48 protein-coding genes and 7 pseudogenes (1 of these 55 cut by a window edge) are annotated in these 57,553 nt (G+C 68.3%); 31 read left to right on the plus strand and 24 right to left on the minus strand.

Translation table 11 applies throughout. The annotated features are described in order from the left end of the window. Window positions 1-511 precede the first annotated feature (511 nt). Window positions 512-1,122: pseudogene (locus ACGFW6_RS05840) on the minus strand (hypothetical protein); the annotation flags it as partial. Window positions 1,123-1,403: 281 nt separating this feature from the next. Here ACGFW6_RS05840 and ACGFW6_RS05845 point away from each other — a divergent pair. Next, window positions 1,404-1,601: a hypothetical protein gene (locus ACGFW6_RS05845; protein ID WP_393505132.1), complete on the plus strand. Its 198-nt coding sequence runs from the start codon at window positions 1,404-1,406 to the stop codon at window positions 1,599-1,601. 58 nt (window positions 1,602-1,659) lie between these two features. Here ACGFW6_RS05845 and ACGFW6_RS05850 read toward each other — a convergent pair whose 3' ends face one another. Continuing rightward, window positions 1,660-2,196 (minus strand): TetR/AcrR family transcriptional regulator, encoded by a 537-nt coding sequence (locus ACGFW6_RS05850; protein ID WP_353697734.1) that lies wholly within the window; start codon window positions 2,194-2,196, stop codon window positions 1,660-1,662. A gap of 75 nt (window positions 2,197-2,271) precedes the next feature. Here ACGFW6_RS05850 and ACGFW6_RS05855 point away from each other — a divergent pair, with 75 nt between their 5' ends. From ACGFW6_RS05855 to ACGFW6_RS05880, 6 genes are all read left to right on the plus strand, one after another. Next, on the plus strand, window positions 2,272-3,321 hold the full coding sequence (locus ACGFW6_RS05855) for an aldo/keto reductase (protein WP_393505135.1): 1,050 nt from the start codon (window positions 2,272-2,274) through the stop codon (window positions 3,319-3,321). Then, window positions 3,318-4,037: a DUF998 domain-containing protein gene (locus ACGFW6_RS05860; protein WP_393505137.1), complete on the plus strand. Its 720-nt coding sequence runs from the start codon at window positions 3,318-3,320 to the stop codon at window positions 4,035-4,037. Before ACGFW6_RS05855 ends, ACGFW6_RS05860 begins: the two co-directional genes overlap by 4 nt. A gap of 10 nt (window positions 4,038-4,047) precedes the next feature. Then, entirely contained in the window at window positions 4,048-5,082 is a 1,035-nt protein-coding gene (locus ACGFW6_RS05865) for an SDR family oxidoreductase (RefSeq protein ID WP_393505139.1), read from the plus strand. 484 nt (window positions 5,083-5,566) lie between these two features. Continuing rightward, the gene (locus tag ACGFW6_RS05870; protein WP_393505141.1) at window positions 5,567-5,875 is read left to right on the plus strand and encodes a DUF6233 domain-containing protein; all 309 of its coding nucleotides are present in this window, start codon (window positions 5,567-5,569) and stop codon (window positions 5,873-5,875) included. 109 nt (window positions 5,876-5,984) lie between these two features. Next, the gene (locus tag ACGFW6_RS05875) at window positions 5,985-6,188 is read left to right on the plus strand and encodes a hypothetical protein (protein ID WP_393505143.1); all 204 of its coding nucleotides are present in this window, start codon (window positions 5,985-5,987) and stop codon (window positions 6,186-6,188) included. Between the two features lie 92 nt (window positions 6,189-6,280). Next, the gene (locus ACGFW6_RS05880; RefSeq protein ID WP_393505145.1) at window positions 6,281-6,592 is read left to right on the plus strand and encodes an ANTAR domain-containing protein; all 312 of its coding nucleotides are present in this window, start codon (window positions 6,281-6,283) and stop codon (window positions 6,590-6,592) included. A gap of 506 nt (window positions 6,593-7,098) precedes the next feature. Here ACGFW6_RS05880 and ACGFW6_RS05885 read toward each other — a convergent pair. Beyond that, complete coding sequence (locus ACGFW6_RS05885; RefSeq protein ID WP_393505147.1) at window positions 7,099-7,686, minus strand: Imm21 family immunity protein; 588 nt, start codon at window positions 7,684-7,686, stop codon at window positions 7,099-7,101. Between the two features lie 455 nt (window positions 7,687-8,141). Between ACGFW6_RS05885 and ACGFW6_RS05890 the strand changes: the two genes are divergently transcribed. After that, entirely contained in the window at window positions 8,142-10,907 is a 2,766-nt protein-coding gene (locus tag ACGFW6_RS05890) for an ABC transporter substrate-binding protein (RefSeq protein WP_393505149.1), read from the plus strand. A gap of 318 nt (window positions 10,908-11,225) precedes the next feature. Here ACGFW6_RS05890 and ACGFW6_RS05895 read toward each other — a convergent pair whose 3' ends face one another. Then, on the minus strand, window positions 11,226-11,606 hold the full coding sequence (locus tag ACGFW6_RS05895; RefSeq protein ID WP_393505151.1) for an IS5 family transposase: 381 nt from the start codon (window positions 11,604-11,606) through the stop codon (window positions 11,226-11,228). 44 nt (window positions 11,607-11,650) lie between these two features. Further along, the gene (gene pyrE / locus ACGFW6_RS05900; protein WP_393505153.1) at window positions 11,651-12,181 is read right to left on the minus strand and encodes an orotate phosphoribosyltransferase; all 531 of its coding nucleotides are present in this window, start codon (window positions 12,179-12,181) and stop codon (window positions 11,651-11,653) included. A 308-nt stretch (window positions 12,182-12,489) separates the two neighbouring features. Between pyrE and ACGFW6_RS05905 the strand changes: the two genes are divergently transcribed. The 3 genes from ACGFW6_RS05905 (at window position 12,490) to ACGFW6_RS05915 (ending at window position 14,697) form a co-directional block, all read left to right on the plus strand. Further along, window positions 12,490-13,455: a hypothetical protein gene (locus ACGFW6_RS05905; protein ID WP_393505155.1), complete on the plus strand. Its 966-nt coding sequence runs from the start codon at window positions 12,490-12,492 to the stop codon at window positions 13,453-13,455. A gap of 244 nt (window positions 13,456-13,699) precedes the next feature. After that, window positions 13,700-14,287 (plus strand): dihydrofolate reductase family protein, encoded by a 588-nt coding sequence (locus tag ACGFW6_RS05910; RefSeq protein ID WP_393506913.1) that lies wholly within the window; start codon window positions 13,700-13,702, stop codon window positions 14,285-14,287. Then, window positions 14,284-14,697 carry a VOC family protein gene (locus ACGFW6_RS05915; protein ID WP_393505157.1) on the plus strand — a complete coding sequence of 138 codons (414 nt, stop codon included), beginning with the start codon at window positions 14,284-14,286 and terminating at the stop codon, window positions 14,695-14,697. Before ACGFW6_RS05910 ends, ACGFW6_RS05915 begins: the two co-directional genes overlap by 4 nt. Window positions 14,698-15,039: 342 nt before the next feature. Here the strand turns inward: ACGFW6_RS05915 and ACGFW6_RS05920 are convergent, their stop codons facing one another. Further along, window positions 15,040-16,215 (minus strand): acyltransferase family protein, encoded by a 1,176-nt coding sequence (locus tag ACGFW6_RS05920; RefSeq protein WP_393505159.1) that lies wholly within the window; start codon window positions 16,213-16,215, stop codon window positions 15,040-15,042. Window positions 16,216-16,431: 216 nt separating this feature from the next. Between ACGFW6_RS05920 and ACGFW6_RS05925 the strand changes: the two genes are divergently transcribed. Next, window positions 16,432-20,127 carry a PQQ-binding-like beta-propeller repeat protein gene (locus ACGFW6_RS05925; protein WP_393506914.1) on the plus strand — a complete coding sequence of 1,232 codons (3,696 nt, stop codon included), beginning with the start codon at window positions 16,432-16,434 and terminating at the stop codon, window positions 20,125-20,127. A 187-nt stretch (window positions 20,128-20,314) separates the two neighbouring features. Here the strand turns inward: ACGFW6_RS05925 and ACGFW6_RS05930 are convergent, their stop codons facing one another. Continuing rightward, window positions 20,315-20,458, minus strand: coding sequence for a hypothetical protein (locus ACGFW6_RS05930; RefSeq protein ID WP_393505161.1), 144 nt, complete (start codon window positions 20,456-20,458; stop codon window positions 20,315-20,317). A gap of 914 nt (window positions 20,459-21,372) precedes the next feature. Between ACGFW6_RS05930 and ACGFW6_RS05935 the strand changes: the two genes are divergently transcribed. The 5 genes and pseudogenes from ACGFW6_RS05935 to ACGFW6_RS05955 all read left to right on the plus strand — a co-directional run bounded on the left by ACGFW6_RS05935 (window position 21,373) and on the right by ACGFW6_RS05955 (window position 24,705). Then, window positions 21,373-22,167 (plus strand): hypothetical protein, encoded by a 795-nt coding sequence (locus tag ACGFW6_RS05935; protein WP_393505162.1) that lies wholly within the window; start codon window positions 21,373-21,375, stop codon window positions 22,165-22,167. 71 nt (window positions 22,168-22,238) lie between these two features. Next, window positions 22,239-22,655 carry a hypothetical protein gene (locus ACGFW6_RS05940; protein ID WP_393505164.1) on the plus strand — a complete coding sequence of 139 codons (417 nt, stop codon included), beginning with the start codon at window positions 22,239-22,241 and terminating at the stop codon, window positions 22,653-22,655. Between the two features lie 138 nt (window positions 22,656-22,793). Further along, a pseudogene (locus ACGFW6_RS05945) lies at window positions 22,794-23,067 on the plus strand (DUF6959 family protein). A 169-nt stretch (window positions 23,068-23,236) separates the two neighbouring features. Further along, window positions 23,237-24,493, plus strand: a pseudogene (locus tag ACGFW6_RS05950) (ISL3 family transposase); the annotation flags it as partial. A 92-nt stretch (window positions 24,494-24,585) separates the two neighbouring features. After that, on the plus strand, window positions 24,586-24,705 hold the full coding sequence (locus tag ACGFW6_RS05955; protein ID WP_393506916.1) for a transposase: 120 nt from the start codon (window positions 24,586-24,588) through the stop codon (window positions 24,703-24,705). 251 nt (window positions 24,706-24,956) lie between these two features. Here the strand turns inward: ACGFW6_RS05955 and ACGFW6_RS05960 are convergent, their stop codons facing one another. The 6 genes and pseudogenes from ACGFW6_RS05960 to ACGFW6_RS05985 form a co-directional block, all read right to left on the minus strand. Further along, window positions 24,957-29,381: a trypsin-like peptidase domain-containing protein gene (locus ACGFW6_RS05960; RefSeq protein ID WP_393505166.1), complete on the minus strand. Its 4,425-nt coding sequence runs from the start codon at window positions 29,379-29,381 to the stop codon at window positions 24,957-24,959. A gap of 34 nt (window positions 29,382-29,415) precedes the next feature. After that, window positions 29,416-29,730 (minus strand): CU044_2847 family protein, encoded by a 315-nt coding sequence (locus tag ACGFW6_RS05965; protein WP_393505168.1) that lies wholly within the window; start codon window positions 29,728-29,730, stop codon window positions 29,416-29,418. Window positions 29,731-30,038: 308 nt separating this feature from the next. Continuing rightward, entirely contained in the window at window positions 30,039-30,290 is a 252-nt protein-coding gene (locus ACGFW6_RS05970) for a transposase (RefSeq protein WP_393505170.1), read from the minus strand. A 595-nt stretch (window positions 30,291-30,885) separates the two neighbouring features. Continuing rightward, a pseudogene (locus tag ACGFW6_RS05975) lies at window positions 30,886-31,335 on the minus strand (transposase); the annotation flags it as partial. Between the two features lie 314 nt (window positions 31,336-31,649). Beyond that, window positions 31,650-32,060 (minus strand): DUF4259 domain-containing protein, encoded by a 411-nt coding sequence (locus ACGFW6_RS05980; RefSeq protein WP_393505172.1) that lies wholly within the window; start codon window positions 32,058-32,060, stop codon window positions 31,650-31,652. A 237-nt stretch (window positions 32,061-32,297) separates the two neighbouring features. Further along, window positions 32,298-32,921, minus strand: coding sequence for a TetR/AcrR family transcriptional regulator (locus ACGFW6_RS05985; RefSeq protein ID WP_393505174.1), 624 nt, complete (start codon window positions 32,919-32,921; stop codon window positions 32,298-32,300). Between the two features lie 84 nt (window positions 32,922-33,005). Here ACGFW6_RS05985 and ACGFW6_RS05990 point away from each other — a divergent pair, with 84 nt between their 5' ends. Both ACGFW6_RS05990 and ACGFW6_RS05995 read left to right on the plus strand, forming a co-directional pair. Further along, on the plus strand, window positions 33,006-33,743 hold the full coding sequence (locus ACGFW6_RS05990) for an SDR family NAD(P)-dependent oxidoreductase (protein ID WP_393505176.1): 738 nt from the start codon (window positions 33,006-33,008) through the stop codon (window positions 33,741-33,743). A 780-nt stretch (window positions 33,744-34,523) separates the two neighbouring features. Beyond that, the gene (locus ACGFW6_RS05995) at window positions 34,524-36,026 is read left to right on the plus strand and encodes an FG-GAP repeat protein (protein WP_393505178.1); all 1,503 of its coding nucleotides are present in this window, start codon (window positions 34,524-34,526) and stop codon (window positions 36,024-36,026) included. A 258-nt stretch (window positions 36,027-36,284) separates the two neighbouring features. Here ACGFW6_RS05995 and ACGFW6_RS06000 read toward each other — a convergent pair whose 3' ends face one another. The 3 genes from ACGFW6_RS06000 to ACGFW6_RS06010 all read right to left on the minus strand — a co-directional run bounded on the left by ACGFW6_RS06000 (window position 36,285) and on the right by ACGFW6_RS06010 (window position 38,107). Further along, window positions 36,285-36,488: a cold-shock protein gene (locus tag ACGFW6_RS06000; protein WP_393505180.1), complete on the minus strand. Its 204-nt coding sequence runs from the start codon at window positions 36,486-36,488 to the stop codon at window positions 36,285-36,287. 320 nt (window positions 36,489-36,808) lie between these two features. Beyond that, entirely contained in the window at window positions 36,809-37,642 is an 834-nt protein-coding gene (locus tag ACGFW6_RS06005; RefSeq protein WP_393506918.1) for a PIG-L family deacetylase, read from the minus strand. 336 nt (window positions 37,643-37,978) lie between these two features. Then, entirely contained in the window at window positions 37,979-38,107 is a 129-nt protein-coding gene (locus ACGFW6_RS06010; protein ID WP_393505182.1) for a hypothetical protein, read from the minus strand. A 290-nt stretch (window positions 38,108-38,397) separates the two neighbouring features. Between ACGFW6_RS06010 and ACGFW6_RS06015 the strand changes: the two genes are divergently transcribed. Continuing rightward, window positions 38,398-39,192, plus strand: coding sequence for a leucine-rich repeat domain-containing protein (locus ACGFW6_RS06015; protein ID WP_393505184.1), 795 nt, complete (start codon window positions 38,398-38,400; stop codon window positions 39,190-39,192). Between the two features lie 264 nt (window positions 39,193-39,456). On the opposite strand, the gene ACGFW6_RS06020 is transcribed toward ACGFW6_RS06015, so the two are convergent. Continuing rightward, window positions 39,457-40,368, minus strand: coding sequence for a LysR family transcriptional regulator (locus ACGFW6_RS06020; protein WP_393506920.1), 912 nt, complete (start codon window positions 40,366-40,368; stop codon window positions 39,457-39,459). Window positions 40,369-40,503: 135 nt separating this feature from the next. Between ACGFW6_RS06020 and ACGFW6_RS06025 the strand changes: the two genes are divergently transcribed. Together ACGFW6_RS06025 and ACGFW6_RS06030 are read left to right on the plus strand one after the other, a co-directional pair. Beyond that, window positions 40,504-41,337, plus strand: a complete 834-nt coding sequence (locus tag ACGFW6_RS06025) for an inositol monophosphatase family protein (protein WP_393505186.1) — start codon at window positions 40,504-40,506, stop codon at window positions 41,335-41,337. Between the two features lie 40 nt (window positions 41,338-41,377). Then, window positions 41,378-41,974, plus strand: a complete 597-nt coding sequence (locus ACGFW6_RS06030; RefSeq protein ID WP_393505188.1) for an NADPH-dependent F420 reductase — start codon at window positions 41,378-41,380, stop codon at window positions 41,972-41,974. A gap of 354 nt (window positions 41,975-42,328) precedes the next feature. Here ACGFW6_RS06030 and ACGFW6_RS06035 read toward each other — a convergent pair. After that, window positions 42,329-42,666, minus strand: a pseudogene (locus ACGFW6_RS06035) (dehydrogenase); the annotation flags it as partial. Window positions 42,667-42,916: 250 nt separating this feature from the next. On the opposite strand from ACGFW6_RS06035, the gene ACGFW6_RS06040 reads away from it, so the two are divergent. The 5 genes from ACGFW6_RS06040 (at window position 42,917) to ACGFW6_RS06060 (ending at window position 49,434) form a co-directional block, all read left to right on the plus strand. Next, a complete protein-coding gene (locus tag ACGFW6_RS06040) occupies window positions 42,917-43,342 on the plus strand; it encodes a hypothetical protein (protein ID WP_393505190.1) in 426 nt (141 codons plus the stop codon). Window positions 43,343-43,721: 379 nt separating this feature from the next. Then, complete coding sequence (locus ACGFW6_RS06045; RefSeq protein WP_393505192.1) at window positions 43,722-45,644, plus strand: tetratricopeptide repeat protein; 1,923 nt, start codon at window positions 43,722-43,724, stop codon at window positions 45,642-45,644. Window positions 45,645-45,682: 38 nt separating this feature from the next. Further along, the gene (locus ACGFW6_RS06050) at window positions 45,683-46,828 is read left to right on the plus strand and encodes a tetratricopeptide repeat protein (protein ID WP_393505194.1); all 1,146 of its coding nucleotides are present in this window, start codon (window positions 45,683-45,685) and stop codon (window positions 46,826-46,828) included. Window positions 46,829-47,335: 507 nt separating this feature from the next. Then, window positions 47,336-48,736, plus strand: coding sequence for an SMI1/KNR4 family protein (locus ACGFW6_RS06055; RefSeq protein WP_393505196.1), 1,401 nt, complete (start codon window positions 47,336-47,338; stop codon window positions 48,734-48,736). After that, window positions 48,733-49,434, plus strand: a complete 702-nt coding sequence (locus ACGFW6_RS06060) for a hypothetical protein (RefSeq protein WP_393505198.1) — start codon at window positions 48,733-48,735, stop codon at window positions 49,432-49,434. Before ACGFW6_RS06055 ends, ACGFW6_RS06060 begins: the two co-directional genes overlap by 4 nt. Window positions 49,435-49,643: 209 nt before the next feature. Here the strand turns inward: ACGFW6_RS06060 and ACGFW6_RS06065 are convergent, their stop codons facing one another. Next, complete coding sequence (locus ACGFW6_RS06065) at window positions 49,644-50,726, minus strand: hypothetical protein (RefSeq protein ID WP_393505200.1); 1,083 nt, start codon at window positions 50,724-50,726, stop codon at window positions 49,644-49,646. Between the two features lie 448 nt (window positions 50,727-51,174). Further along, window positions 51,175-51,600, minus strand: a complete 426-nt coding sequence (locus ACGFW6_RS06070) for an ankyrin repeat domain-containing protein (RefSeq protein WP_393505202.1) — start codon at window positions 51,598-51,600, stop codon at window positions 51,175-51,177. A 197-nt stretch (window positions 51,601-51,797) separates the two neighbouring features. On the opposite strand from ACGFW6_RS06070, the pseudogene ACGFW6_RS06075 reads away from it, so the two are divergent. Both ACGFW6_RS06075 and ACGFW6_RS06080 read left to right on the plus strand, forming a co-directional pair. Further along, window positions 51,798-52,809, plus strand: a pseudogene (locus ACGFW6_RS06075) (IS630 family transposase). 94 nt (window positions 52,810-52,903) lie between these two features. Then, window positions 52,904-53,785, plus strand: a pseudogene (locus ACGFW6_RS06080) (IS5 family transposase). A 36-nt stretch (window positions 53,786-53,821) separates the two neighbouring features. On the opposite strand, the gene ACGFW6_RS06085 reads toward ACGFW6_RS06080, so the two are convergent. Together ACGFW6_RS06085 and ACGFW6_RS06090 are read right to left on the minus strand one after the other, a co-directional pair. Further along, entirely contained in the window at window positions 53,822-54,340 is a 519-nt protein-coding gene (locus tag ACGFW6_RS06085; RefSeq protein WP_393505204.1) for a hypothetical protein, read from the minus strand. A 58-nt stretch (window positions 54,341-54,398) separates the two neighbouring features. Further along, window positions 54,399-54,746, minus strand: coding sequence for an ASCH domain-containing protein (locus ACGFW6_RS06090; RefSeq protein WP_393505206.1), 348 nt, complete (start codon window positions 54,744-54,746; stop codon window positions 54,399-54,401). Window positions 54,747-54,932: 186 nt separating this feature from the next. Between ACGFW6_RS06090 and ACGFW6_RS06095 the strand changes: the two genes are divergently transcribed. After that, window positions 54,933-55,451 (plus strand): cupin domain-containing protein, encoded by a 519-nt coding sequence (locus ACGFW6_RS06095; RefSeq protein ID WP_030949317.1) that lies wholly within the window; start codon window positions 54,933-54,935, stop codon window positions 55,449-55,451. A gap of 2 nt (window positions 55,452-55,453) precedes the next feature. Here ACGFW6_RS06095 and ACGFW6_RS06100 read toward each other — a convergent pair whose 3' ends face one another. Then, entirely contained in the window at window positions 55,454-55,609 is a 156-nt protein-coding gene (locus ACGFW6_RS06100) for a hypothetical protein (protein WP_393505208.1), read from the minus strand. 298 nt (window positions 55,610-55,907) lie between these two features. Continuing rightward, on the minus strand, window positions 55,908-57,047 hold the full coding sequence (locus ACGFW6_RS06105) for a PucR family transcriptional regulator (RefSeq protein WP_393505209.1): 1,140 nt from the start codon (window positions 57,045-57,047) through the stop codon (window positions 55,908-55,910). Window positions 57,048-57,133: 86 nt separating this feature from the next. Between ACGFW6_RS06105 and ACGFW6_RS06110 the strand changes: the two genes are divergently transcribed. Then, window positions 57,134-57,553, plus strand: the 5' portion of a protein-coding gene (locus tag ACGFW6_RS06110; RefSeq protein ID WP_393505211.1) for a ferredoxin reductase. Its footprint extends 636 nt past the window's final position; only the first 420 of its 1,056 coding nucleotides appear in the window; the start codon lies at window positions 57,134-57,136; the stop codon falls past the right edge of the window.

The raw sequence follows: 57,553 nt of genomic DNA on the forward strand, positions 1-57,553 counted from the left end.
CATCAGCAACAGACACCACCCCACGTCAGTGACCCCGCCCCGACCTCAACACCCCACCAGCACAAACACCGCTACCTGACACCCCGTCACTGACACCCACCCACGGACACCAAACCGGCACATCGCACGGAGAAGTGCTATGACATCGACGGCGTGCATGTGGTGCCCTTCCCGCAGGGACTGGACTTCGCCGCCCGGGCCCAGCGGGCCGACGTGCTGCTGTCGCACTTCGAGAAGGTGCCCCTGGTGGCCGGTCTTGCCCGGGACCGCCGGATCCCGCTGGCGGTGATCTGCCACGACAACTTCGCCGTCAGCTTCCACAACGCCGCCGGCGCCGGCCTCGTCGTCTACAACAGCGAGTGGATCCGCCGCGACGGCGAGATCTTCTACGCTGGCTACCCGCGCGAATTCCTGCCCCGCGACAGCATCGTCGTCCGCCCCCCCGGGTCCTCGCGGACGAGTACCGCACCCAGCCCGGTGACTGCGCGCGGGTCTTCTCCCACTTGCCACCACCGGCGAAAGACTGCCGGGGGAAGGCGTGGCGGACGGTCGCGGCGGCGGGCAGGTGGCGAGGGACGACGGGGCGCCGGTCGATGCCGCGGGCCCGGTCGCAGCCGTGCGGCCGGCGCGGCCGCCCAGCAGACGCTGCACGGTGGCGGGCGGGACGGCTGCGAGCAGGCCCACGCTGTGGATGCCGTAATCGGTTAGGACCGCGGCCTGGCGGGACCCGATGCCGTGCAGGGCCTCGACCGGCAGCGGCGCCAGCCATGTGCTCGCCTCGTTGGGTTCGACGGCGAGGACTCCGCCGGGCTGTGGGATCTGGGCGGAGGCGGTGGCCGCAACGGTGATCGAGGGGCCGATGCCGACGCGGACGTCGACGCCCAGCCGCGAGAGGGAACGGACGCGCAGGACCTCGCCCAGGCGGCGCGTGTCCGTGCCGTGGTAGCGCAGCGCGCCCTTCAGTTCCACCAGGGCCGCCGTGGGCGGCAGGGCCTGCACTACGGGGGGGGAGAGCTCCGCGAGCAACTCCAGGACCTGCCGGTAGGTTTCCTCCCCCAGCCGGTCCGGGCAACGCACATGCATCACCGTCGACACCCGGCGAGCCGCTCCGTTCGTGGTCATCACCCTCACCTCCCAACACGCTGACCAAGGCATATGAGGACGCCGGGTACTTCGCCCGCACCGTACGCACCATCGAGGTCCTCGTCGACCGCGACGCGGTCACCTCCGGCGCTGCCGCGGCCGGCGAGCCCTGGCAGCACTACGACCTCGGGCACGGCTACTGCACCTACACGTTCTTCGAACAGTGCCAGCGCCGTATGGCTTGCGCTCGCTGCGACTTCTACTCTCCAAAAGACTCCACAAGAGCCCAACTCCTTGAAGCCAAAGGCAACTTGCAGAGGATGGCCGTCTCGATCCCGCTCACCGAGGACGAACAAGCCGCTATCACCGACGGTCAGACCGCGATCGACGAACTCCTCGGCAGACTCGCCGATACCCCGACTCCGGCCGGGCCAACACCCCGGCAGATCACGGCACCCAGCACAGCTCAACTCTTACCGATCGTCGGCGTCCGACAGGGCAAAGCAATGCAAGCTTGACAAGTCTGATTCCGCAGAAGAGTCGTTCATCCGACGGGCCCTGTCGCGTGCGTGTCGTTTACCGGTGCGTGCGGAGTCCGTCGAGGATGAGCGCGAGCATGTGGGGTGCCCGGTCCTCGGGGCTGGACGCGGCGCGCCACAGTGCGCCGGTGAGTTGGAGGAAGTCGCCTGGGTCGGCGTCCGGGCGGATACTTCCGTCCTTCTTGCCGGCGTCGAGTAGTTCTGTGATCGCGGCGATGACCGGCCCGTAGCTCTGCTCGCTGATCGCCTGGTGCGCGCCCGGGCCGAGAGCGTCGCCGAGGCCATGTTTTCTGCGCATGGCCTCGACGAGGTCGGTCGTCCAGTGGCGGAGCGCTTCCAGTGGAGGCATCCGGGCCAGCAGGTCAGGCACGGTGCCGGTGATGCGTGCCACCTCGTCCTGGTAGACGGCCAGGACCAGCGACTCTCGCGTGGGGAAGTTGCGGTACAGGGTGCCCGCCCCGACTCCCGCGCGCTGAGCGATCTGGTTCATCGACGTGCTGCCGTCCGCCGCGAGGGCTTCGCGTGCGGCGGCGAGGATGCGCGCCCTGTTCTCACGGGCGTCCGAGCGGACCACGGGACCTCACCTTGCTAAGTGGAGAGTTCTCCACTACGTTAAATGGAGAGTTCTCCACATACTCTAAGGAGCGTCATGCATTACATCAAGCTCGGCATGACCGGCCTCGACGTATCCCCGATCGCGATCGGTGCGATGACCTACGGCGAGCCCGACCGCGGGCACCCCGTCTGGTCGAAGGGCGAACAGGACGCGCGCCCGCTCATCAAGCACGCGCTGGAAGCGGGAATCAACTTCTTCGACACCGCGAACATGTACTCCAACGGTTCCAGCGAGGAGATCCTCGGCCGGGCGCTCAAGGACTTCGCCGACCGCGACGAAGTGGTGATCGCCACGAAGCTGCGCCACCCCATGCGGCTGGGACCCAACGGACGGGGGCTGTCACGTAAGGCGATCATGACCGAGGTCGACCATTCGCTGCGCCGCCTGGGCACCGACTACATCGACCTCTACCAGATCCACCGCAACGACCACTCCACCCCCTGGGAGGAGACCCTCGAAGCACTCAACGACCTCGTGAAGGCCGGCAAGGTCCGCTACCTCGGCGCGTCGTCCATGCACGCGTGGGAGTTCGCGAAGGCGCTGCGCCTGCAGAAGGAAAACGGCTGGGCGCGGTTCGTGTCGATGCAGGACCACTACAACCTCCTCGCCCGTGAGGAGGAGCGCGAGATGATCCCGCTGTGCCTGGACGAGGGCGTTGGCACGATCGTCTGGTCGCCGCTGGCCCGGGGCCGCCTCACCCGCGCGTGGGACGACGCCCTCTCGACGGTGCGCTCCGAGACGGACGGCGCCTACGCGGACCTGCTCTACTCGCCGGCCGAGGAGGCATCCAACCACGCGATCATCGACGCCGTCGGGCAGGTCGCGGATACTCACGGCGTCAGCCGCGCGCAGGTCGCGCTTGCCTGGCTGCGACGCCAGCCGGTCGTCACCGCGCCGCTGGTCGGCGCCGGCTCGGTCCGGCAGGTCGACGAGGCCGTGGCCTCCCTCGACACCGAGCTCACCGACGACGACGTGCGCGCCCTGGAGGCCCCGTACACCCCCCGCTACGACTGGCAGGGTGTCTCGGACGAAGCCGAGATGGAGGCCATCCGCCAGCGAGTCCCCGGCATGGCTCTCGCATGAACCCCATCGTCCGCTCCGGCGCCGCTGCCCGCGCCGGAGCCCTCCTCATCCTTCTTGGCCCGCTCATGTCCTGGGCCGCCGAGTTCATCACCGCCGCCGCATGGCAGGACCCGCCGTACTCACCCCTGCACAACTGGGTCAGCCACCTCGGCCTGACCGGCCCGCCGCAGACCGCGTTCGGACAAGTCGCCAACTCCCCCCTCGGCGCCGTCATGGACACCGGCTGGGTCCTCTACGGCACCCTCCTGATCGTCGGTGCGTTCCTCGTGTTCGACCCGCGCAAGGGCGCCCGCCCGATCATCATCATCAGCCTCGCCGTCCTCGCCGGCACAGGGGTCTCGCTCGTCGGCCTCTTCCAGGGCTCCAACGCCAACGTCGACAACGGCCTGATCGCGTTCCACACCTTCGGCGCACAGGGCGTCATGCTCGCCGGCAACATCATGGCGATCGCCGTCGGAACCGGCGGCGCACGCATCGGTCTCACCCGGGGCCGGTCGCTCGCGAGCATCACTCTCGGCGCCGCCGGACTGATCGCGTTCCCCCTCTTCATGACCGACGTGTTCAGCGGCTGGATGTGGAACATCGGCCTGTTCGAACGCGCCGTGATCTACCCGATCATGATCGGCCACGCCCTCCTCGGAAGCAGCGTGGCCGCCGCCCAGCACCACCGTGCGGCGCACCCGCTGGCACCCCTTACTGCACGAGCCGAGAGCTGAGGAGAGACAGATGACACGAGTACTGGTCACCGGAGGAACCGGCTTCGTGGGGAGCTGGTGCATCCAAGCCCTGCTGGATGCCGGGCACACCGTCCGCACCACGGTCCGCGACCTGCAACGCGAGCCGGCGCTGCGGTCCTGGCTGCACGCGGCCACACCGTTCGACGACGACCGACTCACGGTCGTACGCGCCGACCTCGAACAGCCCAAGGGCTGGGACGCTGCCGTCGCCGACTGCGACTTCGTCCTACACGTCGCCTCGCCGACCCTGCGCCACACGCCGGCGAACGATGACGACCTGGTGGTCCCGGCACGCGAGGGCGTCCTGCGAGTGCTGCGCGCAGCCCGCGACGCCGGCGTGCGCCGGGTCGTCCTGACCAGCGCCTTCGGCGCCATCGGAATCGGGCACCCTCCGCGCTCGACCCCGTTCACCGAGGAGGACTGGACAGACGTCGACAGCGACATCCCGCCCTACCAGCGGTCCAAGACACTCGCCGAACGCGCCGCCTGGCAGTTCGTCCAGGACGAAGGCGGTGGCCTGGAACTGGCGGCGGTTCATCCCGTGGGGGTCCTTGGACCCCTGCTCGGCCTGGACGACCCGCCATCCCTGCGTCTGGTCCGCCGAATGCTCGAAGGACAGGTTCCTGCGTGCCCTCCCTTCGGGATGGGCTTCGTCGACGTGCGCGACGTCGCGGATCTGCACCTGCGCGCGATGACCGATCCGGCAGCCGCCGGCGAACGCTTCCTGGCAATCGCCGGGCACAGCCTGCGCGTCATCGACATCGCACGCATCCTGCATGACCGCCTCGGTGAGCGCGCCGCGAAGGCCCCGACCCGCGAACTGCCCGTCTGGGCCGCACGCACACTGGGCATCGTGAACCCGGAACTGCGACTGCTCAAACACCAGCTCGGCCGGGACCTCGACGCCACAAGCACCAAGGCGGAGCAGCTCCTCGGATGGCGAGCGCGCCCCATCGAAGACACCATCGAGGACACCGCCGAGAGCCTCCTCGCCCACGGCATCGGGACAAAGACCGCCTCGTAGCCGACGGACGCGGCGACCCTGCGCACCGAGGCATCGAACCGGTGACACGGCGCGACAGGCGTCACTGGCCCCGGACCCGCGCGGACGTGCGGTCCGGGGCCGCCCGTTTGCCCGCTGGGTGAGCCGGGACGAGAGACTCCTGGCCGTCATGGCAGTCGACTCGTTCCGGAGCCGCCCGTCCGTCGTCCAAGTGACGGCGTCGTCGCGGCCAAGAGGAGGTGGCCCTGCCCGTCGGCAGGGCCATGATGATCAGTTCCGTTCGTGCCCTCGGAAAGTCTGCGGGCCGGCACCACGGCAGGTCCAGCGGGTGATACGCCTGGTCATCAGAGTGATGGCAGCCCATGTGATCAGCGACTCACGCTCTGGGCTGCCTGTGGTGCACCCTCGGCCATCCCGCCGGCACCACCCAGGCAGACCGGCTTCCGACTGTAGCGGGGCCCCGCAGCGCATGCCGAAACTGCTGGACAGACCCTGATTCCACAGAATGCGGGTCGGGCATGCCCTCTGGATAGAGCGCATCGACCGCAAGATCGCAGCGGTCCAGCGGCGGCGGGCCGAAGAGGAACGCGGCCGGCAGAGCCGGCCCGAGCAACCGGAGTGGATCGTCGAACTCGGCATCGGCGCCGACCGCACCCCCGTCCAGGTCCACGCCGGCGACTGCTACATGGCGGGCAAGCGGCGCCGTGCGGTCAGCAGTGATGAGGCCCGCCGGCTGCTGACCGCAGGCCTCGAATCGTGCACCCACTGCGAGCCCGACGCTCAGCTGCACATCCTCGACTTAGCCCGGCCGTGACAGCAGCAACCCCTGCCTCCCGGCGCGCATGATCGAACAACCGTGCCGGTCGAGGCGTACTCTTCGACCTCGGTGGCGCCGGAACGTCACCCGGAACAGGACGCACACGATGACCACTCCCCCGCCCCGGATCACCGAGCCGGACCCGTCCGCGCTCATCTGCACGGGCGACCAGGTCGGCCCGTGCTGCGCATGCCACCGCAAGACTCACCGGTACGGCCGCGGCGGCGCCCCGCTGTGCCAGTGGTGCATGGCAGCGGCGCAGGCGAAGTGGGGCCCGAACGTGCGCTACACCAGCACCCGCGGAACGTGACGGCATCCACGCGGCGCTGCGATCGAGCCGCACGCCCGGAAACTGGGCCCAGTTCATGGCGTGCAGGTAGGCATTCCGGGCGGGCGTCGGCTATGCGACCTCCCCAGCCGCAGGTTCGACGCGGTCGCGCTGAACCGGCACAGACGCCCTCCGAGCAGGATCCCGGCCCGACAATAGGCGAAGAGAAAGACGATGCCGCCCTGCGTGAAACGGCGGAGCTGCTGCAGGAGCGCGAACAGCTCCCGCACGCGATGGAGACCCGTGGGGCCATCGACATGGCCCTCGGTGTGCTGATGGCACGCTTCACCTGCCATCAGGACGACGCATGGAAGGTCCTCGTCGACGTCTCCCAGCACTCCAACAGCCTGCTGGTCGCCGGCGGGAGGCTACCACTGACCCGATAGGGGCAGGCCACGGTCCGCAACCGCCGGCCACCAAGGTCGCTACCGAGGCGGGCTCGTGCGGCCGACGTGCACGTGACGACGGGTCCATCGGTAGAACTCGTAAAGGTAGAGACCCTGCTGGCCGCCGACCGCCAAAGGTGTGCTGTCCGGATTCCAGGCGCAACACAGCGATTCGCCCTCGTTCCGGACCCTGGCCGCTGTCCTGCCCATGTTCGTGTCCCACACCCGCTGTGCCGTCTGCCGACGAGGCAGCTACGTGCACGCCGTCCGGAGTGACATTAACCGCGCTCACCAGTGCTGTATGCCCGGAGAGTTCGGCTGTGCACGTGGTCGTCTCCCCGTAGCCGAAGTCTGCCGTTGAGGCCGCCTGTGGCGAGGCGGCCGGTGCCGTCCTGAGCGTAGCCAAGAGTACGAACACCGGATGCAGTCCACCCGATGCTCGGCAATACCCGTCTGCACAACCATGCGCGCCGCACGCGACGGCACTCGTCGGAGCACCTGCCCGTTCAGGACCCGGTAGGCAGGAGCTGGACTAGGCCGACCCAGTTTCCCTCGTCCCTCTTGGTGTGGGCGGCTCGAACCCTCCAGCGGCCAGCGGGCAGTGGCACCCGTGCCTGGGCGGGCATCCCACCGTCGGGATACTCGGTGTCCAGGTCGGATCCTGCTTCGGCGGAGTCCATCAGCATGGCCGGACCGTCCGACACCCATGTGCCGCACTCCTCCCAGTCGGTGGCCGGGTCCGCGAGGACAGCCTCTGCTGCGGCCTTCAGCCCTGCCTCGCAGTCGGCAGCAAGCCACCGCAGGAAGGCCCGATGCACGGGCAGATAGCAGCTGGTGGCCGGCTCGTCCGCAAGCACCAGTGCCTGAGCACCGTCCTCGCCAACGGTGATCACACCTGCAAGATCGTCCACCGCGCAGGCCCGGTCGTAGTCGTCTGGAGCGGTGGCGTCTCCCACCATGAGCCCGCTCGCGGTGCACCCGCGCCATGCGGCCAGCGCGGAGACGGGGATGACGATCAAAGGTCCGCCCATCGACTCCACCCAGACAAGGGAGGTGTGGGTCGCATCAGCTGGGGTGGGCGAAGAGGCGCTCATGCCGTCAGTGTGCCCTCGCCCACTGACAACGCCCGCGCCGCCCGTTCACACAGGCGTGTGTGGAGGCCGTTTCGAGATCGCCACCAGCGAGTTCCGCCACACCCGCGGGCCAACGGCCTGAACCGTCTACGGCCACGCCGTCGACCAGCGACCCGAACCGTTCGGGATCGTCGAAGGCTCGGCTGATGCACGGCCAGCTCTCCCGGCAGCTCGCACGATGGTGCGGCCCGCGGTAATCCAACTACCTCGGGTCCCGTTCTGGCGCTGAGCGGACCAGCTCGACCAGAAACACGCGCCGAGCTCTCCACGTGCTGCTCCAGGAACGCACACAGGACCCACCCGAACAGGCCCGGCGGAAAGCAGAAAAGGCTCCCAGTGCAATCCAACCCCCTGCTTGAGTAGATCAGTTGAGGAAAACAGTCCTGGGCTCCAAGGAAAACGAGGAGGGCCAGCCCATGGCCATGGGGGATCCGCAGAGCCGCACTCCGGCCTATCCCGGCGTCGACCGGTTCATCGAGGCATTCGACAGACTGGTGGTCCAGTCACGCCGCACCCGCAGCCGAGTGCCGGTCGTACTGCTTCACGAACCCGACGGCGGGGATGCGGGACAGCGGATCGTAGCCGGGCTGCGATCGCGGATGCGCGGGCGCAATGAGGTGCTCGCCCCTCACGCCTACATCCCGCAAATTCCTGACGGCGCCGATCCACCACCGCTCGAGCTGTTCGAACTGCTCACCAACCAGCTCAAGGAAACCATGCCGCCCGGCACCGGTGAACTGCGCCTGCACAGCTACCGATTGCTGCGCTCCGTCGTCACCGCTCCCGCCTTCGACGGCCTCAGGGAGCACCGCCACACCGAGCTGCGCAACCACTGCTACGCACAGCACCGCGCGTGGTCCCGCACGGCACAGACACTGTGGTGGCTCGGCGGGCGCGACCAGGCCAGCGGCGGGACGCTGTTGGAGCTGCTGTGGAACTTTGTCGCCGGCCCGCTGTTCCAGCGGCTGCCGCGCGCCTTCTACGGTCGGCGGATCAACCGGCACATGCTGGGCCGGGCCCGCAGCCGTCGCTGGTATGCCCGGTGGGTACGCCAGCAGCAGGGCAGCCCGCCCACCGACTTCTTCCGCTCCGCGCTCGACCTCGTCCACACCGAACTGCGGGACAACCCCGAGCAGCTGGACCGGGTGCTCATGCAGGCGGTGCTCTCCGACCTCGAACAGGCATGCCGGACCCGGTTCCTGCATCCGTGGCGACGGCGCCGCACATCCCGGTTCGTGCTCCTCTTCGACGAGGCCGGGCCCCAGGACTCGCGAGTACAGCGCTTCCTGCGGGAACTACGCTCCGCCGTAGCCGACTTGCGGTGCACATCGGTATTCGCGGTGGCCGGCGGCGTACGATCACTGGCCGCCCGGATCCCTGACCTCCACGCCTCAAGCCTCGCCCAGGCGGGAGCCGAGCTGATCAACATCGAGCGCCGGGGCATGACGCCGGATCAACCGACCGGCATCGTCGTCCCCGTCGCACAGGGACCCGACGACGACCAGGCCGCCGTGTACTGGCTCGGCCGCTGGCCAACGCTGGTGACGCCGTCACCACGCTGGGGGCCGGTCACGGAGGTGGCCGGGGCCTTGGGTGCGGGCACGCTCGCGATCGCGGTCGTGGCCAGCTTCCTCCTCGTCCCTGGCCTGTTCAACCGCGAAGAGGACGACCCCTGCCAGGGCTCCACCTTCCTCGGCACCGACGGCCAGTGCGTCGGCGTCAGCGAGGGGGCCGCAGGCTTCGGAAAAGGGCCGAGCGAGCAGGCCGTACGCACCGTGCTGGAGCAGATCGAGCAGCAGAACGAGGAGGTGGACCAGGAACTCGCCGACCGCGCCGCGGACGATCCGCGGCCCGGACGCCGCACGGTGGTCTACTTCGGCCCGCTGACAGGAGGCAAGGACGCGGAAGATCCGGTGCGTGGCGGCACGTACGCCGAACTCCGCGGAATCGCCGTGGCCCAGCAGCGCATCAACGCCCAGGCCCTGAGCTCGGGCGAGCGGGTCCCGCTGCGGGTCCTGGCAGCCAACGCCGGGGACCGCTTCAAGGATGCCCCCGCCGTCGCCGAACGCATCGCGGAGCTCGCCGCGAGCGACCCGTCCATTGCCGGGGTCGTCGGACTCGGGCAGAGCCGCCGCAACACCTACGAAGCGATGCGCATCCTCGACAAGGCAGGTGTGCCGATGGTCGGGACCTCGGGCACCGCGGATGACCTGCTCCGCCAGGGCGAGCACTACTACCAAACTGCACCCACCGACCAGCAGGCCGCTGAAGTCATGGCTGCGTTCGCGTCTGACGCGGCCATGGCCACGGGCGGTCGCAAGGCGCGCCGTGTGAGCCTCGTCGCCGATGCCACCGACGCGTACAGCAACAGCCTCGCCGCGTCCTTCCGCACTGCCTATGGGCCCTCGCGCACCGATGTCCTCCTCTACACGCCCACCGACGCCCCGGAGCCGGACCCGCTGCCCACGGCGCTCGGCGGCCGGCCGGTACCGACCCTGGAAGACCTGGCCCGCGAGGTGTGCCGAACGGTGAACGAAGAACCGAGGACGGCAGTGGTCTGGTCTGCGCGGGCCAGCCAGTTCCAGCTCTTCCTCGCCGAGGTCTCCCGGATCTCCAGCGGCTGCCCGGAAATAAGCGTGCTGGCCGGCGACGACGTCATCAACGCGCTCACTGATCAGCAGCGCCCCTGGGACCACTTCAAGGGCCTCACCCTCTTCTATGCCTCGCACGGCTACGCCCCCGCCCTGGCCGACAAGAGCCCGGAGGCCTCCGCCTTCCTCGCCGCGTACGACCGGGCCTACGGCAGCGACCACAGCATCCGGGGCCGGGCCCTGCGCGGGGACGCCCATGTCGCGCTCGCCTGGGACGCGCTGCGTTACCTCGCCGAAAGCATCGACCAGGCCTGGCGCACCACTGGCCGGCACGACGAGCGCCTGGACCGAGGGCTGGTGCAGGCCGTGCTGTACCAGGGACTTGGCGGCGGAGGCTTCAACGGTGCCACCGGCTGGATCGACGCGCACGGTGCGGCCAGCGGTGGCCGTCTGACGGAAGACAAGCTCCTCGCCGTGGTGCGAGGCCACTCCGACGGCTCGACGGCCACGGAAATGCTGTGTGGCACAGTGACACGCGATAGCAAGCGGGCGAAATGGGGGCCGACAGGGAAAGAACATCCCTGCCCGTAGCAGCGCCGACAGCAGATAAGCGCGAATGGTGCGGTTGCTGTACGCCTTATCCGCGCTGAGGCTTTCCGGACGCCGACGCGGGCGGCCCAGCCCGGCCCGGGGCACACGAATCTTGTCCATGACCGGCTCGAATTGCGTGCAGTCCGCCCGCAGCCCGGGCGCGACAGTGAGAGACAGAGGGCGGCAGCGACCATCGGCGCTCAGGTGGACTTTGGTGGTGAACCCACCACGGGAGCGGCCCAGGCCCTCGCCTGCCGCACCCCGCCGCCGAGTGCCCGAGCAACCTCAACCAGGGTTTCTCGCTCAGGTGTTCTGCAGCTACGACCCCCTTGAACAACTCGGCGCCGGTGGTGGGGTTCTACGGGCCCCGGCGGCGTGCTGGTGGGCCCGCATCACGGTGGAGTCCACGCAGATGTCCCAGTCGATCGCGCCGTCCGCGTCGGCAGCGCCCTGGGCCTGCTGGAACAGCCGTTCCCAGGTGCCGTCGGCCGACCAGAGCCGATGGCGTTCATACACGGTCTTCCACGGGCCGAACCGTTCCGGCAGGTCCCGCCACGGCACCCCGGTCCGCACCCGGTGCAGTATCCCGTTGACCACCTGACGGTGGTTCCGCCACCGCCTGCACCGGTTGTTGCTCACCGGCAGTACCGCCTCCAACTGCGCCCACTGCCCGTCCGAAAGATCTCCCCGCCCCGTCATGTTCCGGACAACGCCCCAGGTCGGCGGCCGGACACGGCCTGGCGTCAGGACGCGGCAGCAGCCCGCAGCTCTTCGGCCGACAACAGTGACAACAGGCTGATTCCCTCTGCCTTGAGGGCCTCGGCACCGCCCTGCCCCCGGTCGATCACGCACAGCGCCTCATCCACCTGCGCGCCCAGGTTCCGCAGGTCCGCGGTCGACAGCACGATCTGCCCACCGCTGGTGACGACGTCCTCGATGACCAGCACTTTCCGGCCCGCAACCTCTGCGCCTTCGGCTAGACGGCACGTGCCATACGGCTTGGCCTGCTTGCGCACGAACGCGCAAGGAAGTCCAGTGTGTCGGGCGAGCGCGGTCACTACCGGGATGCCGCCCATCTCCAGGCCGGCCAGCACCTGCGTGCCTGACGACACCAGAGGGGCCATCCGCCGAGCGATCTCATCCAGCAGGACGGGATCCGCCTCGAACCGGTACTTGTCGAAGTAGTCCGTCGCAGTACGTCCCGACCGGAGCGTGAACTGGCCGGTCAGATGAGAGGTGGCATGGATACGGCGAGCAAGATCAGAATTCGTCACAGGCAATTACTCTCCCAGCCACCCCACCCGGCCAGCACACCGGCTCCCCCCCCCCGACTCCACTACAAGATCGCCCGGACACTGCCTGGCCCGTACGGTGCCGACACCGTGCCGGTCGCGTGCGCCGTCTGCCGTCCGCGGGCCATCCAGCGGGCCGCCCCGGGCGCTCCTTCTGGTGTGGATTGCCGCCGCGTTCACGGGTTGCTGATGGGCCAGGCGTCGACCACCGCAGGTGAAGGCTTGCCAACCAGCCGCAGTTGAACGATCGTGTGCCGGTGAATGATCCGAGTCCTTCGCAACGGCGCATTGTGGCCGGAGCCCGCAATGCGGAGCGGATCCTGGCCGTCGGCGGTCTGCTGGCCGTCGCCGTCGTCCTCACCCGTCTCCTGGCAGGTGGCCAGTCCCTCCAGGTGGCCGCTGTCTCCGTACCGGTCGACCGGATGTGGCTCGTCTTCACCGCGCTCACCGCCGCCCACATGTTCACAGCCAAATTCCTCGCCGCCCAAATCGAGGAATACCTGACCACCATGCCGTCGCCCGAGCGCGCGGGTTGGGTGTTCGACGAGATCACAACCGGCGCGAACGCCTTCGTGCACGGGCTGACCTCACGCGCGGTCCCTCGGCGCCAGCCCCGGCTCGGCTACCGGATGTCACACCGCGATCCGTCCGCCTGGGTGGCCCGCGGCGCGGGCGTCCTTCTCCTCCTGGCCGTCCCGCCGTGGTGGTGGGGCACGTCGAGTCTGCACTGGGGCGGCAACGGCTGGCTGGTGGCCCTGGCCGTCGTGTTAACGGTGGTCAACTGGCGGTCGGGAAGCAAGTGGCTCATCCGCCTGTCCCGACTGGACGCCATCCGGCAAAACGCGCGGGAGGGGACACGCACCTCCCTCACCGTCCGGGAGCTCTCCGCCCTCCTCCCTCCCGTCCACCTGCCCTCGTCGCGCTACGGGACGGAGAAGACCATCAGCGTCTACCGGCGGTTGATCGACCGCCCCCTGCCGGTCAACGACACGCCGGGCCCTCCGGCGGGAACCCACTGCCGCTTCGAGGGCCCGGCGGACAGCACAGTGGACTCGCTCACGGACTCCCAGCGGGCCGCCATCGCCTTCACGTACCTCTCCGTGCAGGAGTCCTTCCCCGAGGCGGACCTGCCCGCCGCCCCGTGGTTCGTGACCGACGACCAGCTGTCGCAGTACAAGAGCAGCGGCCCGCACGAGCCGATCCGGATAGGAGTCACCGACGAGCGGCGCCCTCCCTGGTGGGAGATCTCGAACTGACCGGTCCGTGCCGGGGCCCGCTTCGAGCTCTGCCGAATGCCACGAGAGCAGGACCGCCCGGCCCGAACGCGACCGGTGTATCCACCGCAGCCTGCGGCCGGCCCTCTCAGCCCGGCAGCAGACCGGCACGCCGGGCCGATGAGTCTGCCGGCTGCCTGAAGTCTTCCCTTCTGACAAGCGGGCCCCGTCGGCGGGCCAAGCAGAGGCCGAGTCCCGGCGTCTTGGAGGAGAGAGGGTGGCCAAGGTGATCAATCCGATTCGGCTGTACATGTCGATGTCACTCGACGGCTATATCGCCGGCCCGGACGACCAGCCGGGGCAGGAGCTCGGGCGTGGCGGCGGACGGCTCTTCAACTGGCTCGACGACCGTGAGTCCGACGGTCCGAGCGGCCAGGTCTACCGCGAAGCGCTGGCAACCGGCGCGGTGATCTCCGGCCGCCGGACCTTCGAACTCGCCGGAGGCTGGCAAGGCGACCACCACGACGGCGTGCCCATCTTCGTACTCACCCACCAGGTAGACGAGGGGGACGTGCCACCCGGCCACGCGCGTTTCGTCACCGGTGTCGAGGACTGCGCCCGCCGTGCCCGCGCAGCCGCAAACGACCGGCCGGTCATGGTCCACGGGGCGGGGGCCGCCCGCGCCCTTCTGCGGGCCGGGCAGATGGACGAGATGGAGATCCACCTGATCCCGGTCCTTCTCGGGGGCGGCCGACGGCTGTTCGACCACCTGGATAGCCACCACATCGAACTCGATCTCGTCCGACGGCTCGAGGACCGAGACGTGACGCACCTGCGCTACCGGGTGCTCCGACCCGAGGAGGCCGCCGCGTGAAAACGCTCTTCGTCTCCTACCGCGTCACCGACCTGGACCGCTCGCTCGGTTTCTACACCACCTTGGGCTACGCCGAACTGGGCAGGGTCGAGAGCGGCGACGGGGCTCGCCTCGTGATCCTCCACTTCCCCAACGAACCTACGGCCTCGCTCGAACTGGTCCACCGCCCCGGCGACGGACCGGTCGACGTAGGCAGCGGCTTCGACCACCTCGCGATCCAGGTGGATACGCTCACCACCAGCCTGGAGACGCTGACCGAAGCCGGACTGGAACCCGGGCCCCTCCAGTACCCAGGCGGCCCCCACGGCCCGAAGACCTCGTGGCTCACCGACCCAGACGGATACCGGATCGAGTTGGTGGAGTGGCCGCTCGGACAGCCCGACGGCATCACCGCAGCAGACTTCCCCTGAGCCGACCACGCCCTGCCGAGCGACGAAGCACCCTCGCGGTGGTCCTGGTGACATCCGAAGACGGCAAAGCGCCCACCCACACCATCTGACACTCTCGACGAAGGCGCCGAGCGTGTCGCCCTCAGGCCCAGACCTTCGTCGATGTCGCAAGTTCCCAGCTCAACAGCCGCGTCACCTTTCAGGAATCGCGTCAATAAGTCCTTCGAATTAGCGTCGAAGTGTCTGCCCTCGATGAGGTCAATTCCGACATGGGGCCAGATCGGGGCGGGGTCAGCAGGACACTTTCGCGCGAATAGTCTTGGACGCTTATACGCGAGTCACCAGCGGTGGTGCGGCCGCTCGTCACGACGACTGCGCGCGGCGTGCCAGTCTGCGGCCCAAGGTCTGGCTCGGCGCTTCAATGTATCGGTAGGTCAGCAGGCACAGGGGCAGTAGCAGGGTGAAGAACGCCATTTCGAGCGCGAGACTGTCCTGCCGACGTCTGCCGGCTGTGCTGTCGATGACCGTCAGCAGCACTGGATGCACCAAATAGACCGAGTAGCTGATCGTGCCCAGTCCGGTAAGGACCCGTGGCACGCGCCGACTGCGCAACGCCAGTCCGGCGGCGAAAGTGAGCACAGCCAGCAGGAAGGCTGTAGTCCATCCGCGCCTCGCGAACTGCTCACCGTCGCCCCACCAGTACGCGCTTGCCACAGCGCAGGTGGCCACGATAGCGGCGGTTACGGCCGCGAAGCGCCAGGTGCACTGACCGTTCTCGGCGCGGTAGATGGTGGTGCCGAGGAACATCACGGCCAGGATCACCAGGCCCTCCCACGAGGGGACAGTGCCGTTGAACGGGACCAGTACGAGCGCCAGCGCCCCGCCCAGCACGCCCCCGATCCCCCGGAGGACGACGGAAGCGGCGCTGGCACAGCAGAGGGCAACTCCCATGGCGACTGAGGCGTACGCGATCACCGGGCCGGTCCCGAAGACGCCGGACAGGGCAGAGGGCGGCAGTGCCACGCCTGCCGTCACGCTGCTGGCGGCGAGGACGGCCAGGATGATCGCGAGCGCTGCGGAGTGCCGGTGAAGGCGGACCGTGAAGAGAGCGACGACCAGCAGATAGAAGGACATCTCGTAGGAGAGCGTCCAAAGGACGAGCAGGAGGTTGGGTGTGCCCAGCAGTTCCTGGAGCATGGTGACGTGGGCGACTGCCACGGTGGTGACCGTCTGGGGGCCGAAGTCGCGTATCTCCGCGATGCCCAAGGCGTTGAGTGTCAGGAGCGCGGTGACGGCAGCCGCCCACAGCGGGTACACACGAAAGATCCGTCCGATCCAGAATGTGCGGACGCAGCCCCGGCGCTCCAGCGAGCTGGGGATGATGTAGCCGCTCACCAGGAAGAACACCATGATGCCGTAGCGACTGGTGCTGAAGTACGGCGTCAACTCTCGCCGGAAGTCCGGCATGAAGGTGTACGACGAGTGGTCGAACACCACCACCAGTGCGGCAATACCACGCAACGCGTCGAGCCAGCCCAACCTCGAAGGGCCGCCCACTGAGAAGCGTGCAAGTAATCGCGACAGTGCGGATGGTGACTGTTTCGGTGAAGCGGTGACGAGGGGTAGGGATTCCATGCGGGAGCAGAGTCCTGTTCGCTCAGGCGAGCCCCGGTCGGGGTGCGCTGATCACCGAGTTCAGCCGCCCGGGCATTGTTCGGCAGTACCGTTCAGGCAGCCGAACAATGGGGTGAGGGTGTGGCGGGACGTCGTGAGATACCGGTGGATCCGGCAGCAAGTCCGGTTCAGCGGTTCGCGTTCGAATTACGCGAGTTGAGGGCGGAAGCAGGCGGGATCACCTACCGCTCGCTTGCCCGGCGGGCCGGCTATTCGGTGACCACGCTGTCGCAGGCAGCGGCCGGGGAACGGCTGCCCACGCTGCCGGTGGCCCTTGCTTATGCCGGTGCGTGTGGTGGAGACCTGACGGAGTGGGAGGCCCGCTGGAAGGAGGCGGTCGCGGAGTCCGCCGGTGACGGTGCCCCAGACGTCGGATCACTCCCTCCCTACCGAGGGCTCGCACGGTTCGAGACCGGGGACAGCGACCTGTTCTTCGGCCGCGAACGGCTCACCGCCGACCTCGTCGACCTGCTGCGCCGTCAGCGGTTCGCCGCGCTCTTCGGCCCCTCCGGCAGCGGCAAGTCGTCCCTGCTGCGGGCCGGGCTGATACCCGTCCTCCGGAGCGCTCAGGAGCGTGACGTGCGTCCGGCCGCGATCCGGATCCTGACACCGGGCGAACGCCCCGCCCACAATCACGCACCCCTTTTCAAGCCTGCTCCAGGCGTCAGCGGCGACGGCGCAGACACCGTCGTGATCGTCGACCAGTTCGAGGAGGTCTTCACTCTCTGTCACGACCGGGAGGAGCGCGCTCGCTTCATCGATCTACTACTGACGGCACGGCGGCCCGAGAGCCGACTGCGGGTGCTTTTGGCAGTACGCGGCGACTTCTACGGCCGCTGCGCCGAGCACCGGGAGCTGGCTGACGCATTACGCGGCGCCAATCTGCTGGCTGGAGCGATGAGTCAGGCCGAGTTGCGGGACGTAGTCGTCAAACCGGCGACGGCCGCCGGCCTGAGCGTGGAGCGCACCCTGACCGCCCGGCTGGTTGATGAAGTCACCAGCGCGCCGGGCGGGCTGCCGCTGTTGTCCCACGCCTTGCTGGAGACCTGGCGCCGCCGCCGCGGCAAGACTCTCACCGTGGCGGGGTACGAGGCAGCCGGGCGCCTGGAAGGCGCGATCGCCCAAACCGCCGAGGAGGTCTACGGGCGGTTCACCGAGGACCAGGCGACCGTCGCCCGCCGGGTGTTGCTGCGCATGGTCGCCCCTGGTGACGGCACCCCGGATACTCGCCGTCCCATCGATCGTTCGGAACTGCCGGGCAGCGGCCGGGACGACATCGCCCAGGTGGCAGAGGCCCTCGCCGGGGCTCGACTGCTCACCCTGGACGGTGACAGGGTGGAGCTGGCCCACGAGTCGTTGATCACGGCGTGGCCCCGTCTGCGCGGCTGGATCGAGGAGGACCGCGAACGGCTTCGTGTGCACCGGAATCTGACCGAGGCGGCCCACGCCTGGCAGAATCTGGGCCGCGAAACGGGCGCCTTGTACCGTGGAAGCCGACTCGTCGCCGCCCAGGAACACTTCGGTGGCGCGCCGCGCGAGGACCTGACGGACCTCGAGACCGCATTCCTCGACGCCAGCCGCGAGCACGAGCAGCGGGGCCGCCGCAGGTACCACGTGGTGCTCACCACGGTCACCGCGGCACTGTGCCTTGCGCTTGTCGCCACCGGACTCGCCTGGGGACAGCGGCAGATCGCAGTCACCGCACAGCGCCTGGCCGAGTCCCGGCAACTGGCCGCTCAGTCCAGTGCGCTGCTGGACTCCGACCCCGACCTTGCGGCCCTGCTCGCCGTCCATGCCTACCGAACCAGCCCAACCCGCGAAGCCACCGCTGCCCTGTACAGCGCCGCAGCGCTGCCGCTGCGCAAGCGTCTGATCACCGGCACCAAGGCCGTAGACACCCTCGCCCTCAGCCCGGACGGCCGCACCCTCGCCACCCATAGCAGAGACGGCGGAGTCCGGATCTGGGATCTGCCGGCAGGCCAGCTCCGGCACTCGTTCACCGCACACGGAGCCAGCGAGGTCGCGGCGTTCGGCCCCGACGGGCGCGTCCTCGCCGTCGCCACCGAAGCGACGATCAGCATGTGGGATGCGGCCACCGGCAGGAAGCTCGGAACATCGCGAGTCCCCGACGGGTCCGTTCGCGCCATGGCTCTCAGCCCGGACGGCCGGACCCTGGCCGCGGCCTCCCCTGCGGCCGTACGGGTGTGGGACGTGGCCACCGGCCGCACCCGGCACAGCTTCACCGGCCATCCCGATCCGCAAGCGGTCGCCTTCGGCCCTGACGGACGCACCATCGCCGCGGCGGGAGTCAGCGGTCTGGTGCGCGTGTGGGACGTGGCCACCGGCCACACCCGTAGCGTCCACGACGGGACGGTCAAGGGCGCCGCTGTGGCCATCAGCCCTGACGGCCGGACATACGTCACAGTGCGCACCGACGGTTCGGTACAACTGCGGGAAGTGGCCACCGGCACCATCCGACGCACCATCAATGACAGCGCCGTGAGCTCCCGCCAAGCGGCTTTCGCGCCGGACGGGCGGACCCTCGCCCTGCCCGGCTCGGGGGACACCGTAAGGCTGTGGGACACCGCCACCGGAACGCCTCTGACCACCCTGACCGCTGGACACCTCGGACGGGGAATCCTGCGCGTGGCACTCGGCGCGGATGGTCGCACCGTGGTCACCAGCAGCAACCTGGATCCCACCGTCCGAGTCCACAGCCTGTCCACCGATCGCCCACGCGTCACTCTGCCGGGCAGTCCCGGCACCTCCATCACCGGCCTTGCCTTCAGCCCGGACTCACGCACGGTGACCACAGTCAGCCACCGGCCACCGGGCCGGGAGACGGTACAGCTCTGGAACCCCGAGACCGGCGATCGCGAAGCCACCCTGGCGCTCGAGACCGACTCGACACGCCAGGGAGAACAACTGCCTGTCACCATTTCCCGCTCTGCGGCCGTGGGGTTCGACCCGAACGGACGCGCCCTGGCCGCCAGGGTCGGCAAGAACGGGAAGATCGAGGTCCGCGACGTCGCCACAGGCCGCCTGAGCCAGAGCCGAACCGTGGGCAACTTCGACACCATGCTCTTCAGCCCCGACGGAACGCGGCTGGCCCTCGTCAGCCAAGGGGGATCTCTGCGGATCTGGCACCTGTCCACCGGAACCCTGCACACCCTGCGCACCGGCTACAAGCAGCCCCTCAGAGCAGTGGCGTTCGCTCCGGACGGCCACACACTCGCCGTCGTGGTCATCGAGAACGACGGAGACCAGGTCACACTGCTCGACGCCACAACCGGCGGAACACAGCACACCATCGAGCCGAAAGCCCGGAGCCCGCTGTCCCTCGCGTTCAGTCCGGACGGGCACACCCTGGCCACCGTGAGCAACAGGTCTGTCCAGACATGGGACACCCGCACCGGCAAACTCCAGGACAGTTTCAGCGCCGGCGAAGCAGTGGCGGCGCTAGCCTTCGGCCCCGACGGACGCACGCTGGCCTTGAGCACCGCGAAAGGGGTGCGTCTATGGGACCTCCCCACGAACCAGAGCAGAGTCACTCTTCCCACCCGCTCGACTATGGGAGTGGCGTTCAGCCCGGACGGACGCACACTGGCCGGCGCCACCGGCAGCTCCGTCACACTGTGGAACGTCGATCTACCCGACCCGGCCCGCGCAATCCGCTCCGTCTGCAAGGCCGTCGGAGCCACTCTCACCCCGCTCGAACAATCCCGCTTTCTTCACGGCCAATCCGCTGACACCGGCTGCGGGCCTGCGACGCGATAGGGCCTACAGCGACTTACGGCGGCGCTCTCCAAATCCTCGGCTCCGCGCAGTCTGGCGGCCAGGTTGTCCGCTGGCGAGAACAGCCCCATTCCGGCTGCCCAAGCAGCGAGGCGGCCAGTTCCTTCCTTTAAGCGAATCCACGCCGTGTCCAGGAGCGTGTAACTGACGTCGGCATAGTCACGTTCCGTCAATGCGCCTCGCCGGTTTCTGCTGCGGTGATCCTCCTCCTGGGGCTTTGCTCCACTTTCATGAGGCGTATCTCTTCTTCGAGGTAGTCCTCGAGTTCCCTGGCCGCCGCAGCGTCTCCTTCGCGCCTGAGGATGTCCGACACGATCGAGCAAGCGAGGAGGCTGCCCGGAACCGCTCTCCGGTAGAACTGTTCGGACGCTTCTACGTCTCCGATCCCGGCACGCCAGACACCCAGAATTTCCAGGCGACCAGTGGCCCATGTCGCCAGCTCGCCTGTAGAGGCGATCGGCGTAGCGCAGCCGCAACCGGATGCGCGCGGACCGGCCGAGTTGGAACAGGTCCTCGGCATTCGTCAGGTGGTGCCGTGCGGCATCCCAGAACCCGGTGGGCGGTCGTACGTATCGGCGGTGGACCTGCAGATGCCGATGCAAGTAGTCGGCTAACCGGTACGACCGTTCGCCGGTGGCCTGTTGGCCAGGCAATGGGACGTTCGGCGTAAGCGGGCCGGGAACACCGCGGCAGGACCTGAATGCGTAGGTGAGTGCACGCTCAAACCACGTCTGGCGCCAGTGGTCTGTCTGGGTGTGCCAGTGGTCGGTATCGAGGAAAGCGCCTGCGGGCCGACGCCTCTCGCACTGCTGACGGGCGTACGCTCCGGCGAACTCGCCGCCATGGTGCGGACGGCGGCTTCCGCCACCGGCAGCGCCAACGTCTCGTCGACTGGACCCAGTTTATGAGAGGCATCGGCTCCCGACGCTGACCGCCATCAGCTCATGGACGAGCTTGGCGGCTGGTGGGCTCCGGTTGGCGATCTGCCCGTGGATGGATGAGACGACATGGTCGTTCCTGCATCAGGTCTCCGTCTGCTGCGGCCGTGCGGAATGTGAGCTCCCGGTGTGGTGGCTTGGGTGAGTGGGAGCGTGCATAGCCATGGCGCCGCCCGAACAACGTTGTTCTGCTTGCCTGAGGGCGGCGGCAGGCACGGTTCCGCGATCTGCCGGCAGTCGTATGCTCACTCACCTTGGCGACGCTCAACTGGATTGGAAGGAGGGTGCGATGACAGAGCCCGGTACCGTGCCGCCTGGCGAGCCGTCCACGCCAGCGGTTGTGGCTTCCGGCAGTCGCAGCATCGCCGCTGGCGGCGGCATCGGCCTCGCGGTGACGGGCAACCACAACGCCATCCACCAATATTTGATTTTCGGTGACGGGCGTCCGGCGGTCCCGATGGGTGAGGAAGGCTGCGACACGCCTCCGGCCAGGGTAAAGGCCGTCGTTCCGGTGCTGATCGGTCTGGTCAATTGGGTCGGCCAGGCCGTTTCGATGCACCCCGGTCGCCGCCTCGTGCGGTCTTATGCAGAGCAAGCACTGCGGCAGATCGGTGCCCCGGACGTGATGGCCTACGGTGAGGAGCAGAGCAACGGAGAGACGTTGCTTTTGATCACTGGAGCGGGGGATGTGCGCGAGGTAGGGGCCAACCTCCTGTCCGCGCTGGACTGCATGATGGACGAGGACTGGTCCCATACGACTGCCAAGCCCGGCTATCTCCTTCCGCAGCTGCGTCTTGTCCTTCACCTCGGGTTTGGTGAATACGACGGCTCGCGCATCGCTAGCCCGTCCTTCGTTAAAACCTTGCAGGCACACGCCCGGACAACCGCGCTCAACGACGCGTACGCAGGCGATGCCGCCGGCGTCGTGGCTCTGGTGACGGACGAGGCCTACAACGCCGGGATCTACAGGGGCAGCGGGAGCGGACAGCGTTGGATTGCCTTCTCCCAGGACGTAGAGGGCGCGAGCCCGCTGCGTTTCTGGTCCCGCGGTGCGCTGGGCACCGGAGCGGCCGATCGGGGCTGAGCGAGTGCGGCCACACCCCTGTCGTCTCGGTTAGGGTCGCCACAGATCAGTGGAAATGTGGGGGTGTTGCGATGACGGGCTGGCATCGGGGAGTGCTGTGGGTGGTGGCGGTAGCGGCCGGTCTGACCTGTGTGGGGCTGGCCTTGTTACTGTGGTTGAAGGATCTCGGCATGGCGGGCACCGTTGCGGGACTGGCTGCCGATTCCGTCACCCTTGTCGTGACCGTCTTTGCCGTCCGTGGTTTGCTGCTGCAATCCGCGCAGCAAACCACGCAGGGGGTCACTGCGTCCGGCGCAGGCTCTGTTGCCGCCGGCGGCAGCATCGGCAGAGCCGTCCCGGGCAACCGCAACCAACTGTCGGGCGCGTCACCCTCTCCTCTCCCAGGGTCTGCGGCCCCGACCGGGCCTGTGGAGGCGTCCGGCCCGAAGTCGGTGTCGACCGGCGGTTCCATCGGTGAGGCAGTAACCGGAGACGGCAACACCACGTGAGGCGCTGGTTGAGCCGGCTCGGTTTCCGGCCGCGTGCCGTCTGGCCCGGCGGGAGCTTGCGCAACTCGGGTGGTTCTGACCGCTCCTCCGTGATGACTACGGCTGGGGAAGGGGGCAGGTCTCAGGTTGGATGACCCGATGGAACGTATCGAGGCTGAGTTGTTCACAGATCCGGGGAACGACGCGGTCGTCCGTCTGCCCCCGCGTAATTTTCCGGGCGTCCTGATTCAGGGCGATTCCCTTTCGATCATTCGCGCCGACATCGCCGAGATAGTAGAAGCATGCGGGCCACGTCGGTGAGGCTCGCGAGGCGGCGGCCATCCTCCTCTCCAACCTTGACGAGCTGCTGGCTCGAGACACGGCGGCTCTGAAGGCTCACGACATCCCCATCCCCTTCTACCAGGCGCCCTGATCGGTCAGTTGCAGCCCATCGCACCTGGCAGCATGCGCTGAAGGTCAGAGATTGCAGGACCGTTCCGCCAGGGGATCACGTCGTCATGAAGCCGGAGACGCTCCAAGACGTCCACTTCCCGGGCCTGAACCTTGTGGTGCGACAGGCCGTGGTCGCGGATGACGGCTTGATGATCGACGCGACTGGCTGCGGGCCGCCAGGAGCATGTCCCCAGTGTCAGCATCCCGCCGCACGCGTTCACAGCCGGTACTGGCGTCACATAGCCGGGCTCCCCGTCAGCAGCCACCGGCTGATCGTCCGTCTCCGCGTCCGCCGGTTCTTCTGTGATCAAGTCCGGTGCCCGCGTCGGACTTTCGTGGAACAGGTAGCGGGCATGACCGAGCCACGACGCCGTAGTTCGACAGCGGCGCGGGCGACGATGCGGGCGGTGGCCGTGGAACTCGGCGGCCGGCCGGGCGCACGCCTCTGCGCGAAGCGGCGGCTACACGGCCGACGGACAACCATCCTGGGACGGTTGACCGCTCCGACTGTGGCAGCACGGGCCCCACGGATACTCGGCATCGACGAGTTCGCCTTCCGCAGGGGGCGGACCTACGGCACCGTTCTCGTCGACATCGAGTCCTCCCGGCCGGTGGACGTGTTGCCCGATCGCGAGACTGGCACGGTCGCTGCCTGGCTTCAGGAGCACCCCGGCGCCGAGATCATCTGCCGAGACCGCCTGATGGCGTTCACCAAGGCCATCAGGCAGGCCGCCCCTGACGCGCTGGAGGTGGCAGATCGCTGGCACCTCCTCCAGAACCTCTCGAGGGCCGTCGAGAAGACTTGCCAGCGGCACCGTGAGTGCCTTCGGCGGCCGGTCGAAGCAGAGACCATCCCACCGTTGGCCACACATGAGACTCCGCTCCTGGAACGGGTTCGACAACGCCACGCGGAGGTCAACCAGCTCGCCTCCACCGGTCTGTCGCTCAGCGCCATCTGCCGTCGTCTGCAACTGGACCGCAAGACGGTCCGGCGCTACCAGAACAAGGACCTCGCAGGGCTCCTCGCCTCGGCGCAGGACCGCGGGCACGGCGTCCTCGACCCGTTCATCGAGCACGTGCAGCGTCGCCTCCAGGCGGGCTGCACCAGTTCGATGCAGCTCTATCGCGAGGTGTCTGCCCTCGGCTACAGCGGCGGGTACCACGTCGTGAACCGCTACGTGGCGGCCATGCGGAAGGGCGTCGCGATCCCCGTCCGCGCAGTGACACCCAGCCCTCGCGATATGACCTCATGGATCATGCGGTCCGAGGAGACGCTCAGCCCCTTGGAAGTCGCCCAACTGGAAACTGTCCGGAACGCCTGCCCGGAGATCGCTTCGGCCTGTGACCTCGCGCGGGAGTTCACGGACATGCTCCGCCATCGCCGCGGCCACCTGCTCCGGGCCTGGATCCAGAGGCCGAGCTGGGCGGCCCGGACGCCATCGGCATCTTCGCCGACTCCATCCGCCAGGACCTCCAGGCCGTCACTGCCGGCCTCACCCTGTCCTACAGCTCCGGCATCGTCGAAGGCCACGTCAACAGAATCAAAACGATCAAACGGCAAATGTACGGTCGAGCCTCGTTCGCTCTGCTCAGAGCCCGCGTCCTCCTTCAGCCGTAGTCATCACGGAAGAGCGGCCAGAACCTCGCAGTTGTCCAAGGTGTCTCACTAGGTGTTTCGGCGGCCCGGACGACTTTTTGGAGCAGAGCCCGGTGCCTGTCCCTGAAGGTGGTTCCGTGCCGACGCGCCGACCGTGCCAGGCCGCAGGGAAACGGGCGGCCCCATCGACCATCGGCAGGCAGGGCGGATCCCGTCTGAAGGGCGATGGGCTGGGCACGTCGGCCGCGCTGGCCGCCCCACTGAGGAACCCCTCAAGAGGCGCAAGTTGGCCGATACGGAAGGTCGTTGACGTAGCGGGACCAGGCCGCTTGGTCGAGGCCGGAACCGGTGATCGCGCAGGCGTGGTCGGAAGCGTGGTCCAGGAGGTCGATGCCGGCGGTGAGGTCCCATAGAGCGGCACGCCCCTCGAAGCTGACGGTGGCGAGGCCGGTTCCGTCCGGGGAGAACCAGATCCCAGGCACTTTCTGGCCGGGCATCGGCAGCGGAGCGGCGAGTTGGTGCGGGTTGGAGGAATCGGTCACATCCCAGAGGATGAGTGTTTCCGTCAGGTTCGTGGTCGACAGCGTGCGGCCATCGCCGGAGAAGGCCATGCCGACCACCGCGACCGTCCCGCCTATCGCAGCACTGTTGCCGTTGGGGTCGCTCGGGCCGACCAACGGCTGGCCGATCCGTGCGGGCTTGGCCGGCCGGGACACGTCCCACAGGGCGATCGTGCCGTCGGAACGCCCGACGGCCAGCGTGCGGCCGTCAGGCGAAAACGCCACCGATGTGACATCGGCGGCGTCACCGGCCAGCAGCGGTCGTGTGGCGGGATGCGCGGGATCGGAGACGTCCCAGAGCGTCACCTTGCCGTCGAAGTCGTAGATGTGCCCGGTTGCCAGAGTGCGGCTGTCCGGGCTGAATGCTTCGACCAGCACTTCGCCCGGGGGCAGGTTGTTGGCTTGCAGCACTGGGTGCGCCGGGTTGGACCGATCCCAGAGCAACGAATTGTCGCTGCCCCTGGTGATCAGCATCCGGCCGTCGGGGGAGAACAGGACCGGACCACCGCTGCCCGGCAGAGCCGGTCCGCGTCGCACGGGATGCTTAATATCCGAGAGGTCCCACACGGTGGTCAGGCCGTGCTCGCCGACGGCGAGGTCATTGCCGACGGCGAGGGTCTGGCCGTCCGAGGAGAGTAGGGTGCGCTTCCCGGGCACACCGGTGTTCGCTGTGACCGGTCGGCCCGGATCGGACATGTCCCACAGGACAACGGAGTCGTCCTTGACTCCACTGGCCAGGGCCCGCCCTCCGGCGCGGAATGCCAGCGATTGGACCCCGGTGATGGGTTTGCCGAGCGGGACTGGCCGGCCGGGGTCGGTGAGATTCCACAGCATGGCGGTGTGGTCGGCGCTGCCCGTCGCCAGAGTGCGCCCGTCGGGAGAGAACGCCACCGACAGCACGAAGTCGGTGTGCCCGGTCAGAGGGGATCCCGAAGGGACGGGGCGGGCCGGGTGGGACAGATCCCACAACACCGTGGTGCCGTCGTACCTGGCGGTGGCCGCGACATCCCCCTTGGGAGAGAACGCCAGCGCCGCGTTGTTCCCGGTCATCCGTCCCTCGAGCCGCTTGGGCGCGGCCGGGCGGCTGACATCCCACAGCACGAAGGCGTTCTGGTTCTTGGACTTGGGGTCCTTGTCGTGCGTCGCCAGGAGATGGCGGCCGGGTGCGAACACGAAGGGAGGTCTCCCGGCGAGGGGAGAGCCCAGGCGGTGCGGCCGGGTCGGGTCGGCGACGTCCCACAGCACCACGGAGTCGCCGCTGCCCACGGCGAGTACCCGGCTGTCCGAGGAGAAGGCCATCGACTTCACCGGGCGGGTCCCCGCACTGAACGGTGCGCCGAGCGCGCTGATCCGGTCCGGGCGGGAGACATCCCACAGGATGACCCGGCCTTCCCTGTCCGAAGCGACGGCCAGGACCTTGCCGTCCGGTGAGTAGGCCAGCGAGCCGACATAACCCTCCTTGACCCCCTCCCATGACGTGCGCCGTACGGGTTTCGCCGGATCGGACACGTCCCACACGTCGACCTTCGAATGGTCCTCGCCGAGCGTGAGCAGCGAACGCCCGTCCGGGGAGAACACCATCTGATCGGAGTCCATGTCCTCCACGCGCACGCGTGAACTCATCCGACGCGGCGGAGCCGTCTCGGACAGGGACCACAAAGTGATCACGGTCGTAAGGACAATCGTCGTGGAAGGAGTCGCGGAGGGTTCGGCGCTAGTGGGCCAGATAACGTTCGACGATTCGACGGGCACTGGCTCGGTCGTCCGGACGGTACTGGCCGTCGCCAGGACCCTGCCGCGCGGGGAGAATGCCACCGCATCGACCGAGTCGCTGAACCCCGAGACGGTTCCCGCGTATCGCGTTCCCGTCAGGCTCTCGACCAGACTGGCCCGTGTCTGGGAATCGGAGTGGATCTTCTCGGCGGCGATGCCGAGTTGCAGGGCCAGCCGTGGATCGCTGGCGCGTATCGCCTCGGCCTGCGACACGAGCAGGCGGGCCGTCGCGACCTGTTGCTGTACCTGTGCCGAGCGTCGCTGGACGAACGCGAACCCGGTCACGACAAGCGCCGCCGCCAATAGCCCGGCTAGGACGGCGTTCAGGCGCCTTGTGCGGCGCACGGCGGCCTGCTGACTGCGGCGGCTCGCGGCGAGGAAGTCCGCCGTGGCGCTCGGCAGACGGCGCTGCCGGGACCAGTCCAGGCCCTCGGCCAGTTCGGTTCCGTGGAGCAGGTCGTCGGAGTGCCGGCGGGCCGTCCAGCGGGCCCGCTGCTCGTCGGCGCGGCGCAGCCAGGTCTGGAAGCGCCTGTCCTGCTCCACCCAGTCGCGCAACTCGGCCCAGTCGCGCGCGAGCGTGTCGTGGACGAGTTCGGCGACCACTCCCGTGGGTGGCGGGCCGGGGTTGCGGGCCGCGGTCGTCACGATGCGGTGGCGGGTGAGCGATGCCAGAACCGCGTCGGTGACCTCCTCGGCGGATCGCCGGTCGGAGGCCGCATCGGAGGCATCCGCCGCGAGCTCCCGCAGTACGTCCAGGGGCACCTGCTGGCGGGTGGCGGGGGTACCGCGGTCGGGGTCGGCAGGGCGTACCAGTGCGGTCAGTATGCGCCGGGCGGTGGCACGGTGGTTCTCGGGCAGCTGGGTGATCGCGGCGTTGCACCAGGTGGCTAGAGATCCGGTGATCTGGCCGATCCGCTCATATGCGGTGTGGGTGAGGCGGCCGTCCACGCGGCGCTCCCACAGTCGGTCCAGGGCGAGTTCCAGGGGTGCGAGCAGGGTGACGGGGGCTCTTCGGGCGGCTGTGCCCTGCGGGTCGGCGGCCAGGACGTCGGCGATGATGCGCTCCGCAAGACCCTCCTCGAAGCTCGCCCCGGCCTCCTGGGCGGGGCGAGCAACGATGGCCTGCAGGTCCTGCGGGCTCAGCGTGGCCGGTATGTTGACCAGACCAGGGGTGACGACCTCCAGCAACTGGGGAGCCTGGGCTGCTAACTGAGGGTAGAAGTCGTCCCGCATCACCAGCATCACGCTGACCGGCACGTCGGAGTCGATGAGCTCCCTGACCAAGTCCAGCGCCGAGGCCGACGGCCGGGTCAATGCCTCCTCGAACTGGTCGATCACCAGCACGATCCGCTCGCTGTTCCCCTCAGGATCTGCTGCTGTTCGACGCCGTATCGCAGCCACGAGTCCCTCGGCCGCTGTCCCGAGTAACCCGTGCCGCTCCACCTCCACGCTCAGGTCCGGCCCGGGGCGCGGCACGAGCACGGTTGTCCATCGGTCACTGCCCGGCAGTCGACCGTCGCCGAGGGCCGGCAGCACACCCGCCTGGATCAGGGAGGACTTGCCCGACCCGGAGGGGCCGAGCAGCAACAGGGCCCGCTCGTGCCCCGCAAGAGCCGCCAGCACGGCCTCCACCGCCGTGTCCCGCCCATGGAACTCTGCGGCATGCTCGGTGGTGAAAGGCTCAAGGCCCCGGTAGGGGCTCATCTCTTGCTCGATCAGCGCTGGCCACGCCTCGCGCAGCACCTTGGCGGGCGTGGCGTAGGCGATGCCCTGGCCTCGCTGGTAGCCGTCCGGGGCGGTGATGGCCGTGACCATGCCGACCACCAGCCCCGTCACCTCGTCGACGACCGGACCGCCGCTGAAGCCTTGCGTCAGGTCGTTGGCCTCGGTCAGCTGCAATAGCCCGCCGTCACCATCGTCCGCGCCAGGAGCCGGAAGCAGGTCGCCGCCCCTCCCGTAGCCGAAGTGACCGCCCGGCGGAGCTTGATCCGGAAAGCCGAAGGAGCGCACGCGATGCCCTCGGCAGCCAGCCGAGGACCCCAGCGGCAGCGGCGACACCCCCACCGAGCCGCGCAGGCGAATCACCGCCACGTCGTTCGCGTCCGGGGCCCGCCACCGCTCGACCAGCACCAGCCCCTCGGCGCGAGGCGCTCCCGCTGCGCGCGGAAAGGCGAGGCGCACGCCCGCTCCGGGGCCGTGCCCGGCGGCCCGCACCACGTGCGCACAAGTGATCACGACGTCTGCACCGATCAGAAAGCCCGCCCCGGCCACCTCGCCGTCGTCCGTCAGAATCTGCGCTACCGCCGCCTGTATCCGGAACGCGGGACCACGGTCGGCACCGACACCATCCCCGGTCGCGGGCATCACGGGCGCCCTCGGGGAGCACCGAGGGGTGACGTCACGATGGCCCGCTCCACCTCACGGTGACCCTCAGGTGGCAGGCTGCCTGAGTCCGGGTGATCACCGCACCGGCCTCTGCGGCAAGATCGACGCCGAACTCGATCTCCACCTCGTCCGGACCTGCACGCCGCACCTGCTCCAGGGCCTCCCGGGCCAGGTCGGCGACCGGGCCGAGTGCCTCCCGCAGACCCGACGGCAGCTCACGGACGGCTTCTCCGATCCGCCCCGCCTTCACCGGCCCGTCGGAGAGCTCCGGTGCCTCGAAGAGGATCGAGCCCCCGCCCTCCATAGGAAGACGCGCGAGACTACGCATCAACCCCTCCTCACCAGAACCCCGTCACATCGGAGCATCCATGACATGTACCGCCAAAGTAGCGGACCAAGCCTGTCGGCGTCCCGCACTCTGACAGTTGCGAAGCAGCGGTCACGCTCGCCTCGTTACTGGTCTGGGCAGGTTTCGTTAGAAGACGGGCTCTACTTGGCTTCGACAGCTGTCGTTCGCCCGCATGACAGTGATTGCTGCCGCCACCTCGCCCTGCGCCCCGTTTTCGTCGGGACTGGTGAGCCCTCCAGTTGGCCACATCGGCCAACTGTGCGGTTGTGACCGCGCTTCCGTGATGGCTACGGCTGCAGGAGGATGCGGGCTCTGAGCAAAGCGAAGGAGGCGCGGCCGTACATCTGGCGCTTGATGGTCTTGATTCTGTTGACTTGGCCTTCAACGGTGCCGGAGCTGTAGGAGAGGGTGAGACCAGTGGTGACGGCCGCGATGTCCTGGCGGACGGAGTCGGCGAAGATGCCGATGGCCTCGAGCCCGCTCAACACAGCTTTCTGGATCCAGTCCCGCAGTAGGTGGCCTTGCCGGTGATGGACCATGGCTATGAACTACCGTGCGAGGTCGCAGGCGGCGGCAGTCTCCGGACAAGCGTTCCGTGCGGCTTCCAGTCGTGCGGTATCCGAGGGTCGGAGGGTCTCCTGCGGGCGCATGATCCATGAGGTGATGGTGCGAGGGCTGGGCGTCACTGGTTGGGCCGGGATCGCTACACCCTTCCTGATGGTGCTCACGTAGCGGTTCATGACGTGGTAGCCGCCGGGGTAGCCGAGCGCAAGCAGCTCGCGGTAGAGCTGGAACTCGTACAACCGGCCTTGAAGCGGTGCTGCACGTACTCGGCGAACGGGTCGAGTACACCTGCGCCTCGGTCGCGTGCCGAGGCGAGGAGATCTTCAAGGACAGTGCGCCGGTAGCGCCGTACCGTCTTGTGGTCCAGTTGCCGGCGGCGGCCGATGGCGCTGAGGGACAGCCCTGTGGAGGCCAATTCGTTGACGTCTCTGGGGCGTTGGCGCACGCGATCCAGGAGGGGAGTCGTTGGGGCAGCCGACGACGGTTCGGCGTCCGTGGCGACAGGTCGACGCAGGCGTGCGCGATATCAATGGCATGTCTTCTCCACGGCCGTCGAGAGATTTTGAGGAGGTGCCAGCGATCGGCGACTTCCCGGGCTTTGGGGGCCGCCTGCTTGATGGCCTTGGTGAATGCCATCAGGCGGTCGCGGCACACGATCTCGGCCCCTGGATGCTCGTGGAGCCAGGCGGTAACCGATCCGGTTTCGCGGTCGGGTAGGACGTCTACGGGCGCCTGGAGGTCTCGACGTCGACGAGAACGGGCCGTAGGTCCGCCCCTTGCGGAACGCGAACTCGTCGATGCCCAGGATCCACGGCGCCTGGGCCAGCACGGGTGGGGCGACCAGCTGACTGAGCAGAGCAGTGCGTCGGCCTGGAGCCGCCGCTTCGCGCACAGCCGCTGGCCCGGGGTCCACCGAGTTCCATCGCCACCGCTGTCATCGCCGACCGTGCCGCCAGTGAGGGACGGCGACGTGGTTCGGTCAGGCCCGCCACCTGTTCCACGAACGTCCGGCGTTGGCACTGGCGCTGATCACAGAAGAAACGACGCACATGCAGACGGACGATCAACCCCTGCCCGCCGACGGGTAACTCGGATATCTGACGCCAATACCTGCTGGGGACCCGCGTGGCAGGATGCTCGCATGCGGACCCCTGCCCGGCGCCCGCATCCCGCCGCGTCGACCACCAAGTTGCCATCGCCGGTCATGAGCTGCAGCACCATGAGGTTCAGGCCCGGCAAGAGGACGTCCTCAAGCGTCTCAACCCGCATGACAGAGGGATTCCCTGACAGAACGATCCTGCAGTCTGGGCGCCGCCGGCCCGAGCCCCGTGTGGTCAGGACGGGACACCCAGGGTCTTAGTGATCAGCCGGACCTCCCGGCGCCAGTCGTCTTCCTCCGTGCCCTCGACCCAACCGTCAGCCAGTTCTGAGCCATCTTGCAGGACCCGGCGCAGCGCCTGCTGAGCCATCGGACGCAGAGAAATCGGCAGGCCAGGCAATGGCTCAGACGGCAGATCCTCAGGATCGAGCACGACGGGACTATCCGGGATCTGGCTCACGATGAGCGCAGCGGCGGCAACTGCTGCGGCTCCGTCCCCGCCATCGACTCGCGTGCCCGAAGTCAGTACCCGTCGGAACGCACTCGTCATCGAGTCGATGATCTGCTGCGGCGTCTTCCCCTCAAGGCCGTCGACGAAGTCTGCGGCGACGTCACTGTCGAACGGACCAGTACCCCAAGTTCCCATGTCTCTCCTGGTATCTGCGGACTTCGCGACGGCAGCATCTCAGCACGTTCTGACATCGATCACCGCAGGCCCGAAACCCAGCGGAGCTCCATCAACTGTCGTAGTCATCACGGAAGTGCGGTCACAACCACTCGGGTACCCAGGGTTCGATCAGGAACCGGCCACCCGATGATGGAGGGCTTGGCACTGTCCAGCGGATCAAGTGGCCGTCATGGCACGGGGTTCTCGCGGGCCGGACTACGCCCGATTGCCGGGCTGCTTCAGCGCGTCGGACTTGGGCAGGGCCGCCAGTGCGGTGTCCGCAATGCTGCGCACCGTCTCCGGGTCCAGGCCGGCCTTGCCCACCGCCTCGATGCCGCGGACCACTGTCAGCAGCAGGGCCGCCAGCCTCTCCGGGTCCGCAGCGCTGTCGATGTCGCCGTGGCGCTGGGCGGCGCTGATCTCCGTCCGCAGCAGCGTCAGTAGTGCCGTCATGGTTTCGGCCGACCGTCCGGCGACCGCCGGATCGTGCTGGGCCAGTTCCGCCGTGCCCTTGGCCAACAGGCAGCCGCGGCGCTCGGTGTCGGAGGCGGTGTTCTCCGCCATCAGATGCACGTATGCGGACAGCCGGGCCCAGGCCTCGGCGTCCGGGCCGCCCGCCAGCCTCCCTTCGGCCACCTCAACGACCGCGGTGCACCAGTCGCCGAACACACGGTGGAACAGCTTGCCCTTGTCGCCGAACGCGCCGTACAGGCTGCCCTTGCCCAGGCCCGTCGCCCGGGCGATGTCGTCCATCCGTGTTCCGGCGTAGCCGGTCGCCCGGAACTGCTCCCGGGCCCGCTCCAGGACTTGGCGTTCGTCGAACGCGCGCGGTCTCGCCATGGGCTCACCCTACCCATTCTTGACTCGATCGTCCATTACTGCCTACGTTATGGACGATCGATTCCACAACTGAAGGGGTTCGACATGCCACGCGTGCTGCACGAGAAGGTGGCCGTGATCACCGGAGGAACCAGCGGGATCGGCCTCGCCATCGCCCGCCGCTTCGTCCGGGAGGGCGCACGGGTCTTCATCACCGGCCGGGACATCGACCGCCTCGAAGCGGCAGTCAAGGAGATGGGCCCCGCCGCCACCGGCGTTCGATCCGACGTCTCGGTCCTGGCCGACCTGGACGCGCTCTACGCGCGAGTCCGCGAGGAGGCCGGACACATCGACGTCCTGGTGGCCAACGCGGGAATCGTCGCGGACGCCGCGCTCGGAGCCCACACCGAAGCGAACGTCGACCTGACACTCGCCGTCAACGTCAAGGGCCCGCTGTTCACTGTCCAGAAGGCCCTTCCGCTGCTCGCGGAGAACGCCTCCATCCTGGTCATCGGTTCGAGCAACAGCAGGCGGCCCAATGAGCACCTCGAGGTCTACAGCGCCTCGAAGGCAGCGCTGAGCAACCTCGTGCACAACTGGGCCCGGCAGTCGCGCGAGCGCCGATTCCGGGTCAACGTCCTCAGCCCGGGACCCACTCGCACCCCCGGCCTGCTCGGCGCCGCAGGACCGGACGTCGACCAGTTCGCTAAGGCCGTCGTGCCACTGGGGCGGCTGGCCGACGCCGAGGAAATCGCCGAAGCCGCCCTCTTCCTGGCTTCGGATGCCTCGTCTTTCGTCACCGGCGCCGAACTCTTCGCCGACGGCGGCTACACCCGGGCCTGAACCACGGCCGGCGCAGAGCGCAGCCGCAGCAGCAGGCGGCACGACCAGCTCAGGCGAGCGGCATCACCCCTCACACCATGCGCCCGCCGCCCGGAACCGTTCCCGGTACGTCAACGGGCACACACCCGCCACACACCATCCCCCGACCCGGCAGCCCACACCCATGGCACCCGCAGCCACGTCGGCCTGCACTCACGGACACGCCACGAGCCAGGCCTCGAACGAGGAACCACCCCAAGCCCCACCGCCGGCCCACCCCGCCCCATTGCCGGCGCCACGCAACCCGCAGACACCCCTCCCCGCCACGGGGGGGGTGGAGGCCCCGGAGCACCACCCACCCTGAGGAGGACGAAGGACGTGGTCTTGAAGCGGGAGAGGGGAACCGGCGGGAGCGGCCGCCGGGGATGGCGTGCGCTGCCCGGTGCGGTCCTCGCGTTCGGCCTGGCGGCGCTCACTGAAACCGGCGCTCCACCACTTCAAGGGGCGAGCACGGCGAACGGGGATGAACACGCACGGCGTCGCCCACTCCGGTTCACCTCAGCGCCGGGTGCGGCCCTTCCCGCCTCCGCGGCGAACGTCCGAACCGGCGTACAACCCTTCATGAACCTCAGGTGTCTTCCCGGTTGAATACCGCCCTGCCCGGCACCCAGGGCAATCGGACCGGTCTGCGTTTCGGCGCCCCGCCGACGAACTGGTCTCCCGCCCCTGCCGACCACCCACGCGCCCCACCGCGGCCGAGCGGCACGCCGTAGGACATCTAGGGAGCAAGGAGTTCCTCTAGTGCGTCACATCAAAAGCGCGGTCCTCGCGGCCGCAGCACTCCTCACCTTCGGTGGCGGCGCCGTGTTCGCGGCTCCCGCCGCACAGGCCGTGGTGCCCTTCCCCTCGATCGGCTGGCAGCAGCGCAACTGCGATTACGACGGCAACGGTTTCGACGACGTGCTGACCGGCGCCCCGGGGGCCACGGTGAGCGGCGCCACGGGCGCCGGCTACGTCACCGTCCAGTACAGCTCCTCCAGCGGTCTGAGCACCACCGGGAAGAAGGTGCTGCACCAGAACACCTCGGGTGTCCCGGGCGGTGCCGAGACCGGCGACGGTTTCGGGCGTGCCGTGGCTTCCGGTGACCTGGACAACGACGGTTACGACGACGCAGTCGTCGGCATCCCCGGCGAGGACCTGGCGGGGCTGTCCGACGCGGGTGGCGTCACCGTCTTCTGGGGGTCGCCCACCGGCCTGCACGGGTCCGACAGCACCTGGCTGGAGAACGCCGACGCACCGCGGGCCGGTGCGAACTTCGGCCGGGCGATCGAAGCGGCCCGCTACTCTGCTCCGGACCCGGCGGACCCGAACGCCGACCCTCGTGACTCGATCGCCGTCCTGGAAGACGACACCCTGCTGTTCTTCACCGCCCAGCCCGGCGGGGCGGGACAACAAATCACCATGTCGCAGCGCAGCCTGCGGGCGCGGGACTTCGCGACGGTGGACGGCGGCTTCGAGTTCCGCAGTCTCAGCCACGGCAACTACAACGAGGATTCCTGGGCCGATCTGGCCGTCTCAGGCGTCACCACCGGCGACCAGCCCGGCATCGGCACGGTACACGTGCTGCACGGTGCGCCGAACATCAGTGAGCTCGGCGACGGCGGTACCTTCCCCGGCGGCCCGGCGATCGTCTCCGGCGACTGGGACGGCACCGGTCAGGACGACCTCGTCATCGGCGACACCGGCACCGGCTCACCCAAGGGCGGCGGAATCAGCCTCTACGCGGGCCGCGGCGACCTGTCCGGCCTGGAACCGGAGCCGGTGCAGTACTTCACCCAGGACTCCAGCGGAATCCCGGGCGTCGCGGAGACGGGCGACCAGTGGGGCGCAGAGCTGTCGGCCGGCGACACCGACGGCGACGGCCACCCGGATCTCGCCATCGGCGCACCCGGCGAGGACATCGGCAATGTCGCCAACGCGGGCGCGGTGTGGGTGCTGCGCGGCGATAGGACCGGCCTCACCAACGTCGGCGCGAAGAGTTTCGACCAGCAACTCGCCGACATCCCCGGCACGGCGGAGACCTCGGACCGCTGGGGCGGCCAGGTCCGGCTGATCGACGCGAACAAGGACGGCCGCTTCGGCCTGCTCGCGGCGGCCCCGGGCGAGAACACCAACGACGGCTTCGTATGGGTCATCCCCGCCTCACCCTCCGGCCTGGTCGCCCGGGGCACATGGAACTACGGCGGATCCCGGCTCGGGGCACCTGCGGCCAATGCGCAGTTCGGGGCCGCGATCGACGAGTAGCGCACCCCCGCGGCGGGGCACCCCCGGCCAGAACGTTCCACCGCGTTCGAGAGCTGCGGCGTGGGAAGCTCGCGCAGTGACTCGACCCGTCGACCCCGTGACCGCTCATCGGGGGAGCTGAGCCCGGGCGCAACCGTCGGCCGGCCGGGCCAGCCGCTGCGAGTCGAAGGTCGTCGCGCCCGCCGCTTCACGCCTCCGTGACGGACCGAGGCGGCCGCCGGACCGGCAGCCGCCTCACTCTGTCATCGCTTCACCCGGTCAGCCGCGGACGATGTTCTGCGCCTGCGGTCCCTTCTGCCCCTGCCCGATCTCGAAGGTGACGTGCTCCCCCTCGGTGAGCTCGCGGAACCCGCCGCCCTGGATCTCCGAGTAGTGCGCGAAGACGTCCGGTCCCCCACCGTCCTGAGCGATGAAGCCGAAACCCTTCTCAGCGTTGAACCACTTCACAGTGCCCTTGGCCATCAATCAATCCCTTTGTTCCTGCCTGGGAACAGCCCTGCATCCGGGCTTGTTCCGGGGTCCCTGGTCGCGGGAGCCCGCAACCGTTGTACCCCGGCCCGCCCCACCTATCCGTTCAATTGACTCCACCAGCGGACCATCGCCCGGGCGGACGCCTTTTGCGCTACGAGGCCGGCGTCTCAATGGGGCGCCCTTACCCGCGTCACCCGTCGCAAGGCGGTTCAGGTTCAGCGAGCGGACCGGACGATGCCCGAGGGTGTGTGCAGCGGACGATCGAGCCGTGCAGCCGATGCGTTTGTCGAGCTCCGCTGCGGATGGGTGGATCAGCGCAGTCCGGCGAAGAGATCGTTCTCGGGCAGGGGCGCGCCGGTGGCGTCCTGGACCCGTACGAAGGTTTCCATGCCCATCAACTCGCTGAACCTCTCCTTGCCCATCCTGAGGAAGAAGATGTTCTCGCCCTGGCTGGAGTGCGCGGCCAGCGCGTCGAACTTCTGACCGCTGAACGCGGTGGTGTCCACCCACGTGGTGATCTCATCGTCGGGGAGGCCGATCTCGGCCAGCGCAGCGGCCTCGGCAGGATCCGGCTCCGGCATGTCCTCACCGAACTCGCGCATGATCTCACCGAACCGCTGCATTCCCGAGCGGGGCATCGTGGTCCAGTACACCTTCGGGGTCAGCGCGGTCATCTCCAGCGCCGCCATCGTGATCCGGTGCGCCTGAATGTGATCGGGATGGCCGTAGAAGCCGTTCTCGTCGTAGGTGACGACCACATCAGGCCGGTAGTGCCGCATGAGCTCCGCGAGCCGGGCAGCGCCCTCCTCCACGGGGGTCCGCCAGAAGGACCCGGAGGCGTCGTTGCTCGACCAGCCCATCATCCCGGAATCGGCGTAGTCCAACATCTCCAGATCGCTGACCTTCAGCACCCCGCAACTCGCCTCAAGCTCCTGACGGCGTATCAGAGCGACCGCCGCAGGATCGTGCCCGGCATCGCCCGGCTTGACGCCCTCCGGCCCGTCACCGCAACGGCCGTCGGTACACGTCACGAGAACCGTACGGATGCCTTCCGCCGCATACCGCGCGAGGACCCCACCGGTCCCGGTGGCCTCGTCATCGGGGTGAGCGTGTACTGCCATGAGCGTCAAGGGCCGGTCAGTCATGAAAAGGTCCTCCTGTACAAATACGTCCTGGTCCCACTGCGCGGCGATATGCACCGCTCCCGGGGCCCGGATCCTGGTGAGGCGACGAACCATTTGGTCGCCGAGTTCCCCGCCCGGGCGACGCCGGTCCCCCGGTCGATGCAACCGAGCCGGCAGGGCGGCTGTTCCCGGCGGGGCCGCCTGACCTTCCAGCTGCCGGCGTGAACCGCCGTTGAGCCGCGCGCCGATCTCACCGGTCGTAGGCCCGGGGCCGCGAACCAATCCGGATCGTCGAGCTCGCGTAGGCAGGCCACCAGATTCTTCTTCGTGCTCCATCACGCGCCGGTCCCGGGTGCGTCAGCGGCCGGCCTTGGCCAACCGGACATCACCCGCCGGTCGGCGCCTTGCGCCCTGCACGTCGGCCAGGCCAACCGCCAGCACGTGGTAGATGCCGTCGAGAGTGGCATCGTCGGCGAAAGCGATCATCCGGTCCGTTCCCGCGTCCCGGTACCCCTCCAGCCGCGCCAGGCAGCGAGCCGCTCGCACAGGGTGGGAGCCGTCGAGGATGGTGTCATCGGCGAATGCGATCAGCCGGTCGGCCCGCGTAGGCGTACAGGCGGAAGGCCAACGGCGCCGACGCGGACGTCAGTGAGATCGTCAACTCACGTTGGGGCCCGCTGCGATCGACAGCATCCCCAAGTCCCAGAGGACGGCAGCACCTTCGGACGGGATACCGGATGCTGCCGTACCGGGCGCCACATCCCTATCGTTGCGCCATGACGGACGAACAACTGCCCGCGCAGGTCTTCCCGAACCGCTTTCCCGAGGCGGTGGACTCCCGGCCCGGGGTGCCGCAGGACCGCTGCCAATGCTTCAGCCAGGTCCGGGTGAATCCGCCTGGCATGACGGCGTCCTTCCACGCCGATATCCAGGACACCAGTGCTCCGGGCTGGCTCCGGCTCCTGGAACTGATCGAAGAGGCGGCGGCCGACGGGCGGGAGGAGTTCCGCCCACTCCCGGAACTGAGTCCTGAGGAGCGACGGCAGATCGTCACGCTACCGGCGTCGATAGGACAGCTGACAGCGGTACGGACCCTCGTGCTGTACGGGAGCAACCTGGTCCGGATACCCCCGGAGATCGGCGACATGACGAGCCTGGAGGAGTTCAGCCCCTACACCTCCCGACGGCTGCACTGGTTCCCGTACGAAATCACGCGGTGCACTCGGCTGGTGAACAGCACGGTGAGCACACGCTCGATCTACGGCAACTACAAATACCGGCCGCCGTTCCCACAGCTCCTCCCGCCCAGCGATACGGACCTGGACCTCGACGGCCTGGCTCCCACCCGCTGGGGCACCACCGCAACCCACACCTGCAGCGTCTGTACCGGACCCATCCCGGCAACGGGTCCGCACCAGGCGTGGCTCTCCCAAGTGGTGGCGACCGATGTCCTGCCGCTACTTGTCAACGCCTGTTCGCAGGCATGCCTCGGCACCCTGCCAACCGGAGCGAAGGGCTACATCCCCGGGCCTCATCGAGGCGGCTCGATCGAACAGCCCTCACCGCGTTGACCGCCGCCGCCCAGGGCGGTGCCGCTTGCCACCCCAGCACTGGCGTCCCCTCTCCTTGGCGGTACTGCCCGTTGTGGCTGCCTTCACTTCAGTGGGGCGCGCTGCTGGCCACTCCGGCACCGGGTGGAGCGTTGTCCCGGCCGCACCCCTGCCGCAATGCAGGCGTCATCGTATGGCGTAGCCATGTGCGCAGCCGGCGGACGTCCCAGTCCCACGCACAAAATCCAACTACCCGCGGATCTCGGCTTGTTCAGCTAGAGATCTTTAGGGGTTTGGGCTAGGTCGGGGCGCCAATGCGGTCCGCGCCAGGTCGCGTAGCCAGACGTGTGCGGGGTCGGTGTCATAGCGCTGATGCCATGACAGGTACACCGCGGCCGACGGCAGTTCGAACGGCAGTGGGAGCTGGGTCAGGCCGAGAACCGTGGTCGCCGAAAGCGTCGTCGATTCGGGGGCCGTGACGAGGAGGTCGGAGCCGCGCACAAACTCGAACGCGGCCGCTTCTGTGGGCGCGGTCGCCAGGACCCGTCGGGTGAGGCCGAGCCGCGCGAGAGCGTCGTCCAGGGCGTTGGCGAGTCGACCGCGCCGCGAGACGGTGATGTGCTCGGCCGCGGCGTACTGCGTGGCGGTGACTGCCTTGACCCGGGTGAGCGGGTGTCCTCGCCGCACGACGATGACGTGCGGGGTCTCGGCCACGCGCTCGGTGCGGATGTCGGGTGCGGTCGGGCGGTTCGCGTTCGCCTCCAGGTCGACCTCCCCGCGACGCAGTTCGGGGGTGTCGATGCTCGATTCCGCGATGAAGCGCAAGCGCACGCCCGGCGCTTGTTTGCATACGGCCGCGAGAAGCGCGGGGCCGCTGAGGGCGACGAGTGATTCGTGCCAGCGGAGTGTGAAGGTGCGTTCGAGCGTCGTGAGGTCGAGTTCGCGGCTGGGTGCCAGCACGTTCTGGACCTGGTGCAGCAGCTCGTGCACCTGTTCCCGGACGGCGATCGCGTACGGCGTCGGGGTCATCGTGCGCCCGGTACGCACCAGGATCTGATCTCCCGTCGCGCGCCTGATCCGGCCGAGGCTTCGACTCATCGCGGGGGCGGTGACGTGCAGGCGCTCAGCAGCTCCGGTCACGCTGCCTTCCTCCAGGAGGGCATCGAGCGCGGCGAGCAGGTTCAAATCCAATTGCATGAGACTCATCCTAGCCGTGCTTTACATGCACTTGCAGTTAATGATGGGCCCTCCTACCTTCGAGATGCGGACGCGAACGGAACACAGTTTCACCTGGTCCGCCTCATCACCCCCTCCTCAGTTGGGAGCACCGCCATGCCCGAATCGATGCAGACCACCGGAATTGCTACAACCGTCGCCTCCACGTCCGACGCCGACCTGCTCGCGCAGACCGCGATCGCCGTGCGCGCGGCGGGTTCAGTGCTGCGGGAGCGGTTCGGCGATGTGGTCCGCTACCAGACCCGCGAAGAGCTGATGCGCGCGCTCGCCGCCAACGACGACGTGGCCCTCGACGTCCTGCGCCCCCGCCTCACCCTCATGCGGCCGGACGCCCGCGTGGTGGAGGACGAGCTCGCGGGCGGGGCCCTGCCCCCTGGCGAATGGTGGGTCCTGGATCCGGCCGAAGGCAACGTCAACCACCTGCACGCCCTGCCGGAGTGGGCGGTGACCGCCACCCTCGTGCGCGACAACCAGCCGGTGCTCACCGCAGTTCACCTGCCGTTGACCGGTGAGACCTACACCGCACTCGCCGGCGGCGGCGCCCACCTCGGCGGCCGCCCGCTCCACGTGTCCCAGACCACGGACCTCGGCCTGAGCCTCGTGGCCACGAGCCAGGCCAGGCCGGACGAAGACGACAACGTCGTGCGGCGCATCGGATCCTCGATCACCGCCATGCTCTTCGATGCGCTTGTGGTGAGGACTTCCGTGCCCGCCACCCTGCACCTCCTGAACGTGGCCGCCGGCAGGATCGACGCCTTCTGGCAGTTCGCCGGCGCCCGCGCGGACCTGCTCCCCGGGGCACTGCTCGTCACCGAGGCCGGCGGACGGGTATCCGACGCCCAGGGCCGCCCTTGGACCCCGCAGAGCGACAGCTTCCTGGCTGCCGCGCCCGGCGTGCACACCCAAGCCGTCACCACGCTCTCCCGCTGACCCCCTCAAGAACCACAAGCACTGAAAGGACCACATCAGCATGACCATGATCGCAGTTCTCGGAAACGGACGCGTCGGCGGCAGCCTCGCCCTGGCCCTCACCCGGGCCGGGCACGAAGTGACCGTGGCGGACCGCTCACCAGGCTCTGCCGCCGACGCCGCCCGCACAGCGCAGATCGTCATCAACGCCACCCCGGGCGCCGGGTCGCTGGAGCGGCTCATCGCGCTGCGCGAGGACCTGCAGGGCAAGATTCTCGTAGATGTCTCCAACGCCACCGTCGACGGACCAGACGGACTGCCGGCCGAGCTCCTCTACCCCGGCTCAAGCCTCGCGGAGCAACTCCAAGAAGCACTCCCCGACACGCGCGTCGTCAAGACGCTGAACACCATGCTCTACACGGTGATGACCGCGCCCGCCGCGCTCACCCAGACACCGACCGCCTTCCTCTCCGGCAATGACCCGGAGGCCAAGCAGGTCGTACGCGTGCTTCTCGCCGACCTCAGCTGGCAGCAGGAGTGGATCACGGACCTCGGCGGGATCGAGACCGCGCGGGCCGCCGAGGCCGCCATCCTGTTCGTACCACACGTGATCCGATCCAGCGGATTCACGCCTTTCGCAATCTCGATCACCCGCTGACAGCCCGACGCAACTCCCCGGCCGCCGCTGCCACATGGCTAGGCACACAACCGGGATGCGCTCAGCTCTCACCACGGCGATGGGGTCATCCGGGGGCGGTGACCGAGGCGGCCGTCGATCGCTGTACCGCCCAAGCAGCCGAGCCCCAAGACGATCATGGACCTACCCCACCTGGAACGGGACGAGAGGCGGACGCCGTCAGCCCCTGCCGCCCCGCAAAGGCGGAGGCAGGAGACTTGGCGGCCCGGGCGTTCTCCGGCGTCCCGGCCGAACCGGCGGTCAGCGGGGCTGCCGGAGCTGCACGGACCAGCAGGCGGCGAGCGGCGCGGTTCATGAGCGGCGTCCCCAGGGTGATCATGTGTGCACGGGCTCGGCATAGTGCCGGAACACGCCGAGCTCGGTGTGCATGGCGTACCGGCGCTCGGCCAGGACGTCGGGGCTGGAGTGCTCGGCGTCCGGCCTGATAACGCCGGGGGACGATGAGCTGAGCGGCGTGGATGTTCTCCGGCGTGGAGGGCCTTGTGGACCATCGCCGCGTAGGCCCTCTCGGCGACGAACGCGAGCGATGTGCCGGCCACTTCGGGGTTCGGACGCACTGCGCTGCCGCCGCTGACGAACAGCAGCGTGCCCCGTCCCAGCTCCCGCATCCCCGGCAGGACGGCGTGTACACAGGTCACTGGCCCTTTGACAGACGCCTGTTCCAGTTACTGCCACTGCGGTCCTGGCTGGCCAAGGGGCGAGACAACGGGAACGCGCGGCGGCGACCGCAGCACGCTACGGAGACGCTCCCTGATCCCCGTACTGCCGTCGCTGGGGCTTCGCTTCGGACTGCGTCGCTCAAGCGGGGACGGCGACCCTGACAGATGTCAGGGCCGGATCGGCGCACCCGCCTTGTACTTTCCGGATGTCGGCACGACGTTCTATGGCTCTGGGGAGACGCAGATGCGAACTCGTAAGCTCGGCAGCTGTTTCGCGGGCATGCTCGCGACCGGACTGCTCATCGGCACCGCGGGATCAGGGCAGGCCGCAGAGGCAGCCACCGGCGCAAAACCCGCCGCCTCGGTGCAGACCCTCACCGGGTCGGCGAAGGCTGCCGCGTATCCCAAGGTGTATCTCAACACCGTCGTCAATCAGTGGACTCACTGGACGCCCGACTGGTACGACTCCACGCACGCCGGGTGGCTGTACGCGGGATCCAACTACTTCTACTGCATCAAAGAGGGCGTCTACTACACCGACAACGGGCGCAAGAGCAAGTACTGGCTCCTGACCGACGACGACAGCGGCAACCGCAACGTCTACGTCAGCGAGGTGTACCTCGACCAGTGGGGTTGGGACAACGTGTACAGCCTGCTGGATTACTGCTGAAGCCCCTGAACCCCGTTCGGCACGGCCCGTGACGGCCAGTCCACGCGGCCCCGTCAACACCTTACGTTGGCGGGGCCTCGCCAGGACCGGGCTGATTGGTCGCTGTGCCGTATCCGCGCCCCTCGGCGGCTGCCGCCCGTGTGAGGAGTCGACAAACACAGCCCGCAGCTCGCTGCCAGGCAAACCTGGCGTCCCTCACGCCCTCTGGGCGAAGACGAGCGCCGCAGCCAGACTGGTCTGGGGTCTGACTCAGGGGGCGGGGCGGGTGAGGCAGAGGATGCCGGGAGCGCAATCAGTACAGGACATTCTCAGGGGGCGTCGGAGCCGCGGATTCCTCGGGCGGGAGGTGGAGCGCGCCGCGTTCACGGAGAATTTCGCCGTGGCACCAGAGGATGAGCGCCATCGTTTTCTGTTTCACATTCATGGCGACGCTGGTGTCGGTAAGACGTTTCTCTTGGCCGAGCTTGAGCACATCGGGCGTGAGCAGGGGGCGTTGACTGCCCGCGTTGACGAGTCCGTCAACAGCGTGCCAGAGGCACTCGGTGCCTTCAGCGCCCAGTTTGGTGTTCAAGATCACCGGTTCCGGGAGCTCAATCGCCTGCTCGCCGTCTGGCGGGAGCGTCAGCATGAGGCGGCATCCGCGGGCTTGGATGATTTGCCCGACAGCAGTGCGCCAGAGCCATCGCCGGGCAGCCTGGCGGCCGCGCGTGCCAGTCTCATAGGGCTCGGACTGGTGCCTGGTGCGGGAGCCTTGGCGGGAGCTGTCGATCCGACTGAGGTGGCCAGGGGGGCGGACCGCCTGCGGGGCGCGCTCGGTGCGCGGCTGCGTAGCCAGGAAGACGTCCAGCTGGTGATGTCTCCTGAGCTCGTGCTGACGCCTGTGTTCTTGCAAGAGTTGACGCAGGCGGCCGCGTCCGTTCCATGGATCGTGCTCTTCTTCGATGCGTACGAGAGAACGGCGTTGGTTCTGGACCGGTGGTTGCGGGATGTGATGACGACGACGCGGTACGGCGCTTTGACGTCCCGGGTCATTGTGGTGACGGCTGGGCAGTACGCCCTTGATGCCGCAAGGTGGGGCGAGTTCACCGATGTGATCACGGACTGGCCGCTGAGGAACTTCACCGAGGCAGAGACGCGGGGACTGCTGTGGAACAAGGGTGTCGTCTCCGAACCGGTGGTCAGAGAGGTACTCCGGCTCAGCGACGGTTTGCCGGTGCTGGTCTCCACACTCGCGGCCGGCAGGCCCACGGAACCCGGCCGCGTGAACGACCCCAGTGCCACGGCCGTGGAGGGCTTCCTGAAATGGGAGCAGGACCCGGTGCGGCGCGCGGCAGCCCTGGCCGGCGCGCTGCCACGGCATCTGGACGTTGACATCTTCCGTACAGCAGTCGGCTGCTCCGACGCCGAGGGGGCTGCGCTGTTCCCGTGGCTACGCGGCCTGCCCTTCGTGGCGGAGCATGGCATCGGTGCCCGCTATCACGACGTGGTGCGGGCCCAGATGCTGCGCCTGCAGCGCCGCCGTTCCTTGCGTGACTGGAATGAGCGGCACACGGCCCTGGCAGAGTTGTTCCGGCAGTGGCGGATTCAGGCCGAGGACCACCTGACGCCGGGTTCGTTCTGGAAGGACAGCAGGTGGCACGAGCTGCGACTGGCGCAGTCGTATCACCTCCTGTGCACCGGATCGCGGCGTGCGCGCGAGGCGGTCCTGCTCGAGGTGGCGTCGGCGTGTACAGCAGGTGAGCCCGTGGCGCGCCGCTGGGTGCAGGTCTTCCGGGATGCAGGCAGAGACACGGACTCCGAAGAGCTTTCTGGATGGGGGTTCAGCCTGCAGGCTGCCCTGACCGAGGGCACGGCGCAGGCTCTGCATCTGCTGCTTGATCAGGCGGGTTTCGGCACCGAGGGTCAGGCAGAAGCCTTGGTCGCCTGTGGAGGCTTGCGTCGTTTGGAGGGCGACGTGCGTCATGCTCTGGCTGATTATCACCGGGCTGTGGCTCTCAGTCCTCGAATGGAACCGGCGTACGCAGGCCGGGCGCTGGTTTATGCCGAACTGGGTGAGTACTCCGCTGCCATCGAAGACCTCAACCGCGCCGACGCACTATTACCGAATACGGTCCAAACCTTGCGGCGACGGGGTGACTACTACCGGATCACGGGACGGCCCCAGGAGTCGATGCGTGATCTCCAGCGCGCCGTTGAACTGTTTCCGCTTGATCCCCTGGTCTGGGCGTCCCGGGGGCAACGCACTTCCGTCTCGGGGACGCTGCGGCGGCCCTCGCCGATCTCGACCATGCCCTGCAGCTGAAGCCCGACAGCGCGCGGGCTCTGATCCACAGGGCCCGGGTGCGCACCTTTCAGCCGCAGCACCGTGAGCAGGCCTTGGAAGACCTCGACCGGGCAGTGGAGTTGGAGCCTGACGCCGCGTGGGTGCGCTGCGAACGGGCGTCGTCCCTGCGGATCACGGGTCACAACGAGGCCGCCCTGGCCGACTTCGACCGAGCTATCGAACTGGACCGCGGATACGCCCGTGCCTACACCGGTCGCGGTGCCACGCTGGGGAATTTGGGCCGGTATCCGGAGGCTTTGAGCGACCTGAACCGTGCGGTGGAGTTGTTCCCTCTCGATGCGTGGTCGTTGTCCCGCCGCTGCTGGGTCTATCTCAAGCTCGGAGCGTTCGAGCGAGCCTTGGCCGACGCCACCCATGCGCTGGCTCTGACGCCCGGCGATACGAGCACGCTCCTGCACCGTGCCGAAGTCCTGCACGGACTGGGTCGGTTCGAGGATGCACGCGCCGATCTCGAGGCCACCATCGAGAGGGGCTTCGGGCAGGCGGACACCTGGTCGCCGGGTCACCGGATCAACTTCTGCCTTGCGGTGGGCCGTCTGCAACAGGCGCAAGCCGACCTGCACTTCTATCTAGAGCGCGGGGTACACAAAGCCGTCGTGCAGGCACAGCACAAACGTGCCCGTATTCACCTGCTCAGCGGTGAGAGTGAACAGGCCATAGCAACACTCCAGGATTCCCGGAGGGTGGACCCACAGGAACCCGCCGTGCTCGAAACGCTGTGCACTGCGCTCCGGCGAACCGGCCGGAAAGCAGCAGCGTGGCGGATAGCCGAGCAACTGCGCCTCAGCGACGAAGCCCGCGGACTGGCATGCCTCGCCCTCACTCTGGAGGCCTACAGCGACAGGCAAGCTGCCCAAACCGGGTGGCAGGCAGCTGGGCAAGCCCTCCATCAGGCCAGGCTCCCCGCCCAGACGCTGCACCAGTTCAGCACCGTCGTCTTCGCGGCGCTCGATAGCTGGCCGACGGTGGATGCGCATCTCGCTCATATCCTGGCCCCGTCGGCTCGGTGGATTGACCTGGCCGAACTGGGCGACAGACTGGAAGAACTGCTCCACACCTCCGGCAGCGACCACACCCGCCTTGAGCCGCGTCTGACGGCACTCAAGGAAGCGTGCGATGCCCTCCAGGCCCGCTACGCTTAAGTGCTCTCCGGCTGCCGGAGCCGGGAATTTCATGCTTGCCCTGCGACGGCGTGCTTGACGCTTCGGGCACGCCCGACGACGGCCTCCCGGCAGTCGGGATGAGCGAGTGGACCAGCCTCCGGTGCAGTTGCAGGATGCTGCGGGCGGGTTGCCGGACCAGTTGCTAGCCCAGCCTCGGCAGAGGCAGCAATGGCAGAGCCGACGACCTCGAGTGTCAGCCGTCAGATCGGTCACAGGCCGCGTTCGCACCAACTGCCCAGGTGCCTCGCCAGGCGTCGGAGTACCGCGCAATGCCCCCTTTAGGAGCGGTTCTGTCGGCGCATCAAGTCCGGAGGGTTGCGTGTATGGATCACCCTGGGCTTGGACTCGCTCTCTCCCTGCGTGTCTCGAGAGGTAGTAGATCAGGCGGACGCGGAGCGGCAGTGTCAGTGGTCGGTTCTAGGATCGCGTCGCACGCAGTGATCAGGAGTGCTGCCGGCCAACCAACCGACCGAGCGGAGAGCGCCGTTGTCCTCGATACAAGACTTCGCTACCTGGGAGCCGCTGCTGCGGCTGGTGCGGGATTCCCACGCGGAGCAGCTTGCCGCGCCGGGTGGTTTCTTCACGGGCCAGATCACTCTGGGTAGTTGGACCCTGCCCGCGCAACAGCCACGCCCAATGCCAGGGCGAGCCCTGCAAGTGGCCGACATGCAGGACCAGTTCACCGCCGTGGAACGGGTTCAGGCCGCCCTCAGGGCCGACGGCGCTAGCGGCGTTTCGTACATGGTCGAGACGGCACCGGACGGGAAGACCGTGCTCCATGTCATCGACGCGGGGCCCGCCGTGGAGCACGGCGTCAGGAGCCCCTTCGTGGGAGCCCTGCTCCTCGTAGAGGGCGCCGTACCAGAGCCCTGGCGGCGCCTGCCCGCGGACGTCCCGGGCGCGGCGCCGGCGCCGTCCGCGGACCCAGCACTGCTAGAGCAGATACTGCGCGAGCGCCTCCCCGACGCCATCGGCGCCACCGCGGAGGAGATAGCCGCAGCGGAGGCGCGCCTCGGTGTCACGCTGCCCGACGAGCTCAAGGCCCTCTACCGCGTCACCCGTGCACGGTGGCAGGACTGGAGCGGCGACTACGCGGCGCAGGAACGCGTCAGCAAGGCGGTCGGCTGTGAGCTTTTCCCTCTGGACGGGCTCTATGTTGCGGACGCCCGATCCCGGCCCTGCCCTTGGCAGTTCGCCGCCAAGGACGCGGTCGTCACCGCGCCGGACGCCGCCGTGCAGGGCCTCGTCGGCTCGCCCGGGTGGATCGCCTTCGGCGACAACGGCGGCGGCGACCGGCTGGCTCTCGACCTGACACCGGGTCCGGGCGGACACGCCGGGCAGGTGATCATGATCGACCATGAGCGGAGCATCGGGGCCGCATTGCGGGCCGACTCCCTCACCGACATGGTGGTCAACCACCGCAACGACTGGCGCTCCGACGAGGACTGGAACCGTCCGCCGGTGGTGGCCCAGGTGAGCACCCACAGCCCGGGCGGCATGGTGGCCGCTGCCCGGCCCGAGCTGGAGGTGCTCGGGATCGGTGGGCGGAACGGCGACCCGGTCGGCCTCGCTCCGGTTGCCGGCCTCCCCCGCCTTCGGACGCTCACCGCCTCCCCGGGCGCGCTGGCCGATCCCCTGGAGATCGCCATGCTGACACGCCTGGAGTACCTGAGCCTCGGCACCGAGGAGTGGCACGTCCTGCTCGACGCGGGCGCCGTCCCCCGGAGCCTGTCGGCCGCCGCCATCGATGTGCAGGGCGAACAGCACCCGCTGCCGGTCCTCGACCTCGCCAACGAGCTCCTGGCCCTGTGGGACCGTCCCCTCATCACCCGCACCGTCCTCATGGGCGACCTGGACACCGACCGGACGGCCGGGGGCACCCTGTGAGCGACGACGGGGTGGAGGAGATGTGGGCGCCGCTGCCCGCCTACAGGGTCGAGACCGGTACCGAGCCGCTGGACAGGCCGGCCCGGAACTCGCTGGGCGGGTGGCCCTACTTCGACGACGACCAGGAGTGGCCGCGTTGCTTCTGCGGCGAGCGGATGGCCCTGTTCTTCCAACTGGACCTGCCGGACGACATCGAGTTCTTCGGCGGAGAACACCTGTCGGTCTTCCACTGCGCCCACCACAACGACGCGTCCGACCCGGTGACGGCCAACGGCCGCCTGGTGCCCGGGTTCTGGGAGGCTCCACAGCCCCCGTTCCCGGGCTCGTTCTGGCGGGTGCTCCTCCAGCGTGATCCGGGAATCCCGGAAACGGAGCCGGAACCGGCCATGCGCGCCCTGCCCCTGACCCTGCGGCCCTTCGTGGACGCGCACGGGCCGTTCGACGTGCGTTTCAAGGTGGGCGGTACGGCGGCCTGGGCCCAGGAGCCCGAGCAGTATTGGTGCGCGTGCGGCACAGAGATGGCGTTCCTCTGCCAGGTACCCGAATACCAGGAGTTCGGCGTTCACCCCGGGGCCCCGGTGCAGCCCTACAGCGTCCGAGACGACGCCTACCTCCTGTTCCTTGGCAATGGGGTCTACTTGCTGGCCTGCCCGGCGCGTTGTGATCCGGCGGCCGTCCTGCCGGTGAACCAGCACTGACGCCGGGTCGCCGGGGCGCGTGCGGAAGGCAGATCCTCAGCATGGGCGATCCTGGTGCGCCGCACATGACGATCTGACGGACGAACCTGGGGCCGTGCTGGAATGGCTTTGTTCACGAGAATGGACAGCAGATGTCGACCACTTTGGGAGGCACGAGAGCCTGGCGCTGTTCGATGGCCAGACGGCTAGAAGAGGTCGGCCGAGGTGCCCTACGTGAGGTTCCCGAGGATCGTGCGCAGCCATGGGCTGCGAACGGCTGGTAGCCGGACCAAGGTGTGCTGGAACGTCCCCTGGTCGGCCCGGAACCGGTAGTTGGGGAGTTGCGGGAGCGGGTCGTCGCGGAGTACCTCCTTGGGTATGCGGCCTGACGCGGGAACCGGCAGGTACGGCTGGGGAGAGACCAGCCACAGCCACACCCCCAGTGGCAGGGGCACGGGGTATGCCGACGCAGTCGGGCCGACGGGGGTCCAGGTCTGACCTGTCTGAGGGTGGACCGGTACGAGGAGGATGTCTACGTCCGCGTCAGGTGAGGGCCGTCCCGGTCCATCCAGAACGGCGCGCCCCTTCTTAGGGCCTGCCGGTAGCAGGGCGTCGAGCGCGCGTTGGAACACATCCGCGGTCAGACCGCCTGGGACCTTCACCGGCTGCCCTTGGGAGGCAACCAGCAGGTGGGCGAGCGCATGGCCGGCTGCCGCCTCCCACTGCGGGCTCCACGACCAGTAGTGGCTCGGCCCCAACCGTCCTCCCCACGTGGCAATCGGCTCGAAAGGGGGCGTTTTCTCCCCCTTCGCTGCCAGCTCCGCCCAGGAGAGGGGCGCAGCGTGGACACCGTCGACGGGGACGCGGTGCACGGCGTCCGAGCTGAGCCGCACTTGCTGCCAGAGCGAGCAGTCGTCGACCCTGGTCGCCACGGGAAGGTCGCATGCCTGGCAGGCCATGTTGGGCCCGTCGGCTCCGTCCAGGCCGCAGCAGGCACCGCCGCGCTTCTCGGGAATCAGCCGGGTTCCACGGATATCACCGGGCGCGATGACATTCGCCCCGGGCGTGCTGTCGGACAGGGCGTAGACCGGCGCGTAGATGCCGCGTGCCTCCGCCTCGCCCGGATCGATCTCGTCCCACATCCGCCACGGCCCTCCCCAGGGGGCTGAGTCCACGGCAAATGTCCCCGACTCCATGAGCACCGGAAGCTGGGCACCATTCCCGTACTTCTGACGGGCGTGGATTGGCAGTGAGACCTGGGACAGCGGGGTGGTCAACTCGGCGCCGCATCCCGCACACACGAAAACGAACAAATGTCCTCCGCCTGGGAAACAGAGGCATCGTCGCAGCTCGCCGGGAACCAGCCAACATGTTTTCTCATTCGTTGCGGGAACGGCACCTGCCACAGCCGTGGAGAATCCACGCAGCGCGGGCAAGTGCCAGCCGCCGCCCTCTGACTACGGCAAGCGACTCACTCAGCGTTCGATTCCCGGTGTCCCGTGGCGCCTCCCGAAGTGGTGAACATCTGCTGTCCATTCTCGTGAACGAAGCCACTGGAAGCGTCGTTGCCGAGGGGCGAAGAGTCCGGTCCGGCCGCGCCTGGTCAGACAGTGATGAACCTCAGCTCTGTGCGCTCCCGCGCGGCCTTCGACGGCCACGCCCCCATTGCCTTTTTCGTTGCTCCGCGACCGTCGGCCGACCCACCCGTCTCGGCCACAAGCTCACCGCGCTGGACCCGTGGTGGAACTCGGCCGTGCCGGCTCATGGCGTTGGTAGTGCTCCTGCTGCCCGGAGAATTTCAGCGGTGGCGGGGTGGGGTCCGTCATCTGCCCACTCCAGCGGGGTCCTGCCCGTGCCATGGTCTTCGCGGAGGTTGGGATCGGCGCCGTGTGCCAAAAGTTGCCGAACTGTTTCAGTGTGCCCCCAGCACGCGGCTGCGCACAGTGGTGTGCCCTCCGAGCCTGGACCGGCGCTCTCCGTGTCGGGGGGAGCGCCGGCTTCCAAGAGCAGGCGGGCAATGTCGGCCTCACCCTGCACGGATGCCAGATACAGCGGTGTCGTGCCGTCGCTGCTTCTTCGCTCCGGGCATGCTCCGCTGCCCAACAGCGCCTTCGTCGTACTGGCGTCACCGGCCAGGACTGCTTCGAAGAGGCGGCGGGAGAGCTTCTTCTGGTGGCGCTGCTTCATAGCCAGACGCTAGTGCTGTGACCGGGAAAGTCTGCCGGGTTGCTCGTTGTGCTGGTCCGATGTGACGACTTCGACTGGCACGGGGAGGCGGGACGGCGTTACCGGTCAGGGTCCGCGGTCTGACCGAGCCGGAGGGGCAGAAGCTTCAGCACATCGTTCGGCGGGGCAGCACGAACTCCGTGCGGTTTCGGCGGGCAATGATGCTGCTGGCCTCGGCCGGCGGGAACTCGGTCCCGGGGATCGCACGGTTGGTCCAGGCAGACGAGGACACCGTCCGCGATGTGATCCACCACTTCAACGAGATCGGACTCGCATGCCGCAACCCTCGGTGGGCGGGAGGTCGTCCCCGCCTCCTCAACCGTGACGACGAGGACTTCGTCGTCCAGACGGCCACCACCCGACCGACCGCGTTGGGCAAGCCCTTCACCCGCTGGTCAATCCGCAAACTCGCTGATCGCCTGCGGCGCAACATCTCCCGGCCCGTCCGGATCGGCCGGGAGGCCCTGCGCTGCCTCCCGGCCCGCCGCAGGGTCTCCTTCCAGCGAACGAAGACCTGGAAGGAGACCCACGATCCGGCGTTCGATGCCAAGCCGGCCCGGATCGAGTACGCGATCAGCGAGCGTCCGGACCGTGCGTTCGCCTTCGACGAGTTCGGACCGCTAGGTATCCGCCCCACCGCCGGCTCCTGCTGGCAAGAACGGGGCCGGCCCGACCGACTGCCGGCCACCTATCGCCGCACCCACGGAGTCACCTACTTCCACGGCTGCTACTCGGTCGGTGACGACCAGATGTGGGGGGTCAATCGGCGCCGCAAGGGCATCGACCACACCTGTGCCGCCCTGCGGTCGATCCGAGCTGCGCGTCCGGACGGCGCCCCGATCTACGTGACCCTCGACAACCACTCCGCCCACCTGAACTGGAGAATCCGCAGGTGGGCCGTGAAGAACAAGGTCGAGGTGTCCTTCACACGCACCTACGCGTCCTGGGCCAACCCCATCGAGGCCCACTCTGGACGCTGCGACAGTTCACCCTGGCCAACTCGAACCATCCCAACCACACCGTCCAGACCAGGTCCTGCACGCCTACCTGAGCTGGCGCAACAACAATGCCCGCCACCCCGACGCCCTGACCGCCCAGCGCCGTAAACGTGCCCGCATCCGCAGTGAGCGTCAGCAGCGCTGGGGCCGCCCGCGTCCCGAAGCGGCGTGATCATGCGGGGAGTCACTCCAGTCGATGCCTGAGGTCACTAGGGCCTGTCCGATGGGTCAGGTAACCCGCCTGTCGGCCGGTCGTTCTGTCCAGTGTGGGGCGGGGTGATCTTTCTGATGACGAGTGGGCTCGACTCGAACCGAGCCTGCCCAAGAACGTTGGGCGGGGCGGACGTTGGCAGTGTCATCGGTGCGTGATCAACGGGATTCATTTCCGGCAGCGCACCGGCCTGCCGTGGCGAGATCTTCCAACCCGCTTCGGGAAGCGGAAGACGGTCTATGACCGCCATCGCAGATGGTCCGCGGACGGCACGTGGGAGCGTGTCCTGCGGACGGTCCAGGCCGACGCCGACGTCAAGGGGCGAATCGACTGGAGTGTGGTGAGCGTGGATTCGACGGTCTGTCGCGCCCACCAGCATGCGGCCGGAGCTCATCACCGCGTTCTCCGGATGCGGGGGCGCCGGCGCCGTCCGGCCGAGCATCGCCTTGATGAAGCGCTCGGCCGGTCACGGGGCGGTCTCACGACGAAGATTCAACTGGCGAGTGACGGCAGCTGTAGCCCATGGGCTGTGCTGATCACTCCCGGACAGTGGGGTGACGCGCCACAGCTGATCAATGTCATGGATCGTGTTCGACTCCCTCGCCCAACGGGCGGTCACCCGCGAACGCGACCGGACCACGTGTGCGGCGATAAGGCGTACAGCTCTCGCCGGAACCGCCGCTACCTGCGGCGATCCCAGATCAAGCACACCATCCCTGAGCCGAAGAATCAGAAGGTCAACCGCCAACGGCGCGGTAGCTACGGTGGGCGGCCGACCGGCTTCGACAGCGCTACCTAGTAAAGAAGGAACGAAGTCGAGCGTTGCTTCAACGCGCTCAAGCGCTCCAGAGCCGTGGCGACTCGCTACGACAAGAGGGCCTACGTCTTCCACGGCACGGTCACCCTCGCGGCGATTCGATTGTGGCTCCGCTCCTGATATCAGCCTCTGCAGCAGATGCCCCGGTGGTTGCCCTCAGTCGTCGGCGGCGACGATGAGCGTGATACGCCCAGCCGAGCGGTCGATGAGCACGAACTCGTGGAAGTAGTCGTGCACGCGTCCCCAGTCATGAATCGCGTCATCACCGAGCTCGCCGAGGTAGTAGATGCCATCGGCTGCGGCCAGGCGGGCGAACACCTCCTGCTGCAGATCTGCCTCCAGCTCGGTGGGCACGTCCCAGAGCGGATCCAACCACTCCCACAGGAGCTGCACGGCCTTCTCCTGACTGATGGGCTCGTACAGGTCGGGAGTGATCAATCGCAGCCAGTACGGACCGTGCCGGGGTCCGTCCGGCAGCACTCCACCACCTGCATAGTCGTCCCGGAACTGCTCATGCCCGATCAGTGCGACAAGCAGCCCTCTATCGTCCACGGACTCCGCAGAGAAGCGGAGTTGCTTGATGTCGACCCACCGAAACCCGTGCTCCTTCGGAGCCGGGACGTATCGTCGAAAGTTGATGAAGGCGCTTTTCTCGTGAGCGAGCCCGTTGTCCATGGCGCCAGCCTAGAAGGCAGGCAAGATGACCCTGCCGACTCACCGGACAGGCCCTAACCTATTTCGCCAACCGGAAGTGCACGATGGCGATGGTGTCGGTCGGCTCGATCTGGGGGTAGTGAAACCGCAGTCTGTCGTGAAGCTCGGCGAGATCACGGAAGCCGTCCGCTCGGGCGTCCGACTCGCTCAGCTGGGCAATCGTCTTAGCAGTGACCTGCGTGACCACACCCGGTAGCGCCACCTCATCGTCCAACTCGAACACCAGGCTCACCGGGCCCATCTCCACCGGGTCACGGAAACGTACCGTGGTCGTCTTCTGTCCGGCGCGTACTGCATCGAGATAGTCAGGATGGAAGTACAGAGTCTGAGTCGCCGTTGAGTGCTGCCATGAAGTGCTGTCGTCCATTCGGCGCACCCTAACGGAACGAGCAAACCCTCCTTGTCACACAACCCGGTGGATCCCCCGGGCCCCGGGCCGGTGAACGTTTCCGGTCACAGCACTAGGTCGCCGAGGTGCGACCCAGGAAGTCCGGGGTGGACACTCTTAGCAAGACACCAGTGTTTCTCGAAGTCGATCAGAGGAGTGATCGCCATGACCGAGGAACTGGTCCCTCCGCTCACGGTCGTCCGCCCCGGCGAGGGCGCCGAGGGCTTCCTCGGTTCCATCGGGGTGGTCTTCAAGCTCTGGGGTGCCGATACCAACGGCGCCTTGTCGGTCGTCGAGCACCCGTTCCCGGTCGGCGCGATGGTGCCGCCGCACTTGCACACCCGCGAGGACGAATACTCGATCGTCACCGAAGGCGAGATCGGCTTCCGCTCAGGCGACCGCGAAGCCGTGCTGGGCCCCGGCGGCTACATCACCAAGCCGCGCGGCGAGCTGCACGCCATGTGGAACGCCGGTTCGGTTCCTGCCCGCATGATCGAGATCATTAGCCCGGCCGGTTTCGAGAACTGCTTCCGCGAGATGGCCGAGATGCTCGCCGACGGCCCGCCGCCGTCCGCGGACGCGATCCCGGCACTCGTGGCCAAGTACGGGCTCGAATTCGGCCAGCCGGAGTGGTTGCCGGACGTCATCGCGCGGTTCGGGCTGACGCCGCCGCCGGGAGCGTAAACTCACAACCCGCTGACCAGCCAGAACACCGCCCCAGGCCGCTGAATTACGCGGAACGCGGGCTTCATCAAAGCCGACTGGCTGACCCACAGTTGGCTACTGCCGCGGCGCACGATCTGCTGCAGCTTCTGCACCACCTGGTCGGTCAGTCTGTGCACACGAACAGGCTCAGCCGCCCGTGGCTCCAGAGGTCGGATCGACTGTCACCGCAAATTCAACGCCACGACCACCAATCCGGCGAACCTTTGCGGTCACAGCATTAGCGATCATGGACGCGCCGGTGCCACTCAAATTCATTCGCTGATCGCCGCGGCCAGCAGCGTGTCCTCTTAGGCACGGCGGACTTGTCATGCAGGGTCACCGACGGCCACGGAGTGTTGCTGCAAGGCACCCGAAGCTACGGCGCGTTCGCGCAGGGTCCGCAAGCTGATGCTCGCCCCGGCCTCTCAGTGCGCGTCAGCCGACTCCGAGACCGACCGCCAGCGTCAGTTCAAGGACCCGGTGTGGCGATGCGAGATCCGGAAACAGCTCCCGCACCTGCGACATCCGGTACCGGACTGTCTGGGGATGGACGAACAACGCCGCCGCCACCTCGTCCCGCCTGCCCTGGTGCAGCAGCCACGCCCGCAACGTCTCCTCCAGCCGCCGTGCGGTCGCGTCAGGCAGAGTCCGCAACGGTGCGAGGGCTCGGGCACGCAGGTCAGCGAAAGCGTCCGCGTCGGCGCTCAGCACCAGCTCGGGCAGGTGGTCCTCGGTGTCGCGAATATCCGAGGAGAGGGAGCGCGCGCGTACGGCTCGTGCGTACGAGGCGGACGCACGAGTCCACGGCCGCGCCGGGCCGACCACAGCGGTACGGTCAGTCAGCTGCCGCAAAAGACGCGATCGGTCGGCATCGGGAACGAGCAGCACGCCCAAGGCATCCGGCAGATCGTCCAGGACGAGGGTGCTCGGGTCCAGCACACGGTAGGCAGGCCGGGCCTGCGCGGCAGGCAGCAGGACGGCGGTCAGTGATACCGGAGGCTGCCACCCGGCCCGTTGAGCAGAGACAAGCAGCATGTCCGGGCTCGCGCCGGCGAGCAGGTCGCGGGCCAGCTGTTCCAGGTGGCGCTCGCGGGCCCTGCCCCGGGCCGCCAGCTCGTCGGCGTGGCCGGCGGCGCTCGCGGCCGAGAGCTCGTCGATGTAGGCGAAGGTCAGCTCAGCGAACTTGGCGACCTCGGCGGCGGGCAGACCTGCGGGTACGGCACCCGCTGCCAGACATCGCCAGGCCACGCGGGCGCCGACGCGGTAGGCGCTGAGCAGGGCGTCCATGGAACGGCCGTCGCGCACCTCGCCGCGGCCCAGCTCGTAGGCCGCGTCACCGCCGTCGCCGCCCGTGGCGTTGCCGCTCGCGAGGTCCAGGTAGTGCCCCAGGGCGGTGCGGACGGCTCGGCGGATGGTGCCACCCATGCGGCCCGACAGGGCGTTGGCATAGGGAGGTACCTCGTCGATGATCGCCTGGACGACCTCGTCGGCGGTGGCCTTCAGCGCAGCCCGAAGTACGGTGACCGTCGTCTCATCCAGCGCCAGTTCGCTGGCTCTCCGGATCACATGACTCACGTTTTATTCCCTGCGAACAATTGGATCAACCAGATTTACGTCCTACGGTCAGGACTTTACGCCCTGAGGCACAGCAAGCTGGGGCCATGACGAGTACAGCCCTCCGCAGCAGGGCGTGGAAACTACTGGAGATGGTCACCACGCCGCTGCTGCCGTCTGACTACCTCGACCTGGTCAGCCCGCTGCGCGCGGGCGCTGACCTGCGGGGACGCATCGAGGCCGTGCACCCCGAGACGGGTGACGCCGCGACCATCGTGATCAGACCGGGACGGGGCTGGCGCGGCCACACGGCCGGGCAGTACGTGCGGATCGGAGTCGACGTCGACGGGGTCCGCCTGTGGCGTGCCTACTCGCTCACCTCGCCGACGAACCGCCAGGACGGCCGCGTCACGATCACCGTGAAGGCGATCCCGGACGGCAAGGTCAGCAACCACCTGGTCCGCAGGGCGAAACCCGGCACGCTGATCCAGCTCGACCATGCGACCGGTGACTTCGTGCTGCCGCAG

The organism is Streptomyces sp. Y7 (assembly GCF_043195415.1).
Taxonomy (GTDB): Bacteria; Actinomycetota; Actinomycetes; order Streptomycetales; family Streptomycetaceae; genus Streptomyces.

Bases quoted from the DNA above. Each gene is read 5' to 3' on its own strand.
- ACGFW6_RS05935 (WP_393505162.1), top strand. From the start codon at position 21,373: ATGACAGAGCCCGGTACCGTGCCGCCTGGCGAGCCGTCCACGCCAGCG.
- ACGFW6_RS05870 (WP_393505141.1), top strand. From the start codon at position 5,567: ATGCGGGTCGGGCATGCCCTCTGGATAGAGCGCATCGACCGCAAGATC.
- ACGFW6_RS05960 (WP_393505166.1), bottom strand. From the start codon at position 29,381: ATGCCCGCGACCGGGGATGGTGTCGGTGCCGACCGTGGTCCCGCGTTC.
- ACGFW6_RS06070 (WP_393505202.1), bottom strand. From the start codon at position 51,600: ATGAAGCAGCGCCACCAGAAGAAGCTCTCCCGCCGCCTCTTCGAAGCA.
- ACGFW6_RS06010 (WP_393505182.1), bottom strand. From the start codon at position 38,107: ATGATCGCTTTCGCCGACGATGCCACTCTCGACGGCATCTACCACGTG.
- ACGFW6_RS05885 (WP_393505147.1), bottom strand. From the start codon at position 7,686: ATGAGCGCCTCTTCGCCCACCCCAGCTGATGCGACCCACACCTCCCTT.
- ACGFW6_RS05875 (WP_393505143.1), top strand. From the start codon at position 5,985: ATGACCACTCCCCCGCCCCGGATCACCGAGCCGGACCCGTCCGCGCTC.
- ACGFW6_RS05940 (WP_393505164.1), top strand. From the start codon at position 22,239: ATGACGGGCTGGCATCGGGGAGTGCTGTGGGTGGTGGCGGTAGCGGCC.
- ACGFW6_RS05965 (WP_393505168.1), bottom strand. From the start codon at position 29,730: ATGCGTAGTCTCGCGCGTCTTCCTATGGAGGGCGGGGGCTCGATCCTC.
- ACGFW6_RS06040 (WP_393505190.1), top strand. From the start codon at position 42,917: ATGCGAACTCGTAAGCTCGGCAGCTGTTTCGCGGGCATGCTCGCGACC.
- ACGFW6_RS05985 (WP_393505174.1), bottom strand. From the start codon at position 32,921: ATGGCGAGACCGCGCGCGTTCGACGAACGCCAAGTCCTGGAGCGGGCC.
- ACGFW6_RS06000 (WP_393505180.1), bottom strand. From the start codon at position 36,488: ATGGCCAAGGGCACTGTGAAGTGGTTCAACGCTGAGAAGGGTTTCGGC.
- ACGFW6_RS05895 (WP_393505151.1), bottom strand. From the start codon at position 11,606: ATGACGGGGCGGGGAGATCTTTCGGACGGGCAGTGGGCGCAGTTGGAG.
- ACGFW6_RS05865 (WP_393505139.1), top strand. From the start codon at position 4,048: ATGACACGAGTACTGGTCACCGGAGGAACCGGCTTCGTGGGGAGCTGG.
- ACGFW6_RS06005 (WP_393506918.1), bottom strand. From the start codon at position 37,642: ATGACTGACCGGCCCTTGACGCTCATGGCAGTACACGCTCACCCCGAT.
- ACGFW6_RS06030 (WP_393505188.1), top strand. From the start codon at position 41,378: ATGACCATGATCGCAGTTCTCGGAAACGGACGCGTCGGCGGCAGCCTC.
- ACGFW6_RS06085 (WP_393505204.1), bottom strand. From the start codon at position 54,340: ATGGACAACGGGCTCGCTCACGAGAAAAGCGCCTTCATCAACTTTCGA.
- ACGFW6_RS05855 (WP_393505135.1), top strand. From the start codon at position 2,272: ATGCATTACATCAAGCTCGGCATGACCGGCCTCGACGTATCCCCGATC.
- ACGFW6_RS05980 (WP_393505172.1), bottom strand. From the start codon at position 32,060: ATGGGAACTTGGGGTACTGGTCCGTTCGACAGTGACGTCGCCGCAGAC.
- ACGFW6_RS06090 (WP_393505206.1), bottom strand. From the start codon at position 54,746: ATGGACGACAGCACTTCATGGCAGCACTCAACGGCGACTCAGACTCTG.
- ACGFW6_RS05970 (WP_393505170.1), bottom strand. From the start codon at position 30,290: ATGGTCCATCACCGGCAAGGCCACCTACTGCGGGACTGGATCCAGAAA.
- ACGFW6_RS06020 (WP_393506920.1), bottom strand. From the start codon at position 40,368: ATGCAATTGGATTTGAACCTGCTCGCCGCGCTCGATGCCCTCCTGGAG.
- ACGFW6_RS06015 (WP_393505184.1), top strand. From the start codon at position 38,398: ATGACGGACGAACAACTGCCCGCGCAGGTCTTCCCGAACCGCTTTCCC.
- ACGFW6_RS06095 (WP_030949317.1), top strand. From the start codon at position 54,933: ATGACCGAGGAACTGGTCCCTCCGCTCACGGTCGTCCGCCCCGGCGAG.
- ACGFW6_RS05990 (WP_393505176.1), top strand. From the start codon at position 33,006: ATGCCACGCGTGCTGCACGAGAAGGTGGCCGTGATCACCGGAGGAACC.
- ACGFW6_RS06025 (WP_393505186.1), top strand. From the start codon at position 40,504: ATGCCCGAATCGATGCAGACCACCGGAATTGCTACAACCGTCGCCTCC.
- ACGFW6_RS05890 (WP_393505149.1), top strand. From the start codon at position 8,142: ATGGCCATGGGGGATCCGCAGAGCCGCACTCCGGCCTATCCCGGCGTC.
- ACGFW6_RS05860 (WP_393505137.1), top strand. From the start codon at position 3,318: ATGAACCCCATCGTCCGCTCCGGCGCCGCTGCCCGCGCCGGAGCCCTC.
- ACGFW6_RS05845 (WP_393505132.1), top strand. From the start codon at position 1,404: ATGGCCGTCTCGATCCCGCTCACCGAGGACGAACAAGCCGCTATCACC.
- ACGFW6_RS05880 (WP_393505145.1), top strand. From the start codon at position 6,281: ATGCGACCTCCCCAGCCGCAGGTTCGACGCGGTCGCGCTGAACCGGCA.